The 57,671-nt window shown below is 64.4% G+C and carries 48 protein-coding genes, 1 tRNA gene and 1 pseudogene (2 of these 50 cut by a window edge); 25 read left to right on the top strand and 25 right to left on the bottom strand.

What is annotated here, in order from left to right; all coding sequences use genetic code 11:
* Nucleotides 1-593, top strand: partial view of a cation:proton antiporter gene (locus QF047_RS00480; protein WP_307272727.1) — the 3' portion only. The gene continues 589 nt to the left of window position 1, outside the view; the window shows 593 of its 1,182 coding nt (coding positions 590-1,182); the start codon falls outside the window, past its left edge; its stop codon occupies nt 591-593.
* Nucleotides 594-625: 32 nt separating this feature from the next.
* On the opposite strand, the gene dcd is transcribed toward QF047_RS00480, so the two are convergent.
* Nucleotides 626-1,201, bottom strand: a complete 576-nt coding sequence (gene dcd / locus QF047_RS00475; protein ID WP_091421821.1) for a dCTP deaminase — start codon at nt 1,199-1,201, stop codon at nt 626-628.
* Between the two features lie 145 nt (nt 1,202-1,346).
* Between dcd and QF047_RS00470 the strand changes: the two genes are divergently transcribed.
* Nucleotides 1,347-3,104, top strand: coding sequence for a CAP domain-containing protein (locus QF047_RS00470; RefSeq protein WP_307272723.1), 1,758 nt, complete (start codon nt 1,347-1,349; stop codon nt 3,102-3,104).
* A 23-nt stretch (nt 3,105-3,127) separates the two neighbouring features.
* Here the strand turns inward: QF047_RS00470 and QF047_RS00465 are convergent, their stop codons facing one another.
* Complete coding sequence (locus QF047_RS00465; protein ID WP_307272722.1) at nt 3,128-3,589, bottom strand: SRPBCC family protein; 462 nt, start codon at nt 3,587-3,589, stop codon at nt 3,128-3,130.
* Between the two features lie 233 nt (nt 3,590-3,822).
* Here QF047_RS00465 and QF047_RS00460 point away from each other — a divergent pair.
* The 3 genes from QF047_RS00460 (at nt 3,823) to QF047_RS00450 (ending at nt 5,331) form a co-directional block, all read left to right on the top strand.
* Nucleotides 3,823-3,896 (top strand) — tRNA-Gly (locus QF047_RS00460).
* Between the two features lie 143 nt (nt 3,897-4,039).
* Nucleotides 4,040-4,180 (top strand): hypothetical protein, encoded by a 141-nt coding sequence (locus tag QF047_RS00455; protein WP_189337621.1) that lies wholly within the window; start codon nt 4,040-4,042, stop codon nt 4,178-4,180.
* On the top strand, nt 4,177-5,331 hold the full coding sequence (locus QF047_RS00450) for a N(5)-(carboxyethyl)ornithine synthase (protein ID WP_307272716.1): 1,155 nt from the start codon (nt 4,177-4,179) through the stop codon (nt 5,329-5,331). The genes QF047_RS00455 and QF047_RS00450 overlap by 4 nt, the downstream gene beginning before the upstream one ends.
* A 5-nt stretch (nt 5,332-5,336) precedes the next feature.
* Here the strand turns inward: QF047_RS00450 and QF047_RS00445 are convergent.
* A pseudogene (locus tag QF047_RS00445) lies at nt 5,337-6,717 on the bottom strand (MFS transporter).
* Nucleotides 6,718-6,860: 143 nt separating this feature from the next.
* Here QF047_RS00445 and QF047_RS00440 point away from each other — a divergent pair.
* Together QF047_RS00440 and QF047_RS00435 are read left to right on the top strand one after the other, a co-directional pair.
* On the top strand, nt 6,861-7,715 hold the full coding sequence (locus tag QF047_RS00440; protein WP_306636417.1) for a LysR substrate-binding domain-containing protein: 855 nt from the start codon (nt 6,861-6,863) through the stop codon (nt 7,713-7,715).
* A gap of 482 nt (nt 7,716-8,197) precedes the next feature.
* Nucleotides 8,198-8,515 (top strand): hypothetical protein, encoded by a 318-nt coding sequence (locus tag QF047_RS00435; RefSeq protein ID WP_306636419.1) that lies wholly within the window; start codon nt 8,198-8,200, stop codon nt 8,513-8,515.
* A 93-nt stretch (nt 8,516-8,608) separates the two neighbouring features.
* Here the strand turns inward: QF047_RS00435 and QF047_RS00430 are convergent, their stop codons facing one another.
* Both QF047_RS00430 and QF047_RS00425 read right to left on the bottom strand, forming a co-directional pair.
* The gene (locus tag QF047_RS00430; RefSeq protein ID WP_307272713.1) at nt 8,609-12,127 is read right to left on the bottom strand and encodes a proline dehydrogenase family protein; all 3,519 of its coding nucleotides are present in this window, start codon (nt 12,125-12,127) and stop codon (nt 8,609-8,611) included.
* Between the two features lie 286 nt (nt 12,128-12,413).
* On the bottom strand, nt 12,414-13,877 hold the full coding sequence (locus tag QF047_RS00425) for an amino acid permease (RefSeq protein WP_307272711.1): 1,464 nt from the start codon (nt 13,875-13,877) through the stop codon (nt 12,414-12,416).
* A gap of 152 nt (nt 13,878-14,029) precedes the next feature.
* On the opposite strand from QF047_RS00425, the gene QF047_RS00420 reads away from it, so the two are divergent.
* The 4 genes from QF047_RS00420 (at nt 14,030) to QF047_RS00405 (ending at nt 17,592) form a co-directional block, all read left to right on the top strand.
* Nucleotides 14,030-14,944, top strand: a complete 915-nt coding sequence (locus tag QF047_RS00420; RefSeq protein WP_307272709.1) for a LysR family transcriptional regulator — start codon at nt 14,030-14,032, stop codon at nt 14,942-14,944.
* 94 nt (nt 14,945-15,038) lie between these two features.
* Nucleotides 15,039-15,464, top strand: coding sequence for an aspartate 1-decarboxylase (panD, locus tag QF047_RS00415; protein ID WP_306636427.1), 426 nt, complete (start codon nt 15,039-15,041; stop codon nt 15,462-15,464).
* A gap of 63 nt (nt 15,465-15,527) precedes the next feature.
* Nucleotides 15,528-16,454 carry an AEC family transporter gene (locus tag QF047_RS00410; protein WP_306636429.1) on the top strand — a complete coding sequence of 309 codons (927 nt, stop codon included), beginning with the start codon at nt 15,528-15,530 and terminating at the stop codon, nt 16,452-16,454.
* 10 nt (nt 16,455-16,464) lie between these two features.
* Nucleotides 16,465-17,592: an FAD-dependent oxidoreductase gene (locus QF047_RS00405; protein ID WP_307272702.1), complete on the top strand. Its 1,128-nt coding sequence runs from the start codon at nt 16,465-16,467 to the stop codon at nt 17,590-17,592.
* 3 nt (nt 17,593-17,595) lie between these two features.
* Here the strand turns inward: QF047_RS00405 and QF047_RS00400 are convergent, their stop codons facing one another.
* The 3 genes from QF047_RS00400 to QF047_RS00390 form a co-directional block, all read right to left on the bottom strand.
* Nucleotides 17,596-19,077, bottom strand: coding sequence for an MFS transporter (locus QF047_RS00400; protein WP_307272700.1), 1,482 nt, complete (start codon nt 19,075-19,077; stop codon nt 17,596-17,598).
* 61 nt (nt 19,078-19,138) lie between these two features.
* Nucleotides 19,139-21,769 (bottom strand): trehalase-like domain-containing protein, encoded by a 2,631-nt coding sequence (locus QF047_RS00395; protein ID WP_307272698.1) that lies wholly within the window; start codon nt 21,767-21,769, stop codon nt 19,139-19,141.
* Nucleotides 21,770-22,001: 232 nt separating this feature from the next.
* A complete protein-coding gene (locus QF047_RS00390; protein ID WP_307272696.1) occupies nt 22,002-22,991 on the bottom strand; it encodes an LLM class flavin-dependent oxidoreductase in 990 nt (329 codons plus the stop codon).
* Nucleotides 22,992-23,131: 140 nt separating this feature from the next.
* On the opposite strand from QF047_RS00390, the gene QF047_RS00385 reads away from it, so the two are divergent.
* Nucleotides 23,132-24,004, top strand: a complete 873-nt coding sequence (locus QF047_RS00385; protein WP_307272693.1) for an aldo/keto reductase — start codon at nt 23,132-23,134, stop codon at nt 24,002-24,004.
* A 119-nt stretch (nt 24,005-24,123) separates the two neighbouring features.
* Here QF047_RS00385 and QF047_RS00380 read toward each other — a convergent pair whose 3' ends face one another.
* A complete protein-coding gene (locus tag QF047_RS00380) occupies nt 24,124-26,448 on the bottom strand; it encodes a chromosome segregation ATPase (protein ID WP_307272691.1) in 2,325 nt (774 codons plus the stop codon).
* Nucleotides 26,449-26,773: 325 nt separating this feature from the next.
* On the opposite strand from QF047_RS00380, the gene QF047_RS00375 reads away from it, so the two are divergent.
* From QF047_RS00375 to QF047_RS00355, 5 genes are all read left to right on the top strand, one after another.
* The gene (locus QF047_RS00375) at nt 26,774-27,757 is read left to right on the top strand and encodes an ABC transporter substrate-binding protein (protein WP_307272688.1); all 984 of its coding nucleotides are present in this window, start codon (nt 26,774-26,776) and stop codon (nt 27,755-27,757) included.
* 158 nt (nt 27,758-27,915) lie between these two features.
* Nucleotides 27,916-28,554, top strand: coding sequence for a TetR/AcrR family transcriptional regulator (locus tag QF047_RS00370; protein ID WP_306636443.1), 639 nt, complete (start codon nt 27,916-27,918; stop codon nt 28,552-28,554).
* A gap of 100 nt (nt 28,555-28,654) precedes the next feature.
* A complete protein-coding gene (locus QF047_RS00365; RefSeq protein WP_307272683.1) occupies nt 28,655-30,172 on the top strand; it encodes an aldehyde dehydrogenase family protein in 1,518 nt (505 codons plus the stop codon).
* Nucleotides 30,173-31,816 carry a GMC family oxidoreductase gene (locus tag QF047_RS00360; protein ID WP_307272681.1) on the top strand — a complete coding sequence of 548 codons (1,644 nt, stop codon included), beginning with the start codon at nt 30,173-30,175 and terminating at the stop codon, nt 31,814-31,816.
* Nucleotides 31,817-31,906: 90 nt separating this feature from the next.
* Complete coding sequence (locus QF047_RS00355; protein WP_307272678.1) at nt 31,907-33,508, top strand: APC family permease; 1,602 nt, start codon at nt 31,907-31,909, stop codon at nt 33,506-33,508.
* A gap of 254 nt (nt 33,509-33,762) precedes the next feature.
* Here QF047_RS00355 and QF047_RS00350 read toward each other — a convergent pair whose 3' ends face one another.
* The gene (locus QF047_RS00350; protein ID WP_306636451.1) at nt 33,763-33,909 is read right to left on the bottom strand and encodes a lmo0937 family membrane protein; all 147 of its coding nucleotides are present in this window, start codon (nt 33,907-33,909) and stop codon (nt 33,763-33,765) included.
* A 116-nt stretch (nt 33,910-34,025) separates the two neighbouring features.
* Nucleotides 34,026-35,339 carry an amidohydrolase gene (locus QF047_RS00345; protein ID WP_307272673.1) on the bottom strand — a complete coding sequence of 438 codons (1,314 nt, stop codon included), beginning with the start codon at nt 35,337-35,339 and terminating at the stop codon, nt 34,026-34,028.
* A 167-nt stretch (nt 35,340-35,506) separates the two neighbouring features.
* Here QF047_RS00345 and QF047_RS00340 point away from each other — a divergent pair, with 167 nt between their 5' ends.
* Nucleotides 35,507-36,532 carry an NADPH:quinone reductase gene (locus QF047_RS00340; RefSeq protein ID WP_307272670.1) on the top strand — a complete coding sequence of 342 codons (1,026 nt, stop codon included), beginning with the start codon at nt 35,507-35,509 and terminating at the stop codon, nt 36,530-36,532.
* A 123-nt stretch (nt 36,533-36,655) separates the two neighbouring features.
* On the opposite strand, the gene QF047_RS00335 is transcribed toward QF047_RS00340, so the two are convergent.
* Entirely contained in the window at nt 36,656-36,805 is a 150-nt protein-coding gene (locus QF047_RS00335) for a hypothetical protein (RefSeq protein WP_307272668.1), read from the bottom strand.
* A gap of 1,283 nt (nt 36,806-38,088) precedes the next feature.
* On the opposite strand from QF047_RS00335, the gene QF047_RS00330 reads away from it, so the two are divergent.
* Together QF047_RS00330 and QF047_RS00325 are read left to right on the top strand one after the other, a co-directional pair.
* Nucleotides 38,089-38,484, top strand: a complete 396-nt coding sequence (locus tag QF047_RS00330) for a hypothetical protein (RefSeq protein ID WP_307272664.1) — start codon at nt 38,089-38,091, stop codon at nt 38,482-38,484.
* A gap of 328 nt (nt 38,485-38,812) precedes the next feature.
* Nucleotides 38,813-39,469, top strand: a complete 657-nt coding sequence (locus QF047_RS00325; RefSeq protein ID WP_307272662.1) for a hypothetical protein — start codon at nt 38,813-38,815, stop codon at nt 39,467-39,469.
* A 785-nt stretch (nt 39,470-40,254) separates the two neighbouring features.
* Here QF047_RS00325 and QF047_RS00320 read toward each other — a convergent pair.
* The 10 genes from QF047_RS00320 to QF047_RS00275 form a co-directional block, all read right to left on the bottom strand.
* Nucleotides 40,255-40,683 (bottom strand): universal stress protein, encoded by a 429-nt coding sequence (locus QF047_RS00320; protein ID WP_307272660.1) that lies wholly within the window; start codon nt 40,681-40,683, stop codon nt 40,255-40,257.
* A gap of 48 nt (nt 40,684-40,731) precedes the next feature.
* Nucleotides 40,732-40,962: a hypothetical protein gene (locus QF047_RS00315; protein WP_307272658.1), complete on the bottom strand. Its 231-nt coding sequence runs from the start codon at nt 40,960-40,962 to the stop codon at nt 40,732-40,734.
* A gap of 75 nt (nt 40,963-41,037) precedes the next feature.
* A complete protein-coding gene (locus QF047_RS00310) occupies nt 41,038-42,024 on the bottom strand; it encodes a cyclase family protein (RefSeq protein WP_307272655.1) in 987 nt (328 codons plus the stop codon).
* Nucleotides 42,021-42,278 carry a hypothetical protein gene (locus QF047_RS00305; protein WP_307272653.1) on the bottom strand — a complete coding sequence of 86 codons (258 nt, stop codon included), beginning with the start codon at nt 42,276-42,278 and terminating at the stop codon, nt 42,021-42,023. Before QF047_RS00305 ends, QF047_RS00310 begins: the two co-directional genes overlap by 4 nt.
* A gap of 8 nt (nt 42,279-42,286) precedes the next feature.
* The gene (locus tag QF047_RS00300; protein ID WP_307272650.1) at nt 42,287-43,624 is read right to left on the bottom strand and encodes a TRAP transporter large permease subunit; all 1,338 of its coding nucleotides are present in this window, start codon (nt 43,622-43,624) and stop codon (nt 42,287-42,289) included.
* Nucleotides 43,625-43,703: 79 nt separating this feature from the next.
* Nucleotides 43,704-44,480 (bottom strand): NAD(P)-dependent oxidoreductase, encoded by a 777-nt coding sequence (locus QF047_RS00295; RefSeq protein ID WP_307272647.1) that lies wholly within the window; start codon nt 44,478-44,480, stop codon nt 43,704-43,706.
* A gap of 18 nt (nt 44,481-44,498) precedes the next feature.
* Nucleotides 44,499-45,128 (bottom strand): methyltransferase, encoded by a 630-nt coding sequence (locus QF047_RS00290; RefSeq protein WP_307272646.1) that lies wholly within the window; start codon nt 45,126-45,128, stop codon nt 44,499-44,501.
* A 36-nt stretch (nt 45,129-45,164) separates the two neighbouring features.
* A complete protein-coding gene (locus QF047_RS00285) occupies nt 45,165-46,172 on the bottom strand; it encodes a tripartite tricarboxylate transporter substrate binding protein (protein WP_307272644.1) in 1,008 nt (335 codons plus the stop codon).
* A 58-nt stretch (nt 46,173-46,230) separates the two neighbouring features.
* A complete protein-coding gene (locus QF047_RS00280; protein ID WP_373427789.1) occupies nt 46,231-47,691 on the bottom strand; it encodes a tripartite tricarboxylate transporter permease in 1,461 nt (486 codons plus the stop codon).
* 44 nt (nt 47,692-47,735) lie between these two features.
* Nucleotides 47,736-48,239, bottom strand: coding sequence for a tripartite tricarboxylate transporter TctB family protein (locus QF047_RS00275; protein WP_307272639.1), 504 nt, complete (start codon nt 48,237-48,239; stop codon nt 47,736-47,738).
* 114 nt (nt 48,240-48,353) lie between these two features.
* Here QF047_RS00275 and QF047_RS00270 point away from each other — a divergent pair, with 114 nt between their 5' ends.
* The 3 genes from QF047_RS00270 to QF047_RS00260 all read left to right on the top strand — a co-directional run bounded on the left by QF047_RS00270 (nt 48,354) and on the right by QF047_RS00260 (nt 52,593).
* Complete coding sequence (locus QF047_RS00270; RefSeq protein WP_373427732.1) at nt 48,354-49,157, top strand: IclR family transcriptional regulator; 804 nt, start codon at nt 48,354-48,356, stop codon at nt 49,155-49,157.
* Between the two features lie 209 nt (nt 49,158-49,366).
* Nucleotides 49,367-51,046 carry a thiamine pyrophosphate-dependent enzyme gene (locus QF047_RS00265; RefSeq protein ID WP_307272636.1) on the top strand — a complete coding sequence of 560 codons (1,680 nt, stop codon included), beginning with the start codon at nt 49,367-49,369 and terminating at the stop codon, nt 51,044-51,046.
* A gap of 62 nt (nt 51,047-51,108) precedes the next feature.
* The gene (locus QF047_RS00260) at nt 51,109-52,593 is read left to right on the top strand and encodes an NAD-dependent succinate-semialdehyde dehydrogenase (protein ID WP_373427731.1); all 1,485 of its coding nucleotides are present in this window, start codon (nt 51,109-51,111) and stop codon (nt 52,591-52,593) included.
* Nucleotides 52,594-52,713: 120 nt separating this feature from the next.
* Here the strand turns inward: QF047_RS00260 and QF047_RS00255 are convergent, their stop codons facing one another.
* Entirely contained in the window at nt 52,714-53,325 is a 612-nt protein-coding gene (locus QF047_RS00255) for a DUF4286 family protein (RefSeq protein WP_307272633.1), read from the bottom strand.
* Nucleotides 53,326-53,504: 179 nt separating this feature from the next.
* On the opposite strand from QF047_RS00255, the gene QF047_RS00250 reads away from it, so the two are divergent.
* Complete coding sequence (locus QF047_RS00250; RefSeq protein WP_307272630.1) at nt 53,505-54,650, top strand: mandelate racemase/muconate lactonizing enzyme family protein; 1,146 nt, start codon at nt 53,505-53,507, stop codon at nt 54,648-54,650.
* Between the two features lie 122 nt (nt 54,651-54,772).
* On the opposite strand, the gene QF047_RS00245 is transcribed toward QF047_RS00250, so the two are convergent.
* Nucleotides 54,773-55,642 carry a LysR family transcriptional regulator gene (locus QF047_RS00245; RefSeq protein ID WP_307272627.1) on the bottom strand — a complete coding sequence of 290 codons (870 nt, stop codon included), beginning with the start codon at nt 55,640-55,642 and terminating at the stop codon, nt 54,773-54,775.
* 105 nt (nt 55,643-55,747) lie between these two features.
* Nucleotides 55,748-56,668: an alpha/beta hydrolase gene (locus QF047_RS00240; RefSeq protein WP_307272625.1), complete on the bottom strand. Its 921-nt coding sequence runs from the start codon at nt 56,666-56,668 to the stop codon at nt 55,748-55,750.
* A 63-nt stretch (nt 56,669-56,731) separates the two neighbouring features.
* On the opposite strand from QF047_RS00240, the gene QF047_RS00235 reads away from it, so the two are divergent.
* Nucleotides 56,732-57,671, top strand: partial view of a LacI family DNA-binding transcriptional regulator gene (locus tag QF047_RS00235; RefSeq protein WP_307272622.1) — the 5' portion only. The gene runs 65 nt beyond the window's last position; 940 of the gene's 1,005 nt are visible here — the first part of the coding sequence; it begins with the start codon at nt 56,732-56,734; the stop codon falls past the right edge of the window.

Raw genomic sequence — 57,671 nt, 5'->3', positions numbered from 1 at the left:
TGGTGGCGCTGAAGCATGGGCACCACGTCTCAAAAGCCGTGCACAGCGAAAACTCGGAAGTCTTCCTCCTGAACGTCCTGGGTGCGGCGCTGCTGGTGGCAGGCGTGGCATCGGCAATGCAGGTGTCCGCGGCAGTAGGGGCCTTTATGCTTGGCATCGCCATTTCGGGCGCCACAGCCCACAACGCAACCCGTATCCTGGAGCCGCTCAGGGACCTGTTTGCCGCCATCTTCTTTGTGGCATTCGGCCTGAACACCGATCCCACGTCCATCCCGCCGGTTCTGGGCTGGGCGCTGGTGCTGGCCGTCATGACCGCGGTCACCAAAATGGTCACCGGCATCTGGGCTGCGAAGCGTGCCGGTATCGCACGCCCGGGGCGCCTCCGTGCCGGAGCGACGCTCATAGCCCGCGGCGAATTTTCCATCGTGATTGCCGGACTCGCGGTGGCGTCCGGCGCGGTCACTGACGAGCTCGCGGCGCTGGCTACCGCCTATGTGCTCCTGATGGCGGTCATCGGTCCGCTCGCCGCCCGCTACGTGGAACCGCTCGTCAAGCCGTTGCTGCGGCCCGTGGGCGTCGCTGCCAAAGCCTAGGTAGCCGTGCGGTACTAGATGGCCGTCCGGTACTAGATGGCCGTGCGGTGGAAGTTCAGGTGGCTGCGGCTGGCTGTGGGTCCCCGCTGGCCCTGGTAGCGGTTGCCGTAGTCGCCCTGGCCGTACGGGTACGCGGCCGCGGAGGTCAGGCGGAAGAAGCAGAGCTGGCCGATTTTCATGCCCGGCCACAGCTTGATGGGCAGCGTGGCCATGTTGGAAAGTTCCAAGGTGACGTGCCCGGAGAAGCCGGGGTCGATGAACCCCGCAGTGGAGTGCGTCAGCAGGCCAAGCCGGCCCAGCGAGGACTTGCCTTCCAGCCGCGCGGCGATGTCATCCGGCAGGGTGACGGTCTCATAGGTTGAGCCGAGGACGAACTCGCCGGGGTGCAGGATGAACGGTTCGTTCTGTTCCACCTCCACCAAGCGCGTGAGTTCCGGCTGCTCTTCCGCAGGATCGATGTGCGCGTACTTGTGGTTGTCGAACAGGCGGAAAAATTTATCGATCCGCACATCCACGGACGACGGCTGGACCATCGCCGGATCGTACGGTTCAAGGACGATCCGCTGGGAGTCAATTTCGGCACGAATATCGCGGTCAGAGATCAGCACCGTCCCAAATTACCGTATCGGTTATCCACAGCCATATTCTTTCGTTGTTGCTGTCAACCGGTGGGGCTAATGTTGCCTCAGTGATTAAGGCGCCGGATGGTCTCCCGGATGGCCCAACAGAGCTGGGGATGTTGTGAATAAATTAGTGGCGCCCGCGTTTCTTGGCGTGCTCTGTTCGTTAGTGCTGGTCTCCTCGTCCGTGGGAGTCCTTCCCTCGCCGCTTGCGGCAAGCCAGTCTGCCGCGGCAGGCCCGCACAGTGTCACCCTGGGCCCGCCAACGGCCGACGGCGGCGGCGCCGCCCGGGGTGACAGCTCAGTCCTGTCCCGGCTCACCCCGGCCTTGGATCTCCCGGATATCAGGCCGGCCTCGCCGTCCAGTGCCCCAATTGCGCCCGCTACGCAGCCGGCCACGGGGCAGCAAGTTACCGGGCAACAAGTCACTGGACTGCAAGTGATCGGGCAGCCCACCACTGCTGGAGCCTCAACCGAGGCGCTGGTGCCACCTGCACCTGCCACAACGGCGTCTGCCCCCGCCGGCGAGGTTCCCTCGATCCCGCCGCTTTGGGCACCTGATGAAGAACTGGAGACGCCCTCACCCAACCGGCTTGCGGCTCCTGAGTCCCTTTCCGCCATGCCTGCGCCGGAGGCCCTGGTACCGGACAGCAATGCGGCAGCTATTCTCACGGTGTTCAACAGGATCAACGAATACCGGGTGTCCAAGGGGCTGAATCCGGTGAAGTACCACCCCACGGTGGCCGGCCTGGCGCAGGAGTGGTCAGACAGTATTGCCTCACGTGAGGTGATTGAGCACCGCGCGAGCTTCTGGACTGACCCACGTGCCATGAATCCCAACAACGGCGCCGGCGAAGTCATTGCCATCCGCACGGATCGGGATGCCGCCCAGCTGGTGGAATGGTGGAAAGGATCGCCCGGCCACAACGCCATGCTGCTCGATCCGCGTTTCAACGTGATGGGCGCTGGAATCTCCTACACCAACTCCACGTACCAGATCTGGGGCGTGGTGAACTTCTTCGGCTACACCACCCTTCCCGCCGGCACCATCAACTCTCCCGGCGGTGCGGGGTCCGGCGGTGCTTTCCCACTGCCCGCCGCCAGCATGTGTGATGCCCCCGCACGTCACATGCCGCCCACGCTGGATCTGTCCGCCGCCGCCATCAAGGGGCCGGGAGACTTGGCAACCGTTGATTCATCCGGGCAACTTCTGGCCCGGGCAGCCAGCGGAGTACGCACCTTCGCCGCGGCCAGGGTCATCGGATCAGGCTTCGCGGGCGCAAAGGAGGTCTTCACCACGGACTGGGACCGTGACGGCGCCTTCGATCTCCTGACGCAATGGACCAGCGGGGCCCTGACCCTGCACCGCGGCGTCGCCACCGGAGGCTTCCAGGCGCCGGTCACCCTCGGGAGCGGAGGATGGGACACGCTGACCCTCGCCGTGGGCGGCTGGTGCGCCAACAACAGGCTTCCCCAGATTCTTGCCCTCGATGGTGCTGGGAACCTTTACCTGTACCCGAACAGGGGCACCGGCGACCTCTACGAGCGCACGCTGGTCAGCGCCATAGGTGCCGCGCAGAAGTTGTCCATGGTGGATTACGACGCCGACGGGTTCCAGGATCTGCTGGCCCTTCGGGCGGACGGCTCGGTCCAGCTCCACCGCGGCTGGGGCACCACCGCGTTGCGGGCCGAGACCAGGCCCACCGTTGCCACCGGGTGGGGCGACGTCACCGGGATCCGGCCGCTCAAGGACGTCACGGCACTGAACTCCACGGGCCTTGCCCTGCGCCGGGCAAACGACGTGGTGCAGTATTGGGACCTGACTTCGGGAAGCCTCGCGGCGCCGTCGAACATTCCCGGCCCCTGGACCGGGCAGCGGCTGGCACAGTAAGGCCAGCGCCCGGTGCAGAACGGCTACGCCGCCGCCTGGAGCTCCATGATGTCATTGAGGCGCTCCAGCTGGGCCAACTCGGAGCAGAGGCTCCGTTGGGCCAGCCTGCTCAGGAACCCGAGCCGGTGAAGGAACCTGAGCCGGCCCTCCGGCTTGAATTCCAGGGCAAAGCGAACGCGTGTTCCTGAGGCTTCGGAGCTGAGGTAATAGCCCCCTGTGCGGTGGCCCAGACCTGACGTGACCTGGAACTGGATTTCTGCCCCTGGCCTTGCCTCAGTGATTTCCAGGTCGGCAGGAATGCTGAGTCCGGACCGTCCTGCAATCATCTTCCGGTAGACAGCACCTTTGGTCCCGGCGGAACCCTGGATCAGCTTGACGCTGCGCACCCCGTCGCGCCACAGCGGAAGGTTGGTGGCGTCGAGCAGATACAGGTACACAGCCATGGCGTCACGCCGGATGAGGACCTCATGCTCTGCGAATGCCATCAGGATCTTTCGTGGTTGACGTCGGCCTGCCGCATAGCTGCACCCCCCGGCACCGCAGCTACCGGTTCAGGTTAGCCAGCGCTCCTCATACCCTCCTAGCCCGTGCCGGGGACGTTATTGAAGAGTTACTGGATGACGCCCCGGTGACCGGACACGCGGCGCTGACGCGCTCCTTGGACGGCCCGCCACCACATCTGCGCTAAGCTATGTTCTGCCCCTGAAACGGGGGCATTGCGGCTGTAGCTCAATGGTAGAGCGCTAGCTTCCCAAGCTTGATACGCGGGTTCGATTCCCGTCAGCCGCTCCACTTTGTCACCCGGGTTGCAGCACCCAGAGCTCCCCGAGTGGTCTGCGCCGCCGGGCGCGATGGGACGGCACTCCCGGGTTGTTAGGTACCGGCGTGTATGGTCAGAGGTCAGGAACCTCTTCGGTTCCGCTACAGGAGCAATCATGGCTGACAAGTCCCCGCGTCAAGCAGCATCCAAAAAGTCCGGCAAGTCCATCAAGGAAAAGCGCGCAGACAAGAAGGCCGCTTCGGCGCCGGCCAGCTCCCTGGACACCACATCCAGCAAGGCCGCCAAGAAGAAGTGACAGGCCGCGGGAACAAATTGACCTTAGGCGTCCTGGCTTCCACTCGTAAGCCCGCCGAGCGCCGGCTCCCCATCCACCCTTTGCATCTTGAGCGGATAGCACCTGAGGTGCGTCAGCACATCATCCTTGAGCAGGGCTACGGTGAGCGTTTCGGCGTCTCAGACAACCACCTCTCCACCCTTGTGGGGAAAATGGCCAGTAAGGAAGCGCTGCTGGCGGCTGCCGACGTCGTACTCCTGCCCAAGCCGCAGCCGGCGGATCTGTCCGAACTGCGGGACGGGCAGGTCCTTTGGGGCTGGCCGCACTGCGTACAGGACCGCGCCATCACGCAATTGGCCATTGACAAGAAGCTGACCCTGATCGCCTTCGAAGCCATGAACCACTGGGCCAGTGATGGCGGTTTTGGCCTGCATGTCTTCCACAAGAACAACGAATTGGCCGGGTATTGCTCGGTGCTGCACGCCTTGGCCCTGACGGGATCCACCGGCGATTACGGGCGCCGCCTCAGCGCTGTGGTGATCGGCTTTGGAGCCACCGCCCGGGGTGCGGTGACCGCGCTGAATGCCCACGGGGTCCATGACGTCCAAGTCCTGACCAACCGTGGAGTGGCCGCCGTCGGCGCCCCCATCCACTCGGTGAATATCGTCCAGTTTGACCACGACGACGAAGCGCCCTTCCTGAGCCAGGTCATCACCGAGCGTGGCAGGGTGCCTCTCGCACCCTTCCTGGCCGAGAGCGACATCGTGGTCAACTGCACTTTGCAGGACCCCAATAATCCGCTGACCTATCTGCAGACAGAGGATCTTGCCGCCTTCAGACCGGGCAGCCTGATCGTCGACGTGTCCTGTGACGAAGGAATGGGGTTCAGCTGGGCCAGGTCCACCACGTTCGCAGATCCAATGTTCACGGTCGGTGACCACATCAACTACTACGCGGTGGACCACAGCCCGTCCTATCTCTGGAACTCGGCCACCTGGGAGATCAGCCAGGCTTTGCTCCCATTCCTGGACACGGTCATGGATGGCCCGGAAGCTTGGGCGCGGAACGACACCATCGCCCGCGCCATCGAGATCCGCGATGGCGTGGTTCTAAACAAGGATGTCCTCGAGTTCCAGAAGCGGGAAGACGTGTACCCGCACGCGGCCCGGTAGCCCAACTACACCGCCGTCGCCTTGCTGACGATGCACACGGGGTGGCGGCGGTCCTTGAGGCTGACCCTCAGCAGCAACGAGCCCTTCCGGGCCAGGATGACGGCGACTGTGAGGGCCGCGCGCCGGGACTCCGCCGGCTACCAGCAGGGCGGCATGCGGGTTCACGTGCTCGGAAAGCCAGCCGAGCATCGGTCCGCCGATTGCCTGGCCACCGATCAGCACCATGATGTACAGGCTCATGACCCGGCCCCTGATCCCCATGTTCGAGCTCACCTGGACCAGCTGGTTGGAACCTGTCAGGAACATCAGGCACCAGAATCCGGACAGCACCATCACGGCGCCGAATACTGGCATGGACGGCGCAACGGCCGCGAGGCAGAGCATCACTCCGTACATCCCGGCACAGAACACCACGGAACGGAGCCTCAGCTGCCTCCGGCGGGTGGATGCCACCGCTCCTGCCAAGGCGCCGAGGGCGACGAGGGCGTTCAGCAGGCCGTAGCCTCCAGCTCCAACGTCGAAGACGTGGTCGGCAAAGGCGGCCAGCACCACGGGCAGGCTCATCGCGAAGACCGCAATGAATCCCGCCATCAGCCACGGCCAGTAGATGGTCGGCTTACTGAGGGCGTAGCTCAGGCCTTCGCGAAGCATCCCCTTGCTCTTGGGTGCGGGGGCACTGACGAACAGCTGGTCCTTCCGCAGGATCAGGAGCATGGCCACCGTGGAGCAGCAGGCAAAGGCGTTGCCGGCGAAGGCCCACCCTGCGCCAACCGCGGTAAGCATCCAGCCGGCGAGGGCAGGACCGATCAGCCCTCCCAGCTGGAAGGTTGTGGAGTTGACGCTGATTGCGTTGCGCAGGTACTTCGGTCCCACCAGCTCGTTAACGAACACCTGCCGCGCCGGCTGGTCCAGCACGGTGACCAGGCCAAGGACCAGCGCGATGACGTAGACGTGCCAGACCTCGATTGCTCCCGTCAAAGCAAGGGTAGCGAGGGCCGCGGCCAGGAGGGCTGCCATGCTTTGGCACAGGATGAGGATCTTCCGCTTGGCGAACCGGTCCGCGATCATGCCGCCCCACGGTCCCAGCAGGAGGCTGGGAAGGAACTGCAACGCCACGGTGAAGCCCACGGCGGTCACGGATCCGGAAAGCTGCAGGACCATCCAGTCCTGGGAAATACGTTGCATCCAGATGGCGATGACGGCGATGAAGTGCCCGATCGCGAAGATCCGGAAATTGGGGACCTTCAGCGAGATGAACGTGTGCTTCCACGGAAGGCGTTCAGGGACGACGGCGAGGGGCTGGGTCTGGTGGTCCGGCGGTGCCGAGCTGGCTGAGTCGATAACGGGCTGGGTGACGGTTGCTGATGACGGCGGTGGGGGTGCCACAGGTGTGTCCTCAAATTGCGGTCGGTCCGGGATGTCGTTAACGCTAGGCTGGGACCCAGGATTATGGAGGCCTATTGTCCCTATAACTCGTATTGCGAACTGCAATGCCAATGACATCCGCACTCATGCCACTGGAGTCCAAAGTGTTCGAACCAGCCCAGCTGCGCTCCTTCCTGGCGGTGGCCGAAACGCTTAGCTTCACCAAGGCAGCTGAGCGGCTGGGCCTGGCCCAACCTACTGTCAGCCAGCACGTCCGCAAGCTGGAGACGGCGGCAAAGCGGGTGCTTATCACCAGGGACACGCGGGACGTGCGCCTCACGGACAATGGCGACGCGATGGCAGGGTTTGCCCGGAACATCCTGTCGGCCCACGACGCTGCTGCCCGGTACTTCTCAGGTTCCGCGATGCGGGGCAGGCTGCGTTTCGGGACGGCGGATGACCTCGCCATCACCGGCCTGCCGCGGATCCTTCGCGAATTCCGGCAGATCTATCCGCAGATCAACCTCGAACTGACGGTGGGCCAGAGTGACCAGCTCTACAAGAAACTTAATGCAGGCCAGCTGGACCTGGTGTTTGTGAAGTGGGTGGCCGGGGCCAAGGACGGCACCGTGGTGCAGCATGACTCATTCTCGTGGGTCGGGCAGGAACAGACTGTGCTTGAGCCCGGTGCGCCCGTCCCGTTGATTGCCTATCCCTCACCCAGCTTGAGCCGGAAACTCGCCATTGACGCTCTCGAGTCCCACGGCAGGACCTGGCGTATCACCTGCACCACGCGCCAGATCAGCGGCGTGCTGGCTGCGGTCCGCGCGGGAATCGGGGTGGCGGTCATGCCGTCGTCGCTGGTGCCCGAGGACCTGAAGATCATCACCCGCCGCTTTGACCTGCCGGCCGTGGGCGACGTGGACTTCACCCTGATCCGCAACCCGTTGGCCAATTCCGAGGTCATCGACGCCCTGACGCAGTCCATTGTGGGCAGGACCATCAACCGGCCGGCGTAGGACCAAGGTTCCTCCGGGCAAGTAGCCCGGGCAGAAGCACGGGGGGCCGGCGACCTCTCGCGTGAAGCCTTCGTGGCCGACGCCGTCCAGCGGCACCGAATATGCAGCCCGGGGAATTCTTTAGATTCCAGCTGTTGCCTTCCGGCCTCCGTGGTTTATGGCGAAGAAGGAATGTTTCCCGAGGATGAGAAAAGGACTTTCGTGCTGTTTAGCCCGGGCGCCCGCCGGGTAGACCTGCCAGAAGCATCACACGACACCCACCCCAACGGATTCGGACTTTGGGTAGCGGCGCTGGGCACCTTCCTGTGCAGCCCGTGCTTGCAGCTGTAAATAGCCACCGGGTACTGCCGCGTGCTCATATCCATTGATCAGTGAAGGCCGCATAATCTATGCTGGTTTTCCCATGGTCAAGCAGATGGCCGGTTCACTAACACGAGCACGCTCCTGCGTGCCAGGTTTCACGTGCTCGGGACAGGCAGCCAATGACGACAGCCCGGAACACCCATCTCAGCTCCACGCACGCGCGCCCGCATAACGCGGCGCGTCCACCGGCCACCCGCAGCTCCACACTCGGCGCCGGCATCGCCACCACGGATACCGGATACGTGGGCAAGCCTACCTGCGACAAATGCCGCACCGACGAATTTGTCTACCTCGAGTCCTACATTCCGCCGACGTACCGGCGGGACGGCAGCGTGGCCACGTTGGGGGAAGTGGCCTACACCTGCACGCACTGCGAACAGTTCTCCGCCCACAGCGTTCCCGTGACCTGGGCACCCCCGGGGTGGTACCTGGGCTGAAGCGCGCAAGACGAGGTCCGGTGGTTGAGCTCCTCGAAACCCAGGTTTCGACGCTCAACCACCGGACCTTCCTTTATGCCCTCAGGAAATGAATTAGATCAGGGCGTCCGAGAGGTGGTTCGGTGTGCCGAACCGGTGGGCTGTGATGCTGACAGCTTGCTCATGCAGGAACGGCAGCAGCTCGACGCGTCCGGCCTCCGTGACGGGGTGGGCGTACACGGCCAGGTCGGGACGCCCGCCCGTGGCCTTCGCCAGTGCAGCGGCGTCCCCGCCGATGAGGCGGATCCGTGCCCCGGACAGCTTCCCTGCCGAAGCGAGGCGTTCCGCAGAAGCCAGCCACCCGGCGTCGGTCTCTACCGTCACCTCGATGTCCAGCGCGGTAAGCACCGGGCGCAGCTGGGCAGGAAGTTCGACGGCGGAGGACACCGTCAGTGCCGAACCCGCCAGGACCCCGGCTGCCACAGTCCGGACCAGGTGCGCCAGCGGCGCACCTTCGGAAAGACGTACGGTGACCGGCAGGCTCCGGTAGCGGAAGATGTTGCGTTCCGCGCTGAGTCCGGAGATGTCTTTGGCGGTGCCGAACTCCTCAGCCCAGGCTTCGGCGTCGGACGCCAGGGCGCGCTGCACCGACTCAAGTTCCGCAGGTTCCAGGGCCACACCGGCGGCATTGATGATCCGGCGGACTCCGGGGTGTGTCACAGGGGCGTCGGCAGTGCTGACGGCGGGGACCCAGTTGCCCAGGCCGGCCAGGTAGTTGGGCCCGCCGGCCTTGGTGCCGGCACCAACCGCTGACTTCTTCCAGCCGCCAAACGGCTGGCGCTGCACGATGGCACCGGTAATGCCGCGGTTCACGTACAGGTTTCCGGCCTGGATCGCGTCCAGCCAGATGCCCAGTTCCTCAGTGTTGAGGGAGTGCAGGCCGGCGGTGAGGCCGTACTCGATCTGGTTCTGGATGGCGATGGCCTCTTCCAGGGTGTCAGCGGTCATCACGCCCAGGACTGGGCCGAAGAACTCGGTGAGGTGGAAGTAGGAGCCGCGCTTGACGCCGTAGCGGACACCGGGGCTCCAGAGCCGGCCGGTGTTGTCCAGCTTCCTCGGTTCAACGGCCCAGTTCTCGCCGTCGCCCAGCGTGGTGAGCGCGCTGAGGAGCTTGCCGTTGGCAGGTTCGATGATCGGCCCCATCTGGCTGGTGGGGTCCTCCGGGTAGCCCACCTTCAGGGAGGTGACGGCGTCGATCAGCTGGTTGTGGAACCGCTTGGACCTGGCTACGGAACCCACGAGGATCACCAGCGAGGCAGCCGAGCACTTTTGGCCTGCATGGCCGAACGCTGAGTACGCCACGTCCTTCGCGGCCAGGTCCAGGTCGGCGCTGGGGGTGACGATGATGGCGTTCTTCCCGCTGGTCTCCGCCAGCAGCGGGAGGTCCTGGCGGAAGGACCGGAACAGTTCGGCGGTCTCGTAGCCGCCGGTGAGGATAACGCGGTCAACGGATGGGTGCGAGATGAGCTGCTTGCCGAGTTCCCGTTCGCCGAGCTGCACCATGGTCAGCACGTCGCGGGGCACACCGGCCTCCCAGAGTGCTTCCACCATCACGGCGCCGCTGCGGGCGGCCTGCTTGGCGGGCTTGATCACAACGGCGGAGCCGGCGGCGAGTGCCGCGAGCGTGGAGCCGGCCGGAATGGCCACCGGGAAGTTCCATGGCGGGGTGACCACGGTGAGGTTCGCAGGGACGAACGTGGCGCCGTCCACCTCGTCCAGTTTCCGCGCGGACTCCGCGTAGTAGTGGGCAAAGTCCACTGCTTCGCTGACCTCGGGGTCGCCCTGGTCAATGGTCTTGCCGGTTTCGCTGGCCATGACCTCAAGCAGGTCGGCGCGGCGGGCTTCCAGGACATCGCCGGCGCGGTGCAGGATCTCGGCACGCTCGGCACCGGAAAGAGCACCCCAGGCCTTGCCCTTCGCCACAGCGGTCTGGATGACGCGGTTCAGCGTGGCCTCGTCCTTGATGGACGCCGCAGCAACGGAATCATTCCCGAGCGTCGATGATGAAACGCGTTCCAGTATGGCGCGGCCCCAGGTGCGGTTGGCCGGCAGGGACGGGTCGGTGTCCGGGGTGTTCTCAAAGCCCGTGTGCGGCATCGGGACGGGCGGGAGGCTGCGGTCCTGCTGCCGGTTGGCCGGCGGAACGCTGTTGTCCAATGCTGCCAGGGAGGCGAGGAAGCGCTGCTTCTCACGCTCGAACAGGGCTTCGTTTTCACTGAGTTCGAACACCGCCGACATGAAGTTGTCCTGGCTCGCGCCCTCTTCCAGGCGGCGGATCAGGTAGGCGATGGCGACGTCGAACTCGGCCGGGTGCACTACCGGGGTGTAGAGCAGCAGCGAGCCGACGTCCTTCTTGACGGCTTCGGCCTGGCCCTGGGCCATGCCCAGCAGCATCTCGAACTCAATACTCTGCTGTGCGGTATCCGCGATGCCGCGCTGTTTGGCCAGGAGCCAGGCGAAGGCGATGTCGAACAGGTTGTGGCCGGCCACGCCGATCCGGACGTTCTGGATCCGGTCGGGGTGCAGGGAATAGTTGATGACGCTCTTGTAGCTGGTGTCGGAGTCCTGCTTGCTGCCCCAGGTGGCCAGCGGCCAGTCGTGCAGGGATGCTTCCACGTGCTCCATGGGCAGGTTGGCGCCCTTGACCACGCGGACCTTGATGGCGGCGCCGCCGTTGGCCCGGCGCCCGGCGGCCCAGTCCTGCAGGCGGATCATGGCGGAGAGTGCGTCGGGGAGGTAGGCCTGGAGCACAATGCCGGCTTCGAGGTCCTTGAACTCGGGCTTGTCCAGGATCCGGGTGAAGACCGCGATGGTCATGTCCAGGTCCTTGTACTCCTCCATGTCCAGGTTGATGAACTTGGCCTTCCCGCCGTCCCGGGCAAAGGAAGCCGCGCGCTGGAACAGCGGCGTGAGCTTCTCGACGACGTGTTCCACGGCTTCGTCGAAGGCCCAGGCGGAGTGCGGGGCCACGGTGGAGGAGACCTTGATGGAGACGTAGTCGACGTCGGGACGGGCCAGGAGGGCATGCGTCCCTTCGAGCCGGCGGGCGGCCTCGTGCTCGCCGAGCACCGCTTCGCCGAGGAGGTTGACGTTGAGCTTGATGCCGTCCTTGCGGATCTTGGCGATGGCCGGACCCAGCTTGGCGTCGGTGGCGTCCACGATCAGGTGGCCCACCATCTCGCGCAGGACCTTGCGGGCCACGGGGATGACCACCTGCGGCAGGACCGGGGCCATGGTGCCGCCCAGCTGCACGGCGCGGCGCATGTACCAGGGCAGGAAGGCCGGAACCTTGGGCGCCAGGGCGGCGAGGTTGCGGGCGGCGACGTTCAGGTCCTCGGGACGGACCACGCCGTCCACGAAACCAACGGTGAACTCCAGGCCGTTGGGGTCCTTCAGGACGCCCGCAAGCTGCTGGGCGGAGGCGTCCACAGGGACCTTGGACGCCTCGGTCAGCCAGTGGCGGACCAGTGCGACGGCTTCGGCGGCCAGGGCCTTCGCCTGCGGCACATCAACGTCAACGGTCTGCGGCGCGATGCCGGCGGCGACTGCCGGCTCCATTGCAATGTGGGTCATGGTTTTCCCGATCTTTCTTGCTGTGGCAGGAGGTCTTTCCACCAGTATGAGCTTCTCCTCACATAAGATAAAGCGATCTTTTCTAAGCAATACAGGTTAGAAAAACCAATGCTTTGATCACCGCCTCCCGCACCCGCCAGCCCCCGACGCTCTCTCACTTGACGCAACAAATTTGGCCACCCTCTCTCACTTAACGCGGGAAAAACGGAAACGCTCTATCACCATCCACAGGAAGGTGATAGAGCGTCCGGTTTAAGCGACGTTAAGTGAGAGAGCGTCCCGGGGGTCAGCCGACGGGGCCGTGCATCTCCACGATCTCCTGGTGCCGGGGACTGTTGGGGTTCATCAGTGAGTGGCGCCGGCCATAGAAGAAGTAGATGGCGAGGCCAATGATCAGCCAGACGAGGAAGCGTACCCAGGTTTCCCAGGGCAACTGGGTCATGAGGAATCCGGAGGACAGGATGCCGAAGGCCGGCACCAGGGGCATCAGCGGGAGGCGGAAGGTGCGCGGTGCGTCCGGCTTCTTGTAGCGGAAGATGATCACGGACAGGCAGACCACGACGAACGCCGCCAGGATGCCGATGTTGGTCAGGTCCGCGACTTCCTTGATGGGGAACACACCGGCCAGGAACGCGGACGTGATGCCGGCGATCCAGGTGACCCGCTGCGGAGTACCATGGCGGTCGGTCTTGGCGAACCAGCCCGGCAGCAGCCCGTCCCGGCTCATGCTGAACCAGACGCGGGTGACACCCAGGAGGAAGGTCAGCATCACGGTAAGGATGGACAGCACCGCAAACACCGAGATGATGGTGGCGATGACCGGCAGGCCCACGGAGGTGAAGGCGGACGCAAAGCCGGCCTTGGGATCGATGTCTTTGTAGTTCTGCATGCCGGTCAGGACCAGGGTGGCTGCCACGTAAAGCAGCATGGCGACGATCAGCGAGAGCACGATCGCCTTGGGCATGTGCTTCTTGCCGTCGGTGGCTTCTTCGGCCGCCGTGCTCATGGCGTCATAGCCGAAGACGGCAAAGAAGACAGTGGCGGAGCCTGCCACCACGGGGCCGAAGCCGCTGGGCATGAACGGGTTGTAGTTGTTGGTGTCGATGTAAAAGACGCCAAGACCGATGATGAAAAGAATCAGGATGACCTTGATGGCGACGGCCACGAGTTCGAACCGGCCAAAGGCCTTGGTGCCGCGGGACAGGATCCAGGTGACCAGCAGGCAGACCAGGATCGCGGGAATGTTAACGACGCCGCCCTTGCCCTCATCAACCGTGGATGTCATCCAGGCAGGCATGTGGATGCCGATGCCCGAGAGGAAGGCGTCAAAGTAGCCGGAGATGCCGATGGCCACCACGGCCACGATGGCGATGTACTCGAGCAGCAGGTCCCAGCCGATGAACCAGCCAATTACCTCACCCAGGGCAACATATCCGTAGGTATAGGCGGAGCCGGCGCGGGGAATCATGCCGGCAAACTCTGCGTACGAAAGCGCGGCCGCCGCCGAGGCGAGGCCCGCGATCAGGAACGAGATCAGCACCGCGGGCCCCACACCCGGGTTGTCGCCGCTGCCTGCTGCCACCAGGCCGGCAAGGGAGAAGATGCCGACGCCGATGATTCCGCCTACACCAATAGCCGTCAGCTGCCACAGTCCGAGTGACTTGAAAAGGCCGCTGTGTTTGTTTTCTTCCTCGATGTCGTCGATAGGTTTGCGCCGCATGATCGACTGGGTCATATCTCTACTGCTCATCAGGAACTCCTGCTTGGGTGCGACCCCATCACGGCGCGCGAAGAATCGCTTGTGACGGGGGTAACTCGGTCCCAACAGTATGCAAGGGTGCTTGCGTTAGATAAAGTGACTACTTCTAACCTATATTCATTAGTTTCGGTAAGGATTTCCTCATGCTTGACGTCCGCAGGCTCCGCCTGCTTCGGGAATTAAGCATCCGCGGGACTCTGGCAGAGGTGGCCGAGGCACTCCAGTACAGCCCGTCGTCGGTATCGCAGCAGCTGGCCCTCCTGGAAAAGGAAGTGGGCGTGGAACTGCTCCGGAAAACCGGCCGGCGGGTCCAGCTCACGCCGCAGGCCGAAGTGCTGGTGGCGCACACGGCGAACCTGCTGGAAACCATGGAGCAGGCGGAGGCGGACCTCGCCGCTTCCCTGACCACCGTCACGGGCACTGTCCGGATCGCGGTGTTCCAGTCCGCGGCCCTGGCCCTGATGCCGGACACCTTGACGAGGATGACCAAGGCCTACCCCGAGGTCCGCATCGAAATGATCCAGCGCGAGCCCGAAACGGCGCTCCACGAGACCTGGGCACGGGATTTCGACCTCGTCATTGCCGAACAGTACCCGGGCCACGCGGCCCCGCGTTACCCCGAACTGGACCGGGTCCGGCTGACCACCGATGCCATCCGCCTGGCGGTTCCACCCGCGTCCGACGACGCGCCCGCCGTCCGTTCGCTCGAGGACACCGCGGGACTCGCCTGGGTCATGGAGCCGCGGGGGGCGGCATCCCGCCACTGGGCGGAGCAGGCGTGCCGCAGCGCCGGCTTCGAGCCCGACGTGCGCTTTGAAACCGCCGACCTTCAGGCCCAGATCCGGCTGATCGAATCAGGCAACGCAGTGGCCCTCATGCCGGACCTGGTGTGGACCGGGCGCGGCACCACGGCCCGGCTGCTGGAGCTTCCGGGCAAGCCGCACCGCACCGTTTTTACCTCCGTCCGGCGCTCCAGCGCACAGCGGCCGGCCATCCTGGCCGCCCGGGAGACCCTTGCTGCAGCAGCTGCGGCGGTGGCGGGGAACGACGCCGGGTGACCGGCCGCCGTCGTACGTTTCCTCCCAAAGGTCGGGCGTCAGTGTTCCCTGCGTCACTGCGCGGATCAGAGCCCGGCGCTAGAATGATGCCGTTATGAATCGAACAATGTTCAAGTCCAAAATCCACCGGGCCACCGTCACGCACGCCGACCTGCACTACGTAGGTTCCGTCACCGTAGACCTGGACCTGCTTGAGGCCGCCGACATCCTCCCCGGCGAGCTCGTGTCCATTGTGGATATCACCAACGGCGCACGGCTTGAGACCTACACGATTGCCGGCGAGCGCGGCTCCGGCGTGATCGGCATCAACGGTGCAGCGGCGCACCTCATGCACGAGAACGACCTTGTCATCCTGATTACTTACGCGCAAATGACCACCGAAGAGGCCAAGGCCTATGAACCGCGGGTGGTTCACGTGGACGGGAACAACCGGATGATCCAGCTGGGCAACGACCCCGCTGAGGGCCTCACTCCCGGGATGATGCGCCCCCCTTTCGCGCTTAACAACGCCACCGTCTAGCCGGAGCGTGCATCCCGGTACCCACCTCCGCCGCGCCCTGAGGGATAAGTCGCCGGTGACCCCGTGCTAGGTGTACTGGCAGGCTTCTTTGTGGTGTGGTGCATCATCCTGGTGGGCTGGTTCGTGGGCCGGCAGAAAATCCTGGGCGACAATGCACGGCAGGTCCTCAGCTCCCTCACCTTCTTTGTGGCCAGCCCCGCGTTGCTCTTCGAAACGCTGGGCAAGGCCCGCCTCGCCGAAGTCTTTGCCGCACCCCTGCTGGTGACGGCGGTGGCGGCCATCGCCACGGCCGGCATCTTCTTCACCATCGCCAAATGGTGGCTCAAGCGTTCCCTGCCCGAATCCCTGATGAGCGCCATGGCGGCGTCGCTCGCCAACTCCGCCAACCTGGGCATTCCCATCGCCGTCTATGTCCTGGGTGATGCCAGCTATGTGGCGCCGCTGCTGATTTTCCAACTGGCGTTCTTCACCCCGCTGTTCCTGATGATCCTGGACTCCAGCACCAGCGCGCACCGCACCACGCCCCTGAGTTTTGCGGTGATGATCCTGCGCAATCCCATGATTGTGGGCTCCGCACTGGGCCTGGTGGTGGCCGGGACCGGCTGGCAGGTTCCACCGCTGGTGATGGAGCCCATCCACCTGATCGGCGGCGCTGCCATCCCGGCCATGCTCATCGCCTTCGGCATGAGCCTGAACGGCACCCGTCCGCTGCAGGCGGTTGCAGGCCGGCGCCTGGACACCCTGCTGGCGAGCGGTTTCAAACTGGCCATCCAGCCGGCGCTGGCGTATCTCTTCGCCCGTTTCGCGCTCGGCATGGCGGACCACGCCCTGTTCGCCGTGGTGGTCACGTCCGCCTTGCCCACCGCGCAGAACGTCTTTGTGGCGGCCAGCCGTTACAAGACCGGCCTCACGGTGGCCAAGGACACCGTGCTGATTACTACCGTTGTGGCCGTTCCGGCGATGATTGGCGTAGCGCTGCTGCTGACGTGAGGGGACATTGATGGAAAAGATGCTGGACACCGTGGTGGTGGGCGGCGGAGCCATGGGATCGGCCGCAGCCTGGGCGCTGGCCCGCCGCGGACGGCAGGTGACGCTGGTGGAGCAGTTCGGGCCGGGGCATAAAATCGGCGCCTCGCACGGCAGTACGCGCAACCTGAATCCGGGTTACTACCGTCCCGAATACGTGGCCATGCTGGCTGAGGGGCTGGCTCTGTGGGACGAACTGGAGCAGGAAAGCGGCGAGACGCTGCTGGCCCGCACGGGCATCGTCAATCACGGCCCGGACCCGCGGCTTCCGGACGTCGCCGCGGCGCTGGACCACGCGGGCATCCGCGCCGAATTCCTGTCCCCCGCGGAGGCGGGCCAGCGCTGGCGCGGCATCCGTTTCGACCAGCAGGCACTGCACATGCCCGACGGCGGGCAGCTCAACCCCGAGGCGGCACTCCCCGCTTTCCAGCGGCTCGCAGCAGCCCGGGGCGCTGAAATCCGCCACCACACCAAAGTGGTCGACCTGAAGGTGATGGACGACGGCGTCCGGCTGGCTTTGGAATCTGAGGCAGGCACCGAGGTGGTCACCGCCGCCCAGGTTGTGGTCACGGCCGGCGGCTGGACAGAGAAACTCCTCGGCGCCAGCGGCGCAGGGCTCCGGATTCCGAAGCTTCGGGTCACCCAGGAGCAGCCGGCGCACTTCCGGATGGCCGATGGCGAGGCGGTCTGGCCCGGGTTCAATCACATGCCAGGCACCAGCGCGGAATACAGGAACTGGTACTCCCCCGTCTACGGGATGCAGACCCCGGGCGAGGGCATCAAGGCCGGCTGGCACGGCGTAGGCCCGCTGGTTGACCCGGACCGGCGCTCTTTCCAGCCAGAACCCGCGCAGCTCGCGGCCCTGCAGGGCTACGCGCGGACCTGGCTCCCGGGCGTGGACGCCGATTCGTTCGAGGCCATCAGCTGCACGTACACCACCACTCCCGATGAGGACTTCATCCTGGACCGGATCGGCCCCGTGGTGATCGGCGCCGGATTCTCCGGGCACGGGTTCAAGTTCACCCCCGTGGTGGGCCGGATCCTGGCCGACCTAGCTACGGGTACGCGGCCGGCGCCCGAGATTTTCAGAGCCTCGCGTTAGCTGTCAGCGCTGCTGCGGGCTGTCTTCGGCACTGTCGGGAAGCGGACGGGCGCCCGGCTGTGCAGCCGGTTGCGCGTCCGGGCTTGCATGAACTGCAGGCATGGCCAACACCGCGGCTACAGTGAGGATCCCGCCCACCAGCGCCGCCAGGAAGACCGCGCCGGAAGCGGCCACCACGGCGGGAGCATCACCTTCGCCGGCTGTGTTCCCGTAGACCGCATTGGCCACGGCGCCGAAGACGGCCACGCCAAGTGCGCTGCCGATAGACCTGGCGAACATGTTGCTGCTGGTGACCACGCCGCGCTCATTCCAGGAAACGCTGGACTGTGCAGAGATCAGGGTGGGAGTGGCCACCAGGCCCAAACCGAGTCCCACCACGAAGCAGCTGGTTGCCACCAGGGCCACGTTGGGAGTGGCAGCCGTAAGCGTCAGGACCAGCAGGCCCACCACGGTAATGGAGATCCCGATCAACGCGGTGGCCTTGAACCCGATCCGCAGGTAGAACCGGCCCGCCTGCGAGGCGCTGATGGGCCAGCCAAGGGTGAGTGCCGCGAGCGCCAGGCCTGCAATGAGGGGCGAGCTGTGCAGCGCCCCTTCCAGGAACGTGGGCACGTAGGAGGTCAGGCCAATCATCACTGCCCCGACTCCAAAGGACACCAGCGCGGTGGTGCCGAGAAGCCGCCGCGACACCACCCAGGACGGCAGGACCGGCTCCGCGGCCCGCCGCTCCACCACCAGGAACACGGCCAGCAGCGCCCCGCCTACCACGAAGATGCCAATACTTATCGTTGAATTCCACTCCCACCCCTGGCCACCTTGGAGGGCGCCAAGGATCAGCAGGCCAAGTGACCCCGCCAGCAGGGCCGCACCGGCGTAGTCCACCCGGTGCCTGGCGCGCTCCACGTTCTCATGCAGGGTCCGGAGCAGCATCCACGAGGCCAGGAGGCACAGCGGAACGTTGACCAGGAAAATGCCCCGCCAGATGCCCAGGGCGGAGAAGATACCGCCAAGGCTGGGGCCTACCACCGAGGAGACAGCCCACACGCTGGCCAGGTAGCCCTGCACTTTGGCGCGCTCCTCCAGCGAATAAATGTCGCCGGCGATGGTGATGGACACGGGCAGCACCGCTCCCGCGCCGAGCCCTTGCAGCGCCCGGAAGGCGATCAGGGCGGGCATGCTCCAGGCGATCCCGCAGAGTATGGATCCGAGCAGGAACAGCCCGATGCCCGCCAGGATGATCGGCTTGCGGCCTACCATGTCGGACAGCTTCCCGTAGATGGGCACCGAGACGGCCTGGGCCAGCAGGTATGCCGAAAAAAGCCAGGGGAACGATTCAAACCCGCCCACGTCCCGAACGATCGACGGCACGGCGGTGGCCACGATGGTGGAATCGATGGCCACCAGTCCGGTGGACAGCATCAGGGCAATGAGAATAGGGCCCCGTTCAGAGCGGAACCCCACTCCCTGGGTTCGGGCGGTCATCATCAGTCTCGTTTCGGTTTGGGTCCCTGTTACCTCCACTCTAGGTACCCAAAACGCACACCTGCTATCTCCTGCCCTGGTGTTCGTCCAGTAGCCGGGCGCAGCGGATGAAGCCCAGGTGCGAGTAGGCCTGCGGATGGTTCCCCAGATGGGTCTCCGTGCCGGGGTCGTACTCCTCCGGCAGCAGCCCGGTGGGCCCGAAAAGGTTCACCAGCTGGTCAAACAGGTCCCAGGCCTCATCGATCCGGCCTACCGCCACGTAGGCTTCGATCAGCCAGGTGGTGCAGATGTGGAACCCGCCCTCCAGGCCCGGCAGGCCGTCGTCGTACCTGTACCGGAAGACGGTGGGCCCCACCCGCAGCTCCCGCTCCACCGCAGTGACGGTGTTCAGGAAGCGCTGGTCCGCAACATCCAGCAGGCCGGAGAGGCCGATGTGCAGGACGGCAGCATCAAGGTCCGGACTGTCGTACGCCACGGTGTAGGACTGCGCCGACTCGTCCCAGCCTTCGCGCAGCACCTCTTCCCGGATGGTGCCGGCGGTCGGAGCCCAGGCCGGGTCCGGCTCCCGGCCGTGGCGGGCCGCAGTCCGCAACGCCCGGTCAAGGGTCACCCAGCACATCACCTTGGAGTAGACGTGGTGGCGGGCTGCACGCCGGGCTTCCCAGATGCCGTGGTCGGGTTCGTGCCAGCGGGCCAGGACCGCTGAGGCCATCTGGACCATCAGTTCCCAGTGGTCGTCGGCGAGCGCGCTTTCCCGCTCGCTCAGGGCATGGATCAGTTCAGCAACGGGCCCGAAGACGTCCAGCTGTACCTGGTGGTCCGCGGCGTTGCCGATCCTGACGGGGCGGGAGCCGGCGTACCCGGGAAGGCTGTCGACGACGGCTTCCGTGGAGAGCGGCGCGCCGGTCACCGAGTACAGGGGGTGCAGCCATTCTGGGCCGGGTGCGTGTTCGAGGATCCGCCCCAGCCAGCCCAGGAATCCGGCAGCCTCCGCCGTGGAGCCAAGGTCCACCAGCGCGTTGACCGTCATGGATCCGTCCCGCAGCCAGCAGTACCGGTAGTCCCAGTTCCTTGTCCCGCCGATTCCCTCAGGCAACGACGTGGTGGGGGCGGCGAGGACTGCACCCGTGGGTTCGTGCACCAGGGCGCGGAGCACCAGGGCCGACCGCCGCACCAGGGAGGGTTTGACGGACGGGAGCACAAGTTTCTGGACCCACTGCCGGGCATGCAGGGCCACCCCCGACCGCCGCTCCGTCTCACCTTCCGGGTCCGCGGGCTGTGGTTCCGTATCGCCGCAGCGAAGGTTGAGGACCACGGGACCGTCCTGCAGGTTCACGGATGCTGTGGCTGTAGCGTGGCGCCCGTCCGAGGTGATGCTGAAGGTGACCCCGGGGGCGAACAGGATGATCGGTTCTGAGGTGCCCACAACGTGGAGTTCACCGCCGCGCGCCTCCATGCTGAACGGGGCATTGGCGTAGTCCGGCCGGGGAGCAAAGGTGATCCTGGCGGCGCCGTTGCCGGAGAGCACCCGGACCAGGCTGGTGATGCCGTCCGGGGCAGGCTCCAGGTAGTCCGTGACCGTGACGTCCGCCCACCGGGTTTCGACAATCATGGTGCTGTCCACGTACCGCTGCCCCAGCACCTGGGAGGCCTTGACCGGCTCCACAGAGAAGTGCCCGGCAGCGTCTCCGCCCAGGATGTGGGCAAACAAGGACCCGGAATCCGGCAGCGGGTGGCTCATCCAGCAGATTTTCGCATCGGGTGTCAGCAGCGCGGTGGAGGACCCGTTCCCGATCATCGTGTGCCGCTCAAGGCCTACGGCGTCCTCGCCGAATAGCCAGGCCCGGCGCAGTTCGAAGAGGAGGGCAAGGACCCGGGCAAAGGATTCCGGGTCGCGGACGCGGTGCGCCGCGGCGGTCTCCCCGGGCCCTACCCGCAGCCCGAGGTCCGGCCCGCGCAGGGTGGCGATGGCCAGTTCGTCACTGTAGGCATCCCCGGCGAACATGGCAGCGCTGGCTCCGAGCCGGGATCGGAGGCTCTCCAGCGCCTCCGCTTTGGACGGCTCCACCACGGACAGGTCCAGCACCGAACCGTCCACAATGAAGAACAGGCCGTGCACGCGGGCAATCTCCCGGGCGGTTTCCGTCACCGACTCCACGACGTCCGGCGGGGCGGGGCGGGTGTGGACCGAAACGGCCACGGGTTTGCGTTCGATCCAGATGCCTTTTTGGAAACCCACGGCCTCATTGAGCCCGGCGTTGACTTTTTGCAGGACTGATTCGGTCGCCAGGGTCTGGGCGTGTGCGAAGCCCATATCCGATTCCGCGCCGTGCGAGCCGATGAGATGAACCTCCACCGGAAGGCGTGATACGGCGGCAAGATCACGGAGCGAGCGCCCCGAAATGATGGCCGCGTGGGTGTTGGGGAGGGCTGCAAGGGCGCGCAGGGCTATGGCGGCGCTGCCGAGCGGGAGGATCTCCGTGGAGATGCCCTCGGCGTCGCAGAGGGTTCCGCCGTAGTTGCAGGCCACCAGCAGCCCGGGAACGCGCGCCAGTACTTTGAGCTCCGCGAGGAGCGCAGGCGTCAGCCCGTTGTCCGCCGCATCCGACTGGACGAAGGCCCGGAGCATCTCCAGCGGGAGGGAACGCGTGAGCAGCGCGGAATCCGCCACGCTTTGGTTCAAAGGCGTCGCCATGCGCGTACCCCTAAGGCAGAACCAGGCCGGGACTTCAGCCGCTGGATTGCCTGCGGACTACCGGTTGGTGCCCCTCCCGGGAATCCCAGCGATTCCCGAGGAGGCAAGTCCTATCCTCAGCCCCGGCGGTTTCCCCCGAAAGTCCCCTTCATTGCGTATGTGTAAAAGTCCCGGAAATGGGCAGCGGGCTTGCCCCAGCGAACTGCCCCGGCCATGCGGGGCGCCCGGGAGGCTAGACCCGTACCAGCCCGGCAGCCTGGGCCAGGAGCTCCACCGAACGCAGCCGCTCCTCCGTGCCGTTGCTTTGGTGGGCAACGATCAGCTCATCGGCGTCGGCGTGCTTGCCGAACCCGTCCAGGTAATCGATGACGGCATCCGGCGTCCCCACCGCCGAGTAGGTCATCATCTGCGAGACGTGCTGGCCCTGCGGCGAGTCGAGGATCATGTCCGCTTCGTCGTCGGTGAACTCGCGGCCCCCGCCAAAGAACAGGGACACCCGCGCCCGCATCGTGGCCCGCAGCATGGCCTGCGCCTCCGCGGCGGAATCGGCGGCAACCACGTTCACACCGGCGATAACGTGCGGCGCGTCCAGCTGCGCCGAGGGCTTGAACTCCCGGCGGTAGATGGCCACGGCATCCTGCAGGGCGTTGGGGGCAAAGTGGGAGGCAAACGCGTACGGCAGCCCCAGTTGGGCGGCCAGGCGCGCACCGAACAGGGAGGATCCCAGGATGTACAGCGGAACGTTGGTGCCCTTGCCCGGGGTGGCTTCAACCCCCTGGATCCGGGTGGGGCCGGTGAGGTAGCCCTGCAACTCCAGGACATCCTGGGGGAAGCTGTCCGCGGACATGGGGTCGCGACGCAGGGCGCGCGTGGTGTTCTGGTCGCTGCCCGGTGCGCGGCCCAGGCCGAGGTCGATCCGGCCCGGGTGCAGCGTCTCCAGGGTGCCGAACTGCTCTGCGATGGTCAGCGGCGAGTGGTTGGGCAGCATCACGCCGCCGGCACCGAGCCGGATGCTTTCGGTGTGCGCGGCAACGTGGGCGATCAGCACGCTGGTGGCGGAGGAGGCGATGGAGGACATGTTGTGGTGCTCGGCGTACCAGACCCGCCGGTATCCCAGCCGCTCCGCGCTCTGCGCCATCGCCACGCTGCCCGCGAAGCTCTCCGCCGCCGTCTGGCCCTTGCCGATGGTTGCCAGGTCAAGGATGGAGAGGGGAAGAGTCACGGTGAGTGCCGGCCTTTCAGAACTTTTCGTAGGATGTGCGGGCCTAGTCGCGGCGGGCACAGAAGATATAACGACGGCGGCGGCCGGCTTATTTCTGTGACTTCCGGAATACTCAGCAGGCTGATGAGGTTGCCGCCCCTATGAGCCTGGAGACAACAAACAAGTTGGAACTGTCCGCAACCATCGACCTGAAAGACCTCGGAAGGGTGCACCGGCTCGGCTTCGGTGCCATGCGCATTGTGGGCGACGGCGTCTGGGGCGAGCCCGCGGACCGCCAGGCCGCCGTGGCCGTGGTGCGACGCGCCGTCGAACTCGGCGTCGACTTCATCGACACCGCCGACTCCTACGGCCCGAACATCAGCGAGGAGATCCTGGCTGAGGCGCTGCACCCGTACAAGGACGGCCTGAAGATCGCCACAAAAGTCGGGTTCGCCCGCACCGGGCCCAACAGATGGATTCCCGTGGGCCGCCCGGAATACCTCCGCCAGCAGACCGAACTGAGCCTGCGGAAGCTGAAGGTGGACGCCCTGGACCTGCTGCAGCTGCACCGGATCGACCCCAAGGTGGACGCTGAGGAGCAGTTCGGTGTGCTCCGCGAACTCCAGGACGAGGGCAAGGTGCGGGCGCTGGGACTTTCGCAGGTCAGCGTGGCCGAACTTGAGGCGGCCGGGAAGTATTTCACCGTGTCAACCGTGCAGAACCGCTACAACCTGACGGACCGGAGCTCGGAGGACGTGCTGCGGTACTCGGAGGAGAACGGGATTGGATTCATTCCCTGGGCTCCCATTTCAGCCGGCGAACTGGCGCGGCCGGGTGGACCGCTGGACGAGGCCGCCAAGCGCCTGGATGCCACTACGTCGCAGGTTGCGCTGGCCTGGCTGCTCCGCCGCTCCCCCGTGATGATGCCGATTCCCGGCACCGGCTCGGTGAAGCACCTTGAAGAGAACATGACCGCCGCGGGCATCACGCTCGACGACGATACCTACGCCCAGCTCGAAGCCGCCGGCGAGTAGACCCACAGGAAAAAGGGCCGGAGCAGCACTCCGGCACAAAGAAGTGGCCCGGCCTGTTGGCCGGGCCACTTCTTTGCGGCGTACGTCGTTGGGGGCTGGTCATTGAACCAACTGCGGAATCAGACGGCGCAACCTCCATACCCTATCTGGGCGTCGATTGCGTTGATCTTCGTTTGGACTGCCCCGAGCTGGGTCAGAAGACCGGCCACCAGCGTTTTCTGCGCGGCGACTGTATCCTTGTTGGTCTTCTTTTGGGACTCCAATGTCCTCAGGGTCCCCTGGGCCGATGTCAGCTGGCCGTCCAGGGCAGTCAGCTGGGACTGCAGTAGCTTCAGGGCCGCTTCCGTGGAGCTGATCTCACCGTTGATCTGATTAAGCTCCTCAAGGAGGGGGGCCACCCTGGCTTGGAGGGAGACGATCTCGGCTTCCTTAGCCTTGATGTCCGTGTTCAACCCAGCGAGCCTGCTGACCAACCCGTCCATGATCAGATTCAACGAGGCGATCTCGCTGGTTTTCCCGACAACTGCTTTGTTGGCGGCATCGGCGGCGGCCATGAGGCCGGGCATCTGACCCTGGAGGGTGGACAGTTCAGCTTTCTTGTCCGCCACAGCGGCTGCGGCCGAAGCCTCAGCCGCTTGAGTGCTTTCCAGCACGGATCTCTTTTCCTCCAGAAGGGCATTCTGGTCCGCGATAGTTTGCTTCGCAGTTTCCACATCCACTGCGAGAATCCGCAGCCGCGCTTCGAGACCTGCTACAACCTCTTCTTGTGCAGCGACGTCCGCCGCCGCCCGGGCAGCTGCAGCCTGAGATTCCGTCAGCTGCTGCTGCGAATCGTCCAAGTCCGCCTGCTGGCCAGCAAGTGCAGTGCTCGCCTTAGTAACCGCGCCCTGGAGAGCAGGCAGCTGGTCGTTCAGGCCAGCTATTTCAGCTTCCTTGGTTGTTACCGCGGTGCTGGCCGCGGTCAGGGTGGCCTGCAGGGGTGCGGCTTGCTGCTGCAAGGAGCTGCTCTCCTGCTGCTTCGCCAGCAACTGATTGTTCAAGATCGAGACCTGGCCATCCAGGGTTGCCAAGTCCCCCTGCAGCCCTGAGATCAGCACGGTCTTATCGCTGATTGACCCGGTGACAGTCGCCAACAGCGCCTGCTTCTCCGAGCGCTGGGAAACGAGGCCGTTCGCGTTGCCGTTGTTTTTATCGATTTTCGCCGTCAACACTGCGATCTCTGTTTCGAGGCTGGTTTTGCTGGTCTGAAGAGTGCCTAGTTCAGACTGTGCCGTGGTCAGCTTGGTCTGCGTCGCGCTAATGGCGTCGGTCTTGTCATCGATCTGGCTTGTAAGTGTGCTGATTTGCCCTGCGATGACGGCGAGGGCGTCGGTGTTGCTCTGCACGGCGACAGCAGCCATGGCAGCGCTGGACTCAAGCGTTGCCAAATTGGTCCGTGCCGTCTGGATCTGGGCGTTCTTCTCGGCTAGAGCTGCCGCAGCGCCATCCGCGGCGACTTTAAGGCTAGCCAGCTGGGCCTGGGCTACTGCAGCTTCCGCGGTCTTTGCGGCAGCAGCACTGTCCGCGGCTGCTGCGGTGGCCTGAAGGGTCTCTAGAGTCACCTTTGCGGCATCGACTGCAGACTGCTGCTCCTGCAACGCCTCCATCGCAGTGTTTCCCGCGGCTACACTCGCCGCTAGCTCAGCTTCCGCTCCAGTAAAGGCATTGCGGGCAGCAACTACAGCCCCCGCCGCTGCCTCCGCGTTGGCGGTTAGAGCAGCAAGTTGGTCTTCTGCCACCTCAATGGCAGCCTTCTTCTTTTCCACCGCGTCGGCAGCCTCAGCCGAGGACTGCTGCAGGGTGAGCAGTTGGGCGTCGGCAGCATCGATGTTGCTCTGGACGCCGGCAATCTCTTCAGCCAGGGCTGCGGCCTTCGCCTTCAGATCGGTAGCAGCAGCAGAGGCGGCCGCCTCTTGTTCCCGGAGAGGGGTGATGCTGGCTACGAGCTTGGCCTTCTCCTCCTGCAGTTCAGCGAGGGCCTCGTTCGCAGCATCTGACTCAGTTTGGGTATCCGTCCAATCGGAGGCGAGCTTTGCGATTTCCCCTTCGGTGACCTTGATGGCGTCTTCCAACTGCAACTCCTCGCTGGCAAGGCCAGCAAGTTGAGCTTCAATACCGGCAATCTCGGCGTTGAGCCTGTCTTTTTCCGACTGCAACGGCGCCCGTTCCGCCTCCAGCTTAGCGATGATGTCCGCGTTCTTCTTCGCCGCGTTCTTCAGGAGGTTTTCCTGGACAGCGCCCCGGTGCGCGAGCTGGTTCACCACGCCGCTGCAGATCCCCGTGGTGGACGTGGTCGCCGCAACCGCCGGCTGGACCAGCACCAGGCTCGTGGTCAGCAGACCCGGCAGGACCACCGCAGCGGCAAGGCGACGTGTGAGGACAGGCTTTGACGCGAAAGCGCGCATACGAACTCCTGGTGAGACCATTGGGCGGCCCACTCTGGCCGCTTCCTCAGGCAACAGTAGGTCGTGCCAAGGCAGGGCACACGCGTAATCCCCCACTTGTCTTTGCTCCTTAAGTACTCGTCTTCTGAGCGAGTACTCAACGGGCACTACTTGGTTTTGACCGAGTACTCGCTTTTCGAATGTGACCGCCGCGGTCCTCGCGTGACCTGCAGTTACTCCCTGTATCTCCGGGTTTCAGCGCCTTTGATTCACCAGCTCACGCTGCCGGATAGTTGCTGCAACGAACCCGTTCCGTTGCATCAAATACCTACCTCAAGGAGGAAAAATGGCCATTATCAAGGCGAAACCGGCTGCTGCCGTGGCCCTCACCATCACCGCGCTGCTGGGGCTGGCAGCCTGCTCAGATCCGGGCGCGACGGCGGCGACAGCACCGACGTCGGGATCCTCCAGCACCGCAGCAGGCAAGACCTTCAACCTGTCCCCGCAGCAGGACCGCTTCAAGGTCTCCGTGGACCCCGCAGCCGCAGCGCTGGTCCCTGAAACCATCAAGGCTGATGGCAAGCTCACTGTGGTGAGCACCGGCGGCACAGCGCCACTGAGCCTCTTCGCCACCGACAACAAGACCCTCATCGGCAGCGAGCTGGACATCGCCTACGCGGTGGGCGAGACGCTGGGGCTGGAGGTCGAGGCTCTTCCCGTGGCCTGGGCTGACTGGCCCCTGGGTATCGAATCCGCCAAATACGAAGCGGTGCTCTCCAACGTCACGGTCACCGAGGCGCGCAAGGAAAAGTTCGATTTCGCCACCTACCGGAACGACCTGCTGGGCTTCTACGCCAAGAGCGATTCGGACATCGGCGAGATCAAGGAAGCCAAGGACGTTGCCGGCAAGCGCATCATCGTCGGCTCCGGCACCAACCAGGAAGCCATCCTGGTTCGCTGGGACGAGGAAAACAAAAAGAACGGCCTGAAGCCTGTTGAGTTCCAGTATTACGACGACGACTCGGCCTCCACCCTGGCCCTTCAGTCGGGCCGCGCGGACCTGACGTTCGGGCCCAACGCGGGTGCCGCCTACAAGGCAGCCCAGGACGGCAAGAGCAAGCAGGTGGGCACCCTCAACGGCGGCTGGCCGCTGACTGCCGAAATCGCCTTTACCACCAAGAAGGACAACGGCCTGGCCGTTGCTGCCCAGGCTGCCCTAAACAAGCTGATCGAGAACGGCACCTACGCCAAGATCCTGGACCGCTGGGGCCTGTCTTCCGAGGCCATCCAGAAGTCCCAGCTGAACCCGGCGGGCCTGCCCAAGAAGTAGGCGGACCTGCCGACGAATGGATCCCCGCTTCGCTCCGGCAAGGCGGGGATTCTTCATGTTTGTCGCCGGTCAATCAACAACCAGGCTCTGAGGGCCGCAACCTGTGTCCGGGCGGCACCGAAAGTGCACTGCCCCGGGTTTGGCAATAGTCTGGCCAGATGGGGACAAATACCGTGAACAATGGAGAACAGATCGACAGGCAGTCGCGCATTCTCGAAGCGGCGATGGATCTGCTCTCGCGGCACGGTATTTCAGGGGTCAGCATGCGTGCCGTAGCCCGCGAAGCCGGCGTCGCGCTGGGCCTGGTGAACTACTACTACGACGACAAGACGAGCCTGATCCGCGCAGCCCTGCGCCGGGTGGACGAGCACGACCTCCTGCTGGTTGCGCCGGACGCGTCGTTGGCCCCGGACGAACAATTGCGCAAGGCTTTGCGGCGCGTTGCGGGCGCTGATCTGCTGACCACCCGCTACCTGTCCCTGCGCCTGCACCTCTGGGCCCTCGCCCAGGCAGACGAGGACTACGCGCAAATCAACGCCGCCGCCTTCGACCGCTACATCGACGGGCTCGCTGCACTGGTCTCCAATGCCCAGCCCGGACTGTCGTGGGAGGAGTGCAGGGAGCGGGCATCCGACATTGTGGTGGTACAGAACGGCATGTGGCTGACGTCGCTTCTCGGCGTGGACAAGGAGTCCATCAAGCGAAGCATCACCCGCACGGAGCAGATCGCATTTGCGCCGGCCCAGGATCAAAACAGCGGCCACGGCGACAGCCACAGCGCGCTTCAGGAGCACTAGAACAAGGCGGCCTTCGCCGGTACCGGCACTTCACGTCACATTGAACGTTTGTTCAAAATAAGTATTGAACACTCGTTCAATCTCCATTACTGTCCTGCGTATGACATACGCCACACCATCCACTGACACGGCAGCCTCCACACTGTTCATCAACGGCTCATGGGAGCCGGCCGCGTCCGGCGCCGTGCGCCAGATCCGCAACCCGGCCGACGGCGAACTGGCAGCCACTGTCTCCGAGGCCGGCCGGGAAGATGCGGAGCGGGCCATCGCCGCAGCCCGGGCCGCCTTCGATTCCGGTGTCTGGTCCGGGGTCCCGGCACCCGAGCGCGGCACCTTCCTGCTCAAGGTCGCTGCGGAACTGCGCGAACGCCGGGAAAAGTTTGCCCGGGCGGAGTCGCTGGACACCGGAAAGCGGATCGTCGAAAGCCGCATCGACATGGACGACATCGCGGCCTGCTTCGAATACTTCGGCAGGCTTGCAGGGCAACAGGCCGGACGCATGGTCGATGCCGGGGACCCCGCCGTCGTCAGCAAAATTGTCTACGAGCCCGTGGGTGTCTGCGGCCTGATCACGCCTTGGAACTACCCCCTGCTCCAGGCGGCGTGGAAGATTGCCCCCGCCCTCGCCGCCGGCTGCACCTTCGTCCTCAAGCCTTCCGAGCTGACACCTTCCACCGCCATCCTGGCCATGCAACTGCTGCAGGACCTTGGCCTTCCCGACGGCGTCGCCAACCTCGTGACGGGACCCGGCGCCGAGGCGGGTGCACCCCTTTCGGAACACCCCGCCGTCGACCTTGTCTCCTTCACCGGCGGCCTGGAAACCGGCAAGCGTATCGCGGCGGCGGCCGCAGGGACGGTCAAGAAGGTGGCGCTGGAGCTTGGCGGCAAGAACCCCAATGTGGTGTTCGCGGACGCGGACTTCGACGCCGCCGTCGACAATGCCTTGAACGGGGCCTTCGTCCACTCTGGCCAGGTCTGCTCCGCCGGGGCACGGCTGCTGGTGGAGGAATCGATCGCCGAACGCTTCGTCGAGGAACTGGTCCGCCGCGCGCAGGGCATCCGGCTTGGCGGTCCGTTTGACGACGCTGCCGAAACCGGGCCGCTGATCTCCGCGGCCCACCGGGACAAAGTGCACACTTACGTCCAGCGCGGCCTCCAGGAAGGCGCACGGCTCCGCAGCGGCGGCGCGGCACCTGCCGGGGAGAAGTACGACGCCGGCTACTACTACCAGCCGACCATCCTGGACCAGGTGCAGCGAGGCATGTCCGTGGTCACCGATGAGGCGTTCGGCCCCGTGGTGACCGTGGAAGCCTTCCGCACCGAGGATGAGGCCGTCGCCACCGCCAATGACACCATCTACGGGCTGGCCGGCGCGGTCTGGACCCAGGACGCCGGCAAGGCTCAGCGCGTGGCATCCCGGCTGCGGCACGGCACAGTGTGGATCAACGATTACCACCCCTACCTCCCGCAGGCCGAGTGGGGCGGCTTCGGCCAGTCCGGCGTCGGCCGCGAGCTTGGCCCCACCGGGCTGGCGGAATACCAGGAAGCCAAACACATCTACCAGAACACCAACCCGCAGGTAACCGGCTGGTTTGCTGATCACAGCAAGGAGAACTAGATGCACGTCGACAACATCGAGGACCTCAGCGAGCGCTCGTTCGATTACATCGTCATCGGCGGCGGATCCGCCGGCGCGGCTGTGGCCGCACGGCTCAGTGAAGATCCTGAGGTGACCGTGGCCCTTGTGGAAGCCGGCCCGGATGACCGCAACCTGCCCGAGATCCTGCAGCTGGACCGCTGGATGGAGCTGCTCGAATCCGGCTACGACTGGGACTACCCCGTGGAGCCGCAGGAAAACGGCAACTCCTTTATGCGCCACGCCCGCGCCAAAGTCATGGGCGGCTGCTCCAGCCACAACTCCTGCATCGCCTTCTGGGCGCCGCGCGAAGACCTGGACGAGTGGGAGACCAAGTACGGGGCCAGCGGCTGGAACGCTGACGCCGCCTGGCCGCTCTACCAGCGGCTGGAGACCAACGAGGACGCGGGCCCGGACGCGCCGCACCACGGGGACTCAGGCCCCGTGCACCTGATGAACGTGCCCCCGGTGGATCCTGCCGGCGTCGCGCTTTTGGACGCCTGCGAACAGGCCGGCATTCCCCGGGCGAAGTTCAATACCGGAACCACCGTGGTCAACGGCGCCAACTTCTTCCAGATCAACCGCCGCGCGGACGGCACGCGCTCCTCCAGCTCCGTTTCCTATATCCACCCGATCATCGGGCGCCCCAACTTCACCCTACTGACCGGCCTCCGCGCCCGCCAGCTGGTGATCGACGCGGACAAACGCTGCACCGGCGTGGACGTGGTGGACTCAGCGTTCGGCCGGACCCACCGGCTCTCCGCGCACCGCGAGGTCATCCTGTCCACCGGTGCCATTGATTCCCCCAAGCTGCTGATGCTGTCCGGCATCGGCCCGGCAGCGCACCTGGCCCAGCACGGCATCGAGGTCCTGGTGGACTCCCCCGGTGTGGGCGAGCACCTGCAGGACCACCCGGAAGGCGTGGTGCAGTACGAGGCCAGGCAGCCCATGGTGCAGACCTCAACGCAGTGGTGGGAGATCGGCATCTTCACCCCCACCGAGGACGGCCTGGACCGGCCGGACCTGATGATGCACTACGGCTCGGTCCCGTTCGACATGAACACTCTGCGGCACGGCTACCCCACCACGGAGAACGGCTTCAGCCTCACCCCGAACGTCACGCACGCCCGCTCCCGCGGAACCGTTCGCCTGCGCAGCCGCGACTTCCGGGACAAGCCCATGGTTGACCCGCGCTATTTCACGGACCCGGAGGGCCACGACATGCGCGTCATGGTTGCCGGCATCCGCAAGGCCCGCGAAATCGCCGCCCAGCCTGCAATGGCCGAATGGGCGGGCCGGGAACTTTCCCCGGGCATCGAGGCGCAGACCGACGAGGAGCTGCGGGACTACATCCGCAAGACGCACAACACTGTGTACCACCCGGTAGGCACCGTCCGGATGGGACCTCTCGACGACGGCATGTCACCGCTCGATCCCGAGCTGCGGGTCAAGGGCGTCACAGGACTTCGCGTCGCCGATGCCTCCGTCATGCCTGAGCACGTCACCGTCAACCCCAACATCACCGTCATGATGATCGGCGAGCGCTGCGCGGACCTCATCCGCGCCAGCCGGTCCGGCGAAGCCATGGCCATTGAAGAAATGGAGCTCACCGCGTCCCTCGCCTGAGAGGCGAGGTCCGGCGGCAGGGCATCGACCTTCCATTTGCCACGGCCGGCCGGTCATCACTATCGTGCTTTTCTGATTTAGGAGTCCCACATGGCGGAACCCAGCAAGAGTATTGATTCAAGCGGCATGGACGAGTTTGGTTATACGCAGACCCTGGACCGAAGCATCGGCAAGTTTGCCAGCTTCGCAGCAGGCGTCAGCTACATCTCCATCCTCACCGGTGTTTTTCAACTGTTCTACTTTGGCTTTTCCATGGCCGGCCCTGCGTACGCGTGGTCCTGGCCGCTGGTCTTCGCCGGCCAGCTGATGGTGGCATTGTGTTTTGCCGAACTGGCGGGCCGATACCCGGTTGCCGGATCGGTGTACAACTGGGCCAAGAGGCTCACCACCGGGACGTGGTCCTGGCTCGCAGGGTGGCTGCTGCTCATCTCGTCCATCGTGGCGCTCGGCGCCGTGGCGCTGGCCTTGCAGCTCACCCTGCCGCAGCTCTGGTCCGGCTTCCAGTTCATCGGAGATGGAACGGGCACCTACGACTTCGCCCTCAACGGTGTGCTGCTGGCGAGCATCATGATCGGCATTTCCACCATGATCAACGCGTTCGGCGTGAAACTCATGACCAGGATCAACAGCATCGGCGTGTTCGTGGAGCTGATCGCGGCCGTGCTGCTGATCCTCGCCCTGGGCTGGCACGTGGTGCGGGGGCCCGAGGTCTTCTTCGACACCGCCGGTTTCGGCGAAGGGCACGACCTCGGCTTCTTCGGCGTGTTCATGATCGGCGCCATGGCCTCCGGCTACGTGATGTACGGCTTTGACACCGCAAGCTCGCTGGGCGAGGAAACCAAGGACCCCAAGCGCACCGCACCCAAGGCCATCCTCCGTGCGGTGACGGCGTCGTTCCTGCTGGGCGGCCTGATCCTGCTCTTCGGCATCCTGGCAGCCCCGGATCTCAACGATCCCAAGCTGGGGGCGGCCGACGGCGGCCTGCAATACCTGGTGCTCTCAGTGCTGGGCGGCCCCTTCGGAAAAGCCTTCCTGGTGTGCATCGTGGTAGCCGTGGTGGTCTGCACCCTGGCCGTCCACGCCGCCGCCATCCGGATGATGTTCGCCATGGCCCGGGACAACAACCTGCCCTTCAGCCGGCAGCTCGGCAAGGTGGACCCGGTCCGCAGGACCCCCACTGTTGCTGCGATCGTCATCGGCATCCTGGCCGTGCTCCCGCTGGTGGTCAACGTAATGCAGCCGGCGATTTTCACCATCCTGTCCAGCATCAGCATCGTCCTGATTTACCTGTCCTACCTGCTGGTCACCGTTCCGCTGCTCCGCAAGCGCCTGCAGAAGAAGTGGCCGCTGGCCGACGACGGCTCCGAGCCCGGCTTCAGCCTGGGCAAGTGGGGCCTGCCGGTGAATATCCTCGCGGTCCTGTGGGGCGGCGCCATGACGCTGAACCTGATCTGGCCGCGGCCGGAGATCTACAACTCGGTGCCGCCGTTCGAGTGGTACCTGCAGTGGGGCGGCGTGATCTTCGTTGCCGCCGTCGCCGGGGGCGGGGCCCTGCTGTACCGGCTGAAGATCCGCCATCAGACGGGTGTGCTCGCGGAGCACGCCGCAGCGGTTGCGGCGCATCCGTCGTCGGGCCCGGCCTTACAGGCAACCAGAACCGAAGCCCACGCGATGGAGGCCCCGGTGGCCTAGAGCCACTGCTCCCACCCCTTCAGTTGGAGCCTGACGCCCCCAAGGAAGGGTCGACGGCGGCACTCACCTCAGTGCCGCCGTCGGCCCTTTCTTGATGCTCCAAGCACGTTGATGAAAAGTTCTTTCGCCGATACTTATGACTTCAGCATCAGGCACGAGTGGCCGGTCCACGGATGAATGGACACAACCATTGGGAGCAGGGGCAACAGGAAAGCCCGTGTCAGTGACACGGGCTTTCGTTCAGAGACTGCGTTTTAGACGCGGGACCTGCCGCGGACGAAGTGAACGATCAGGACGATCACGGCAACGACCAGAAGGATATGGATGAGGCCGCCGCCGATGTTGCCAAGCAGGCCGAGCAGCCAGAGAACGGCGATAATAATGGCTATCCAAAGCAACATAGTAGTATCTCCTTCGTTCGTCTGCGGATGGGATACTGCGGCCCGTCCGCTCTTCACATGATTCGCTCAGCCTACGCCAGCGGCTGCCCTGGGGGGAGGCTACAGCTCACCCTGTTTCAGGCGTTGGGCTTGAGCCAGACAAGCGCGGCGACGACAATGGCGGCTGTACCGGTCTGAAGCGTGGGGGTGATGACCGGCGCGAAGTGTGGTGAGTGGTTGGCCGGAATATCGCTCGAGACGGTTCCGGCCGCTTCGGCCTTCGCGTAAAGTGCCGGATCGATCCCGCCGAGTCCCCAGTACGTGTAGGGGATGCCCAGCGAGTCCGGGATTTCACTGAAGTCCTCGCTGGCTGATTGCCGGTCAAGAGTGGTTGCCTTCTTGCCGAAATGGCTGCGGAAGGCCTTGTCCACCCTTGCCGTTACGTCGGGATCATTCGTGGTCAGCTGGTAGTGGTCATAGAGTTCGAAGTCGGGATCCTTCGGGGAGCCGGCGGCGCTGCATTCCCCGCTGACGATCCGTCTGATTGCGTCCAGAACGAGTTTGCGCGTGTCGTTGTCGAAGGTACGGATGTTCAGCTCCAGCACGGCACGGTCGGCGATGATATTGCTTTTCGTTCCGGCGCTGAGCCGGCCGATCGTGAGGACGGCGAATACACCGGGGGTGACCTCGCGGGAGACGACGGTTTGCAGGCGCAGAGCGATCGAGGCGGCCAGGAGGACCGGGTCTACGCTCAGTTGGGGCATGGAGCCGTGACTGCCCCGCCCGAAGACGGTGATCCTCATGCTGTCCGCGCTGGAGAGGAAGGCGCCGGGGCGGGTACCGAGGTGCCCGGAAGGAAACGCGAGCACGTGCTGGGCGAGCGCGACGTCCGGTTTCGGGATCATCCCGGCCAGGCCGCCCTCGATCATCCGGCGGGCGCCGTCTGCCAGTTCCTCCGCCGGTTGGAACAGTGCGATGAACGTCCCGGTCCAGGCGGACTTACTTTCGGCGAGCAGCCGCGCTGCTCCCAGGAGGCAGGCAACGTGCACATCGTGCCCGCAAGCATGCGCCACGGGTACTTCTTCGCCCGCGTCATCGGCCGTCACTTTGCTGGCGTAGGGCAGCCCGGTGTCTTCGGCCACGGGCAGGGCATCCATGTCAGCGCGCATCAGCACGGTGGGGCCCTCGCCGTTTCTCAGGATACCTACCACGCCCGTGGAACCGACCTTCTGGTGCACCTCGTAACCGAATTCCTGCAGTAGCCCGGCGGCTTTGGCTGCCGTTCTGTCCTCCTGATTGCCGAGCTCCGGATGCCGGTGCAGGTCCTTGTACAACTCGTCCCGCGAGCCGGCGATGCCCTCCTGGCCGGCGAGAATCTGCGCTACTGCGTCCTGGCCCGGGCCGTCAACTTCGGTTCCCGTCTGCGTCCCATCCTTTCCTGCTGCGCCCATGGCCCGCTCCTTCCACCTTTGGAATCCCTGCCATCCCCCTGACAGTGTCCGCCCCAAGCTGGGGGGCTGCAAGGGACGACTCCCGGCCCCCGCTGCAACGGCAGTCGAGTCCTTCGGTAGGTTGGTTCGGTAAGGCCAGCCAGGCAAACCGACTCATTGGAGAAGACGTGAAAGCGATTGTGTTCGAGGAGACAGGTCCGTCCGCAGTGCTGGAGCTTCGGGACAAGCCGTTGACTGATCCAGGCGCTGGCGAGGTCCGCGTCCGGGTCGTCGTCTCCGGGGTGAATCCCACCGACTGGAAGTCCCGGGCAGGCGGAGGAAGCACCAAGCTGGACGCTCCAAAGGTTCCTAATCAGGACGGTGCCGGCGTGATCGACGAGATCGGATCCGGAGTGACGGGATTCAGCATCGGAGACCGCGTCTGGCTGTGGGACGTTGCTTGGGGCGGCAATGAAGGCACCGCGCAGGAGTATGTGGTTGTACCGGCGGTCAAAGCAGTGGCACTTCCGGATACCGAATCCTTCGACACGGGCGCATCCATCGGTATCCCCGCCCTGACAGCGCACCGGGCGCTGACCTCGGCCGAGGACGGCCCCGCCAGGCTCGCACCCGGAGCCCTGTCGGGACGAACCGTGCTCGTTACCGGCGGCGCAGGCGCAGTGGGACATGCGGCCATTCAATTGGCAGTATGGGCCGGAGCGACAGTCATTACGACCGTCAGCGGCGAACGGAAAGGTGAACTCGCGCGCCTCGCCGGAGCCCATTCAGTTATCAACTACCGGACGGACGACGTCGTGACTGCTGTCCGCCGAGCGGCCCCAGGCGGAGTCGACATCATCGTCGATGTTAACGCTCCAGCGAATATCGACTCCGACGTACAGGTGCTCAAGCCGAACGGAACCATCGCCATTTACGCGGCGAATCCCGGGGAATCAGTGACCGTTCCCATCCGTGAAAGCATGACGAAGAACGTCCGCTACCAGTTCATCCTGACTTACACCGTTGGGGACGAGCAGAAACAGCACGCAGTGGACGCCGTCTCCGAGGCGCTAAAGGCCGGCGCGCTGCGCGTTGGTGAAGAACATGGCCTGCCGCTGACCCGCTTTCCGCTCGAAGCGACCGCCGGGGCACATGACGCCGTGGAGCAGGGCACCATCGGTAAGGTGCTCATCGACGTCGCATCGTCATCCTGAGCTTCCCGATGGCCTTCCGACTCGCCCGGGCCGTTATCAACTGATCTGCCCCCACACCCTGGCACGCGACGGGAATGTCCAGGAAGGCAGGGTCAAAAGCCGCATCGGAGCCGGTCAGGTCGGTCACCATGCGGAGTATTCGGCGTGGTCAGGATGCGACGGCTCCACCAAGGCATCCATGACCTCCTCGTAGCCGGGAAAACCTCCGGAGTCTTCCAACGGCCCGCGCCGGGCGCCGTCCATCAGTAGGGCCGGCGGACTTGTTTCGTCCAAGGGCCGGCGGGCAACCAGCTCAAGCCGGTGAAGCCACCTGTCACCAAAAGTCGCACTCCCTGGATTCTCAGCAGCCGCATGCGGAAAACCCCCGGGCCGCGCCTAGCACCACCGCAAAATAGACAGTATGCTTACAAACGGGTTGGCGGCTGCATCATTTGCCGCCAAGACCAGTCAAGCAACGGCTTCCACTACTCCCATTGATGATGGGCTCCCACCGTGTTGAAGCATGCCGATGCCGCCAGAGTTGTTCCCCGTAGTGCCGGTCGCCTGTCTGTCGATTACGTGACAACCACCGACCACGCCCTCTCCTTTTGGTTTTCTTTTTCAGCCTCAGTGATCGCCCCCGCCTGGTTCCTCATGCCCAGGGTTCGGCTGACTGCGGTTGGACCCCATACACGCCAATGTCGCACGCCACGTACTACCCGGAGCGTGGGCGGAGACTTCCAGTGGGGATTTATGAGGGTCAGGCGCAGAGGCAGCGCTTGGTGGAATAAGGGTGGGAAGCAGCTGCTGCATGGTGGTCCCGGCGGAGCTTCCCGGGCAGGGATGTAAGCAGAGGTAGGTGACCATCGATTACTACGCACCTCACGCTTCCTCGTGCATCACCGCAGCAGATGGCAAGGCAAATGGATGGGCGTGAGTACTCCATTGAATGTGAAGGATGAGTACGAGCACCTCGCTCATCCGGACCACACGTTTGATAACTGGCGTTTACAGACACCGCGAAACGGCTGGGGAGTCGCCTTAGCGGAGGAGCAAGGTATGTATGTGTCGACCGGCTTTGGCTTTACCTATACTTTCGGGCTTATGGACTGGGCGGGTCGCGCCGACTCGAAAACCCCCTCCGTGGTTGCCCTTGCCCTATTTATAATGGCGGTCACGTTAGCGACGAGAGCAGTCGTCACTCATAGCGCGAGGGAGCCCATTGCCGCTTTCGCTTACGGCGTGGGCGGGGCGCTCTGCCTGGCAGGGTGCATCTGGATGATGGTTGAAGCCTGGAATCGATGGCTGACCGGCTTGGGTCAAAGCGGGATCCACCTGGGTGGAATTTCTGGAGCAGCCGGAGGCACAGTAGTAGCCCTGCTCCCGATCATCATCGTGACAGGAATCATGCGCTATGTGGGACGGCGCCTTTCAGGAGCTAAACCCGTTTCACACCACGCCATAACCCCGGCCGCAGCGAGCAGGCGTCCTGGTCCATACCAAACAAACCAATGACCACCGGGCAATCCCGCACTATGCAGATCACGCCAAGTTCAGTTTGGCGGAATGGAGAGACTATGGCCTTCCTGAACTTAGCTAGACTGCAGGGCGGCTTTAATGTCATCAACGGGCTTTGGCCGTTAGTGCACATGCGCAGCTTTGAGGCGGTCAGTGGAGCCAAAACCGATAAATGGCTGGTCCGGACCGTATCAGGGCTGCTCATCACCATTGGTGTGGAGCAACTGCGTGCCGCGGACCGGTCTGGCAGCGATAGGTCAGCACGACGGCTTGGTATCGGGACGGCGGCCACACTTGCGGCCATTGATCTGATCTACGTGGGCAAAGGGCGGATCAGCAAGATCTACCTTCTGGACGCCGTCGTCGAAATACTTATCCTTCAGGGTTGGCTGAAGACACCGAATACCATCAAACAAATATTCTCTGGACGTGTTCCTCCCCGGGGCATATCCTGATCTCGCATTGCTCGGGGGGGTGAATGGAATGGGCAGCTTGCTTCGCTATTGCCGCATTGTTTCTGTGCGCGCCCTTCTGGTCCCCGCCCTGATTGCACTGGCGTGGCTCGTGTGGGGGGCGGACAGTGCACAGGCGTCAACGGACCCTTCCAAGGCCGCCGTCTCTGAAAGCGTCTTGAACCCTAGCCTCGTCAATGCTCCTTCATCCCCGGCTGCTCAGCTTCTGCCTGCCGGGCAGGACCCCGCCAGTTCCACCGCGCAACACGTTGCAGGTGTCGGGGGTGCCGTCGTCGGCGCAACCGCGCCTACTGTTGCCATAGTTACCCAGGTGACCGAGCCGGTGGCCTTGCCGGTGACCGGGATCGCGGCACCGGCAGTCTCCGCCGTTTCTCAGACAGCCACACCGGTGACCGCCGTGAACAGGACTGTTGCCTCTTTAGCCTCCACTCTCGACCGTACGGTTACAGCTGTGGACGACGCCGTTGCTTCCATAACCCAGCCGCTACCGCGGCTGCCCCTTCCGGCGGTCATACCTCCACAACTGCCCAACCTGGACGTTCCTGTCGCTACCGTTCCCGAGGCGCAGCCGGCGGCGGTGTCCACTGTGCTGCCGTCACCTGCTGCGGACGCCCGGCAATTCGTCCCTGACCGTCCGTCCGGGGAGGTTAACCCGGTCCAAAACACTGATTCGCCGTTCAAGACATTCGCCCAGCCGAAGATCAGTGCCTCAACCGGCCCTCTGGCCAGCGCTATCCAGGCACCGGCGCCAGGGCTGCTGCACGAACACCCCGTCACAGACTGGCTGAATAATGCCGCGACCCAAGGCGCGCCGGGCTCCGCCGGCTCAGGCGGCTCCGTCTCACACATGGCCCATATCGCCGCCTTCTGGAACGGGCTGTCCCCCGCCGCCAGCGCCGTCGCCACCAATGCAGCGGTGACACCGCCTTCCGGTCCCGCCGCCGATCCGGGGTCTTCCCCCGACTGAACAGGTCAGCTCTGCCTTCACACAGGCAGATAAGACCAGCCGTACGCCGCATTCGGCCTACGGACTCAATGTTCAGTCAGGAGAAATGCCATGTCCAACCGCACCCCGCTTTCCGTTGCCTCAGACCAGTCCCGCCGCTCCCACATCGGCAACTGGCCGGATCCATGCCTGCACACATCGGCAGTTGGCCCAACCCGCAACACCTAGGGCAGCCACCCCCGGGTTCATGATTTAGATCGGAAAAGGACCCGAAGTAATGTTGTTCCCGCACTGCCACGAGGCTGTGCGGGAACAACATCACCACGTTTCAACCTGAATTGGCTCAATCGCTTGATGTCACTGCCTTTGCGAACCGGCAGCGCCCAACCGACTGCTAAGTACGTAATCGCTGGGTTGACAGAAGGTCCATTATCGGCGCTTGAAAACAGGCGGGGGAGTGACCGCAAAAGGGGCTGTTTCCTGACGTCATCCGTGGCATTTTCCCCGGAATCCGTTAAATGCAAGACTGCTCAGCCAGAGCCCGTTAACGCAATCCGCGCAACACGTCCGACTCCGCGTGCCGCCGCGGCGACAGGACTCACGGCCATAGCCGCGACTGCAAGCATTATCGAGAGATCACGTTTGCGAAGTGGACAGTCCAGACCGCTGTGAACTTTAGATATATTGACCCCGCACGTGGGTTCCCACACCTCATCGCGGCAAGGGCATCAGGCTTACATATGGCTGCTTATCCGCGCTTCTGGCTTTAACCGGGAGGAGCCTTTCGGCCTATCGGAGTTCCAGCTTTACGGCTGATCGGTCTTGGCTATATAAACATCGCACGGGGCGTTGTGGGCCACATTGTTCGCGACACTGCCAAGAACTCTTCCGAGTCCGCGCATGCGCCTGCTGCCCACGACAATCATGAGGGCGCTGTGCTTTTCCGCCTGCTGAATAAGCGCTTGGGCGGGCGTGCCGCGGACAGCGGAGTGGTCAACCTCCAGTTGCCCTGATCGAAGTGCGACCGCAACTTCCCGTGCGACTTTTTCAGCGTTTCTCTCCTCGGAGAAGGCCATCTGATCGTTGGCGATTCCGAGGACCTGTGCACGGTCGTTGCTGAACGCCGTCACGACATGGAGTTTTGCCCCAAGAGCTGTAGCCATAGCGGCTGCTGATTCTGCGGCCCGCCTGGCGGTTTCACTGCCATCGACGCCTACGACTATCGCTTCAGTCACTTTTGGTTCTTTCCTTGGATGAATTGATACTGATATTTGCTGGCCGGGCTAGTGGTTGAGATCCTCGGGCGTGACCCAGACCTGGTGGCCTTGGGCCATTTCAAACATCTGGCGGGGGCCACTGGTATCGGCAGCGATCCACGCTGTCGAGGAGTCGGGCATGGCGTCTTCAATGATGCCCGTTCTGATCACACGGCCGTGATGGCGAATTTCCACCCGGGTATTGATGAGCAGGTTCCACTCAACATGTTTGCGGGGGACGGCTCGGTTTAGTGCCATGTCATACCTCCGAAGGGGGATGGCCGTGTGATTGGTTAGCGGCTGCTCTTGCTGTTCGCTATCGTTTGTTCCAGGTCATGTGATTGCGGTGGCGTTGGCTGGCGAGCCTGTGCCTCCGGTGATGTTCAAGGGCTTGATGCTGATGAAGGCGTCCCATCTGTCTGTGGTCCTCATGTACGTGGCGAGGGGGCCGAGTTTCCATAGTTCGCCAAGGGGCATGCCGAGTTTGGCGAGGAGTTGTTGGTGCATCATGCCGTGGTCGTTTGGGGCTGAGAGCTGGAATGGGCTCTCGGCCACGACGGGTAGGCATTCGAAGGCGAAGTTATCGGCCGCTACGACAGCAAAGTTGCTGTCCCAGGCCCAGGCGACGAACTCCTGCGACTGCGCGATGCCTGATGCTTTGCGGCTTTCACGGATCCGCTGTTTCTCGTCGGCGGCCAGGGCCAGGAACCATTCGCACCATCCGGTATGGAGCATGAGGATATCGCCCGCCCGTGTGCTGAGGGACTGGGCCGCCATGGCTGCATGGACCAGGTCAAGGCCGATTGGTTCTCCGCTTGCGTGGTCTATGGGCTCGCCGAGGCTGTTTCGGTACCCGTCCAGGTCGACCAGTATTCCCCTGCCGGTGATCGGATTTTCTGCCCATTCCTGGATGCCGAGGTCCTTGGTGCTTTCGGTGATCCGGTTGTCGCTGGTGCCATTGTAGAAACCAATATCATCGGCCCGGCGGTGCCTGAGCCCGTCGATCTGCGTGGACCCCTGGAGGTAATACCCGTCCAGGTAGTCGTCCCGGTGGGCTGGGTGGGAGGAGTAGATGGTGTGCCGGGGTCCACTGCGTTTGAGGGACATGCCCGGATCAAAAGCGTCGGCAGGATAGTCCAGGCCGAAAACCATCCCGGTGCGGATGCAGTCTTTGGCCCCCAGGATTGCCTCTTGGGTGATGAAGGACGGTGCGCCCCGCTCGGGTTCGGGGAAAAGGCCCCAGGAGGTGCCGGCCACGTTTCCTTCCCTTAGGAGAAGTTCGGCAAAGGTCGGGTAGGGCCCGGTGAGAGCGCCGGTCATCGCGTCGTTGCCTCCTCTTGTGGCTGGGCCTGTTCCTGGTGACGCTGGTAGCTGAGCAGGAATCCGGCGATCGCGCACACTGAGGCTGCAATGCAGATAGGGGCCTTGACGGTGGTGTTGAAGAATTCCAGCAAGCCTCCTTGCCCGAGGATGAGGCCGACGGCCTGTCCGGCGACGAACAGCACTCCCCCCACGAGCAGGACTGCCAGGGTCAGTACGAAGATGACTTCAATGGCTTTTCTGATCTTGTTCATCGTGTTCCTTAGATCGGCAGGAGGCCGAGGATGATCAGGACGCCGATGCCCAGCAGGGGCAGGGCGTAGTGGGTGAGCAGGCGGGCGAATGTCTTGATGGGGTTGACGTCAGCAATGCCACAGGCGACGTAGAGCGGGGCACCGCCGGGTGGTACTGCGGCTTCGCAGGAGGAGAAGACCAGGACGGCCACGGCGGCAGTTGTGGCCGGAACTCCAGCTGCGACCAGGGCGGCGACGCCGACGGTTCCGACGGCGGCCATCGTCGCCGTGGCAGACAAGGGTGCGGCGACGGCGATGACGATCAGGCCGATCAGGATGGCCAGCAGCCACAGGGGCAGGTTCATACCGTTCAGCAGTGCTGTCATCTGCTTGGGCAGGCCGGTGGCGGCGAGGGCGTTGGCTCCGGCGAAAGCGAAGACGACCGTGACGCCGACGATCCCGAAGCGCGGGGCAGAGTTCTGCAGCATGGCCCACCAGGCCCGGCCGGTGTTGGGAAGCTTCTTCCTGCCCAGCAGGACGCCGGTGATGATCAGGACCACCGGGATCCAGACGATGACACTGACGGACTTGGTGATGTCTCCCCCGGTCCAGTCCGAAAGTGCGGTGGCGATTGTGCCGGAGGTAATGACGAGCGGGATGGCCACGACGACGAACAGCAGCATGGTGGCCCAGCCGCGGCTAAATGCCGTCCTGACGGATAACCGGTGGGCCGCGTCCAAGGGCGCCATCCCGCTCTTGCGGATCAGGAGCCAGGTCACGATCAGCCGGTGCAGGAAGCACCACAGCCCGCCGAAGAGCAGCGGCAGGACGAGCGCGTTGATGTCCAGCAGGGGTCCGACGGTGGCGGAGCCGACGAGGACGAACATCGAGGCGCTGAAGGGGAAGGTAATCCCCATTCCCGCGTTGCCCGCGACGAGGGTCGCGGCGGAGGGCTTGTCGAGCTTGGATTTTTCCATCCAGGGGATGGTGACGGACCCTACGGTGGCGGCGATGGCTGCCTGGTTGTGGACCACTCCGCCCAGCCCTGCCGAGGCCACTGTTGAGACCCATGCCGGTCCACCTTTGACCCCTCCTATCAGGGAGTTCAAGAGGTCGATGAGCTTGTCCAGCACGCCGCCTTTATCGAGCAGGTATCCCATGAAGACGAATGCCATGGTGGCGTAGACGATTTCGTCGGTGATGGCCGAGTAGAGCGCTGTCCACCCGATCTGTCCGGCGGCGGCTCCGCTGAAGGGAAGCACGACGAGGAAGCCAAGGATCATGGCTTCCCCGACGCTGCGCTTGATCACGGTGGTCCAGAGCAGGATGACGGTCAGGTAGGCTCCGAGTGCCCAGATGCCGATCATTTTCCTGCCCCTGACGTTGTAATGCTGTTTGTCACGTGGTTCGTACTTCCCTGTTTATTGATTCTGTCCGACTGCGGGGTCAGCGCAAGGCCGGTTCCACTTCAGCAAGTCGGGCGTGGGCCGCGGCTGACGCGGCCGTCATTTCTGCCGGGACGCCGAGCTCGGAGAGGTAGTTCGCCGTGTCCTGCATTTCCTTGGAGCGGCGCAGGGCATGTTTGGCGGTGCCCGTGAGGAACCTGTCGATGACTGCCTGCCCGTCGCCGGCGAGCTGGTTGGCGATCTGGCCGCGGATCCAGTCCTCGAGCCCTGCAGCCTGTCCGGCGGTGACGGCTTCGACGACCACCGCTGCCAGGCCCTTCATCAGGACGCTTCGCAGGAGCTTGTGGGCCATGGCTGCACCGGGCTCGCCTTCGGCAATCTCGACCTCCACTCCGAGTGGCCGCAGCAGGTCGGCGACAGCCTGGGCTCCGGGGCCCGACACCATGAGCGGTGTTTTTTCCCCCAGCGCGGCTACCGGTCCGAGGATGGCGACGTCGGCGAAGTCCGCCTTGCTGGGCAGCTGGCCCAGTTCGTGCATGACGGCCGGGGAGGATGAGGTGAAGTCCGCGTAGCAGCTGCCCGCGGGGAGGGCCGGCAGGCACTCCTGCGCTACGTTGCGGGCGGCTGCGGCGCCCGTCATGACGAGGACGATGTCGGCGCCCTCGCAGGCTTCGGCGGCCGTCGCTGCGCGGGCGACACCGGCGGGTGTGTTTGGGGCGACGGGGTCAAATCCGGTGACTTTGTGACCCGCGGCGGTGAGCGCTGCGGCGTAGGTGGCTCCGGCTTCGCCGAGGCCAATAACAGTGCAAGCTGTCATGGTTTTGCGTCCTTCTTGCTAGTGGCGGGCCGCGACGATGGCTTGCCGGCGGTTGGTTTCGTCGGCGAACACTGCTTCCGCGGCTTCTGCGACTGCGGCGGCCTGCTCGCGGGGAATGACAACGACACCGTCGGAGTCGCCGATGATGATGTCGCCCGGCAGCACGGGGACGCCGCCGAAGGCTATCGGTGTTCCCAGCCGGCAGGGGCCGTTTTTGTAGGGACCGGCGGGGGTGGTGGCGCGGGCGAAGACCGGCATGCCGATCCCGGCCAGGGCCTCGGCATCGCGGGCCGCGCCGTCAAGGGCGAACCCGGCGATGCCGAGGTTGATGGCTCGTTCACCGATGAGTTCCCCCAACAGAGCCCGTGACTCATCTCCCCCACCTGCGACGACGATGACGTCTCCCGGCTTAGCCAGCCCCAGGGCCTGGTGGATGCCCTGGTTGTCGCCGGGCCGGGTCCAGACGGTGAAGGCGGGCCCGGCAATTTGGGCTCCCGGCCAGATCGCCTGGATGGCGGAGTGTGCGACGCCGAGCCGGTCCATGGCATCACCGATGTTGGCTGCCGGCAGCTTGGCGAGGCGTTCCACGACGTCCCTGTCGGGACGGGGGAAGTCAGCGTCAATGGTGTCAAGGGCAGGGGTTGTCATGATGGGTTCTTTCGGTTGCTGTCGATCGGGGAAGGGTTAGTTGGTCTTTTGGACCAGCGGGAGGACCTTCTTGAAGTCCCCTTCCTGCCCGGCCCAGAACTGCTCGTAGTCATCGCCGTTGAGGTAGCTGGTCTGCAGGCCCAGGTCCTTCATCTTCTGGACGACGGCCGGGTCTTCGATGGCCTTCTGAAGGGCGGCTTCGAGCTTCTTGGCAACGGCGTCGGGCAGCCCGGCCGGGGCGGAGTAGCCGCGGGCCGTTCCTGCCACGAGGTCGAAGCCTGATTCCTTGAACGTGGGAACGTCAGGCAGTGAGGGTGCGCGCTCGTCGGACATGACTCCCAGGACACGGGCCTTGCCCTGCTTGGTCAGGTCGTTCACGTCGCTGACGTTGGCCACGAGGATATCCACGTGCTTGCCCAGGAAGGCGGTGGTTGCCTGGGATGCGCCTTCGGAGAAGTGGACCGGGGCGAATTCGGCACCGGTGCTTTCCTGTACCTGGGCCAGAGCGAAGTGTTCACCGGTCTGCAGACCCGTGGTGCTGGCGGTCATGGACTTCGGGTTCGCCTTGGCCGCATCCAGGAGGTCCTTAAGGGACTGGTAGGGGCTGTCCGGCTGGACGGCGATCACGGTCGGGTCGATGACCTGGCGGCCGAGGGGCTGAAAGCTTTCGCGGGTGTATTTGGCGCCGCGGGAGGGATCCAAGGGCGAGACAACCACGGACGGGGAGCCGGTGGCGCCGATGGTGTATCCGTCCGGCTTGGCGCTGGTGAGCTGGGTGTAGCCGATCTGTCCGCCGGCGCCGGGCTTGTTGATGACCTCGACGTTGGTGCCGAGTTCCTTCTCCAGGACCGGCTGGATCAGGCGCGCCGCGGTGTCCACGGCCCCGCCGGAGCCGAAGGCGACGACAAGATCAATTGACTTGCCCTTCTTCGGGAAGTCGTCTCCGGCGGCGGTGTTCGTGGCTCCGGCGTTGGCGCCACAGCCAGTGAGGGCGATGAGGGTTGCTGCTGCGAAGGCGGCGGCGATACGGGGACGGGTAATCATGGTTCTTCTCCTTTGAAGCTTTCTTCGGGTGCTGGGTTGATGTAGGGGTGGACGATGTTTAGGTTTCGGGGTCTTCGTTTAGTGCTTTGGGCTTGCGGAGTTTGAGCAGCGGGCTGAAGACGATGAGGAGTCCGAGGCCGATGAGGACTGCGGAGATGGGACGGCTGGTGAAGATGCTGAAGTCGCCCTGGGAGATTTCCAGGGACTCCCGCAGGGAGCGCTCCATGAGCGGTCCAAGGACCAGGGTGAGCACCATGGGGGCCAGGGGAATGTCCAGATGCCGCAGGGCCAGCCCGAGGAGTCCGAAGCCGATCATGACGAAGACGTCGAAGACGCTGAAGTTGATGGTGTAGGCGCCTATGACCATGAAGAGCAGGATCAGTGCGGTCAGGATGGTTGAGGGTACCCGCAGGATGGAGGTCCACAACCCGACCAGCGGCACGTTCAGCAGCAACAGCAGGAGGTTTCCGATGAAGAGGCTGGCGATGATCGCCCAGGCGATTTCGGAGTGCTCGGTGAACAGGGTCGGGCCGGGGGTCAGGCCCTGCTGCAGGAACGCTCCCATCAGGACAGCGATCGTCGGCGATGCAGGAATGCCGAGCGTGAACAGGGGGATCAGGGCGGCGTTCGCGTGGGCATTGTTGGCTGTTTCCGGGCCGGCAACGCCTTCGACGGCACCCTTGCCGAGCTCATTGCGGTGCCGGGAGAACTTCTTCTCGGCGCCATAGGCCAGCAGTGAGGATACCGATCCGGTCATGCCGGGGATCAGACCGAGGCCAAACCCGATGCCGGTGCCGCGGGCCATGGCGGGGGCACTGCGGCGCCACTCGAGTCGGGTGGGCAGCAGCGAACGCAGGCCGGGAGCGTGGACCCTAGGAGTCTCGGTACCTTTTCGGTAGGAGAGGAGCTCCGAGAGGCCGAACACACCGACGATCACGGCGACGAAGCTGACGCCATCCAGGAGCCGGTCCATTCCAAAGGTGAAGCGCGGGGCGCCGGCGACAGGGTCGATGCCGACCATGGAGATCAGCAGGCCCAGGGCGCCGGAGATGACAGCCTTGACCATGGATTTTCCGGCGAGGGCAACGAGCAGGGATATGCCTACCACCATCAAGGCGAAGAACTCCGGTGGCCCGACGAGCAGGCCCAATTCGCCCAGGGGTTTGGCGGCGGCGACCAGTCCGATGGTTGCTATCGTGCCGCCGATGAAGGAGCCGACGGCGGCGATGGTTAAGGCAGCGCCTGCTTTGCCGATCTTCGTCATTGCGTAGCCGTCAATGGTGGTGATCGCTGAAGCGGCTTCACCGGGGGTGTTAAGCAGGACGCTGGTGATCGTTCCCCCGTAGGCGGTGCCGTAGAAGATCGCACACAGCATGATGATCGCCCCGGCGGGGTCCATGTTCAGCGTCAGGGGAATCAGCAGGGCCACGCCGGCGACCGGGCCGATGCCGGGCAGGACGCCGATGATCGTGCCGAGGAGGCAGCCGAGGAAGGCGAACAGCAGGTTCTGCCAGGTCATGGCGGTGGCAAAGCCGCCGAGCAGGTCGTTGAAAATGTCCACGTCTAGAGTCCGATCGTGTTCAGCAAGGGGAAGGCAGAGACTGGCAGTGAGACGTTCAGGCCGTAGTTGAAGGCATAGAACGCGCCGAAGCTTCCGGCGACGGCGATGATGAGCGAGGAGATCCAGGTCCTGCGGCCGCGCATCTTCAGGTGGTACATCAGGAAGAAGAACATGCTCAGCTGGAACCCGAGCAGGTCCATCACGGCTGCAAGAATGATCAGGCTCACGACAACCTCAATTACCAGCCGCCGGTCCACGCTTTCTGCCGTCTCGCTGGGCTTGCGCAGTTCCTGGACCAGCCAAATGGCTGCCATTCCGACAAGCACCGCCCCCATGGCAAAGGGAAACAGTCCCGGGCCCGGCCCCAGCGACGTCCACAGGCCCAGCCCTACGGAGGTGATCAGGACATAAATCCCGACTGCCGCAAAAGCCCCGATTCCAACCAGAACGGAGAGAGCAACGCGGGCAGTGCTCTCGGATTTCGTCGTCAGTGACTCCGTTGTCATCGTTTCCTTCTCATCTCGTTCCCTTTCACAGAATGGAAGGGCGTTACGTGTATAGAAATAGTGACAGCAGACACAGGGGCTGTCAAGCGCAAGGAAATTACATAGAATGGAAGAATGACGACGGCAGCCCTGACGAGTTCAGCGACATCGGCGGAAGACGCGCCCAAGGCCACCAATATGCGGTCCCTTTCCAGGGCGCTGGAGGTCTTCGCGGAACTCCAGCGCGCCGAAAGGCCGCAGCGGCTCAGCGACCTGGCCCGGGCCTGCGGCATGAGCCTGCCAACCACCCTGAGGATCCTCCGGGTCCTCCAGGACTTCGGCATGGTCAGTCAAACAGACAAGTCATACCGGATTGGCCCCGCTGTACTGCCGGCGGCCCGAAGCTATCTGGAAAACGACCCGCTCGTCGTCTCCTCGCGTCCCATCCTGCAGCAGCTGGCCACCCAAACCGGGCTCACGGCCTCCCTGTACACCCGGCTGGGCTTCGAGCGAATCCTGGTTGCCCGCGTCGATGGCGAGGCACCCCTCCGCTACGACCTTCCGCTCGGTAAGCGGCTGCCCCTCACGCTGGGTGCGGCCGGCAAAATTCTTCTTGCCGCCGCCCCGGCGGAGGAGCTGCAGCAGGTGGCGGCCGCGGCCGTCGCCGCCGGGCACGAGGACAACTCCTTCACAGCCGACGTCCTGCGGGCACGGCTACCCGAGCCTGGAGTGGACTACGCGTACTCAGCTGATGAACGGGCGACGGCGGTAATGTCAGTGGCAGTGGCAGTACCCAACAGGACCGGCCCGCCCACCGAATCCATCTCGCTCACCAGCCCCGTTGAAGCAGCAACTGAAGACATGCTGAAGGCGGGCGTACCGGAACTGCGACGAGCCGCCCGCAGCCTGTCCAGCCTCCTGGAGGGCTCCGTCTACTAGCTCCACCGCCGACGTGATCACGGAAACGGTTGACACCGGCTCTCCCACCATGGCAACATTCCACTGCACGCAACTACCTTTCATTCTGTGGAATAGCCGCAGTTTGCAGTGACGATGGAGTCAAGAATGGCCAGACGAGTCAATCAAACAAGAGCCAGCGGCCCGGGCGCGGGACGTCCTACCGTTCAGACCACTAAGGCGGCCGGAAAATGACGCTTGCTCTGGGGGATGCGGAGACAATTAGGCCGGACGGGCGGACCCACAAGTCCGCAGGACACGTCATTGTTGACACCCTCGTCGCCCACGGCATCAAACGAGCCCACGTCGTCCCCGGCGAAAGCTTCCTGGATGTCCTGGACGGGCTTCACGGCTCAACGATCGAGACGATCGTCTGCCGCCACGAGGGCGGGGCGACGTATATGGCCGAAGCCGACGGGAAGATGAACCAGATGCCGGGCATCGCGATGGTCACTCGGGGCCCGGGTGCGGCCAATGCCCACGTCGGCCTTCACACGGCGTGGCAGGACTCAACCCCTATGGTGCTGTTCGTCGGGCTGATCCCCTTCGCCCACAGGGACCGCGAGGCCTTCCAGGAATTTGACATCAAAGCGTGGTTCGATACCGGCGCCAAGCGCGTCATGGTCCTGGACCATGCCGAGCGTGCCTCGGAAATCGTCGCCGAAGCCCTTTTCGCAGCTATGAACGGCCGGCCCGGCCCCGTTGTCATCGGTCTGCCCGAAGACGTCATCCGGCAACAGATCCCGGCTGAACTTCACCCGCCCATCCCCGTCGCCACCGGTGGGATGACTACCGTGGATTCCGACGCCCTGGCGGAGGCACTTGCGGCATCCACCAAGCCATTGTTCGTCACCGGCGGCAACGACTGGACGCAGGACGGCGCAGACCAGTTCACCGCGTGGTTGGAGAAGCACCACATCCCGGCTGCGGCCGAATGGCGGACCCAGGGCACCATCCCCTTCGATTCCCCGTCCTATGTCGGCCCTATCGGTTACGGGCGCCCCCGCCCGACCTATGACCTGCTCGAAGAAACCGACCTGCTGATCTTTGTCGGCACCGTCCCCGGAGATGTCATCACCGACGGGTTCCTGTGCCGCCAGGACTGGTCCAAGAAAAACTTCCTCGTCACCATCGACCCGTCCCTTCGCGGCCGATCGGGCCCGGTCTCCTACCAGATCGTCGCCAAACCCGACGTGTTCATCCGCGACCTCGCCAAGATCGAACTCCCAGTCAAGGACGAGTGGAAAGCCTGGACCGCGCGGATGCGCGGCGAACAGGAAATCTTCGCAGCCCTCCCCCCGGCGACACCTAAACCTGGTCCTGCCCGGATGGACACCCTGATGGCCAACCTCGTGCCCACCCTGCCCGAAGACGCCATGATCACCCTTGGCGCCGGCGAACACACGAACTGGGCCCACCGCTACTTCCCCACCCAGCGCTTCGCATCCATGATCAGCGCCCGCAACGGCTCCATGGGCTACTCCGTCCCCTCCGCCATCGCAGCATCCCTGGAATACCCCGGACGGCGCATCGTCACGATCGCAGGTGACGGGGAGTTCCTTATGAACGGCCAGGAGCTCGCGACCGCAGCCCAGTACGGTGCCACTCCCCTGGTGATCGTGATGGACAACCAGGAATACGGCACCATCCGCACCCACCAGGAACGCCACTACCCCGACCGGGTCTCCGGAACACAGCTGAAAAACCCGGAATTCGCGCTCATGGCCCAGGCCTTCGGCGGCTTCGGCATCAAAGTCGAACAGGACGCCGATGTCCCCGCCGCCGTCCAGGCAGCGCTCAAAGCCATCGATGAAGATCACGTCTTCGCCCTCATCCACCTCGTGGTTGAACAACGCGTCAAGGCCTACTAGACGCTCAGACTGCAGCCTCGAACTCTGGCGTTCAAGGCCCGAAACTTTTTAGAACGGAAATAATGACGACTGTCCCTGCACTAATGGAAATGGAATTACTGGACTCGGTTCCCACTGGCTTGTTGATTGGCGGGAAGTGGGTGGACGCGTCTGACGGCGGCACGTTCGAGGTACGCGATCCGGCCACCGGGGAAGTCCTCGCCACTCTCGCCTCCGCCACCAGCGAGGATGCCGTCGCCGCACTGGACGCCGCTGACGCCGCCCAAGCCTCCTGGGCACGAACCTCGCCCCGAGTGCGCGCGGAGATCCTGCGCCGGGCCTTTGACCTGGTCACCGAACGCGCGGAGGACTTCGCGCTGCTGATGACCCTGGAAATGGGCAAACCGCTGGCGGAAGCCCGTGGCGAGGTCACCTATGGTGCCGAGTTCCTTCGCTGGTTCTCCGAAGAAGCCGTGCGCGATTACGGCCGCTACCTCGCCACCCCCGAGGGCAAGAACAAGATCCTGGTCCAGCACAAACCCGTCGGGCCCTGCCTGCTCATCACCCCGTGGAACTTCCCACTGGCCATGGCTACACGCAAGGTTGCCCCCGCGGTCGCCGCAGGATGCACGATGGTCCTCAAGCCCGCCAAACTCACACCCCTCACCGCCCAGTACTTCGCGCAGACCATGCTCGACGCCGGCCTGCCCGCCGGTGTCCTCAACGTCGTCGCGTCCTCCTCTGCCTCGGGGATCTCCGGGCCGCTGCTCAAAGACTCCCGGCTGCGGAAGGTCTCGTTCACCGGCTCGACCCCCGTGGGCAAGCGACTGATTGCCGATGCTGCGCAGAACGTGCTGCGCACGTCCATGGAGCTCGGCGGAAACGCCCCGTTCATCGTGTTCGAGGACGCGGACCTGGACAAAGCCGTCGAAGGCGCCATGGCAGCGAAGATGCGGAACATGGGCGAAGCCTGCACCGCCGCCAACCGGTTCCTCGTCCAGGAAGCCGTCGCACAGGAATTCACCAGGAAATTCGCCACGGCCATGGGCGCGCTGACCACAGGCCGCGGCACCGACCCCGCCGCACAAGTCGGACCGCTCATCGACGCCGGCGCCCGCGACGACATACACGCCCTCGTGACCGCCGCCATCGACTCTGGAGCCACCGCCCTCACCGGCGGATCCCCCGTGGACGGGCCCGGCTACTTCTACCCGCCCACAGTCCTCGGCGGCGTCCCCAACGATGCGGCGATCCTGGGCCAGGAAATCTTCGGACCCGTCGCCCCCGTGACCACGTTCGCTACCGAGGAGGATGCGATCCGGCTGGCCAATGCCAGCGAATACGGCCTCGCGTCCTACCTCTACAGCCGCGACTTCAACCGGCTCCTCCGGGTCGCAGAACAGATCGAGTTCGGCATGGTCGGGTTCAACGCCGGCGTCATCTCCAACGCAGCAGCCCCCTTCGGTGGAGTGAAGCAATCAGGCCTTGGCCGCGAAGGCGGCTCCGAAGGCATCGCCGAATACACCACCACCCAATACATCGGCATCAACGACCCCTACAGCAACTAACCAAGCCGGCAAGGAACGACGGGGCCACCCCGCCATTCCAGGGCCGCTTGCTCGGGAGCTACTTCAATGGTTCCCAATCCCAGCCGTGGAGGACCTGAATTGACCCCAGCCGTGGACGGATCAGAGTCGCTTAAGCATTAGGCGGCGGGGTTTGAGGAATTCCTTGTGGATGCGGTCGCGCCACGGGGTTGCGATGGCGGTCCGCCAGGCGGGGCCGCCTTGGATTTCGCGTTGTTCGAGGTCGTAGCAGGCGATGTAGCGGGGAGATCCGTTGGTCCGGTAGCGGGCTGCGTGCATGGTTCCGTCTACGCCGGCTAGTTGCGGCAAATGCTCTTCATCGAACCATCGGTTGAACTCGTTTTCGACGTGCTCCGGGATATCGGTCTGGGAGGTGTAGTGCCAAGGCTGCCGCCTGCCGGCGGTGACGTCTCCGAGGGAGAGTAGTCGGTCCAGGCTGCGGTGCCGGTACCCGGGTAGAGCGTTTATGTCGGCGCCGAGCATCGTAGCCAGGAGCAGCTGGGATTCATCGGATTTTTCAGTCGCGCGTCTGTGTTGCGCTGGCGCGTAGATCCAGGTTTCCTCTTCCGAGACGGCTGTCAAGACATCGAGATCCAGATCAGACAGCTGCTGACGCGCCCTGAGCGCATCGGACTCGTCCCACCGGATGCCGGGAAGTTCGAAGAGCCATACTGGCTTGGCAGGGCTGGAATCAGCGGCGGAATCGATGTGCATTGTCGTCTCCTGGTGAGGACAAGGGGGACGGGAAGGTTGGCGGCGATCCCGCTCAGGCTCCAGTGGGTTTCGTCCGTTCCCTCCACACTATCGGGCGAGTCTTCCGCCCGTCTTGGTGCGTGATGATCGAGACTGGAAGATGCCGCAGGGGACCCAACACTCCGAGAGGGCGCCTGCCTATGACTACTCACATCGCCCGCATCGAGACCTTTTTGTTCCGAAGCGAGGTAGGCGAGCCGGTGAAGACGTCTTTTGGCAGCATCCCTTGGCGGTCTGTGTTGCTGCTGCGCGTGGAGGATTCCGACGGCGCGGAGGGGTGGGGCGAGGTCTGGTGCAATTTCCCGCCGTACTCGGCCGATAACAAGCAGCGGTTGATCGAGACGATCATCGCCCCTGCAGCCCTGGGAATGCCGTGCGGCCGTCCGGACGAGGTATGGCGTGAACTGACGCGCAAAACGCATCGGTGGGTGCTGCAGACTGGTGAAACCGGGCCGATCGCGGCGTGTCTGGCGGGCCTGGATCTTGCGCTGTGGGACTTGGACTCGCGGCGGCGGGACCTTCCGCTGCGATCGCTGCTGAATCCTGGCTGTGCGCAGGGATCGGTTCCGGCGTACGCGAGCGGACTGAACCCCGACACGGCCGCAGACACGGTGGATCGCGCACGTGAGGACGGGTTCACCGCGTTCAAAGTGAAAGTCGCGTTCGGGCTGGAGCAGGATCTGGCGACCGTGGACGGCATCACAGCCAGGCTGCGGGACGGGGAACGTCTGATGGTGGATGCGAATCAGGGATGGGACATGGCCCAGGCGCGCGAAGCCGTGGTGCAGCTGTCGAACCCCGGCATCGGGTGGATCGAGGAGCCGATCGCCGCCGACAGCAGCCCCGCTGACTGGGCGGAACTGGCAAAGCTCTCGGTGAGCCCGCTGGCTGGAGGAGAAAACGTCTCGGGAATCGAGGCGTTCCAGGACATGATCCGCAGCGCCAGCCATGAAGTAATCCAGCCCGATCTGCTGAAGTGGGGTGGGGTGAGCGGATGCCACCCTGTCGCGCGGGAAGCTGTATCGCAGGGACTAAGCTACTGCCCGCACTGGCTCGGCAGCGTGGTCGGGCTCGTCGCCTCAGCCCAGGTGCTCGCCGCAGTCGGAGGGCCCGGACTGCTTGAGCACGACGTGATGGACAACCCCTTGCGCGAGGCGCTCACTGATGACTTCCCCCGTGTCAGCGAAGGAACGTTCCCGCTGCCGACCGGACCGGGGATCGGTTTCACACCGCGCCTCGAGCAGGCAGAGCGATGGCTGCTCGACAAGAACAGCTTCCACCTCTGACACGTCCCCGCGCCAGATAAACGGCGCTTCGACAGCTTTCGCGACTAGTGCGTCGGCTGTACGACAATCGGGCCTATTTTTCATGGTTTTGCCCGCACAGCAGCGGGAGTGACCGGCAGGGCTCAAGTGATGGCAGCTGCTTCCAGGGCTGACTCAGTGAATTGACGTATAAGCGCTCCCGCGTTCCGGGAGGCGAAGGCGAGGTGTACTGGAATCTGCGGGGCGTTATCAATGGGAATGAATTTGATTGTCGGGTGGCTGATGCGGCGTGCCGCTACCTCCGGAACGATCCCTATCCCCCGGTTCGCCGCGACTGACTCAATCCATTCGTCGAAACTCGTTGTTTCCACGGTTCGTTCCGGCCCGTGTCCCTGAGGCCAGGACCATGGCCCCGTGGTGCCGCTCATGGTGTTCACCACCAGTGGCCACCTTGCGATGTCGTCCCACGAAACACGGCCCTTCTCGGCCAGGCTGCTGGCCGTGGAGCACACAGCGATACGGTCCTCGCTGAAAAGCTGGATGAGTCTGATGTCCCCCGCCGGAATCGATGGTTCTCCACGCAAAACGGCGATGTCTACCAACGCCGTCCGCAGCGCCTCGAGTGGATCGGGACAGCTGACGAATTCGACGGAAGCGGACGCTCGTTCCTCGAAGGATCGCACGACGTTTTGTGCCCAGGGGTCAGGCAGGAGCCAGCTGAAACCCAGCCGGATGCTGGCACGGCCGCGGACCTTGCTGACGGCCTGGTCGACTGATGTGAGTGCACTGCGAACATCAATCAGGAACTCCTGTCCGGTGCGCGTCAGGGCAACGTGGCGGGTCGAGCGTTCCAGGAGCTGGGTTCCTACCAGGGCCTCAAGCTGACGAATGATCCGGCTGAGTGCCGGCTGCGTCATGAACAGGCCCTCGGCCGCCCTGGTGAAGTTGCCGCATTCGGCGACCATCACGAAGGCACGGAGGTGTCTTAGCTCCACCTCCACTACTGGTTCCACTCATGCCCTGGACGCATAAGTGGAGTGTACCGGCCCAGGTTCGGACCCCTCCGATTCGGAGAAATGGAAGGGCCGGGCATCGCGCCCGTTGAATTTGGGTTGTGGTTACAGGAGTTGCGTGAGTGCGTCGACGAGCCCTGCCATTGCGGACCGTGCGGTGGGTGAGACGCCGAGCATGTCGAAGCCGCCGTGGACGAGGCCTGGCGTGTTCAGGTACTGCACCCGGACTCCGGCTTCTTGGAGTTTTTCGGCGTAGAGACGTCCTTCGTCGCGCAACGGGTCAAGGTCTGCGGTGGCGATTACGGCGGGCGGCAGGCCTGCGAACGTGGCGGAACGGATGGGTGAGACGCTGGGGTCGGACACGTCAGTGTTTTCGGGCAGGTATGTCGTGACGCATTGGATCAGGTCTGCCAGTTCCAGGTGGTATCCCTTGGCGAACAGCGTGCGTGAGGGGTACTGAGCGCTGGTGAGGTCGAGATCCACCACAGGGTAGATCAGGACCTGGGCTGCGAGTCCGGGCTGGGTGTCCCGGCTTTCATGGGCCAGGATGGCGGCCAGGTTCCCGCCTGCACTGTCGCCGCCGACCACTATCTGGCCGGGGTCCCCGCCGAGAGAATCAATGTTGTTGCGTACCCAGCTGAGCGCGTCGCGGGCGTCATTGAGACCGGATGGCCAGAGGTGCTCCGGGGCGAGGCGGTAGTGGGGTGTCACCACGACTGCGTTAGCAGCCGAGGCAAGGGCACGGGCGATGATGTCGGCGGTGTTGAGGCTGCCTGTCATCCACCCGCCACCGTGAAGCCAGAGCAGTGTCGGGCGGGGGGAGTCATCAGCCGTCGGGCGGTAGACGCGTGTTTCCATGCCCTCGATGTGAAATCCTTCGACCTTGGCGACCGGGGAACGCACGTCGGCCGGGGTCAGCCATTCGGAGGTCTGCTCATGGTTTTGGCGGGCACCGCTAATGGTCCAGTGCGCCGGCGCTTCCCCACCGAGAGCCCTTACAACGAACTGAATGTCTGTAGCCATCATGGAGCAGATCCTCACTTAAACGTATCAGCGATTTCTTCTAGAATATCGGCTACTGTTTGTTAAATGGCAAACACGGCAGGCGTAAAGCGGCGCAGGGTTACGGCGTCCATGGTGGCGGAGCGGGCCGGGGTTTCGGTTGCTACCGTCAGCTACGTCCTCAACGACGCGCCCAATCAGACCATCACACCGGCCACCCGTGAGCGCGTCCTGGAAGCGGTGCGCGAACTGGACTACGCGCCTTCCTCTGCCGCCCGCGCCCTGCGGCTGGGCCGAAACGACGTCGTGCTCCTGGTGCTGCCGGACTGGCCGCCGAGCCTCGCGGTAGCCCAGCTGAGCGATGCCCTCGCAACCGAGCTCGCAGGCCAGGGATTGCGCCTTGTGACAGAACGGGAAGGGGCAGGGCCCTCCCGGACCTGGCGAACGCTCTCCCCCGCCGCAGTATTGAAATTCGGCGACCTTGACGAAGAGGACAAGGCAGCCATGAAGGCGGCGGGAATCATGGCGATTGACCGCCTCGTCATTACCCGGAACCCCACTGCTGTCCCCCACTTCTCTCAGCAGGCCATCGGCGCAGCGCAGGTCAAGCACCTCTACGATCGCGGACACCGAAACATCGCCTACGCAGCTGCCACCGGCGCGGCCTTTCAGCCGTTCAGCGACCTCCGGAAAGCAGGAGCCACCGAAGCCTGCACCGAACTTGGCATCGATGATGTCGCCGAGTGGCACATGGAGGACGCCGGCGCTGAACCCGGTGCCTGGTTCACCAAGGCGCTCAAGGAGCGCGGCCCCATCACGGCGGTGGCCGCCTTCAATGACGAGGTTGCCGCTGCCCTGCTGGCCACTGCACGCACCAACGGGGTAGAGGTCCCGGCGTCGCTGGCCGTCATCGGCGTCGATGACCAGCCCATGTCCCGGTTTACCGATCCTCCACTGTCGTCCGTACGGCAGAACTCCGAGCGGATGGCCGGCCACCTCGCGGAGATGATCCGCGCATCACTGGCAC

The organism is Arthrobacter sp. W4I7, assembly GCF_030816215.1.
GTDB classification, from domain to species: Bacteria; Actinomycetota; Actinomycetes; order Actinomycetales; family Micrococcaceae; genus Arthrobacter; species Arthrobacter siccitolerans_A.
This window is presented reverse-complemented; position numbering and strand designations above follow the sequence as displayed.

Bases quoted from the DNA above. Each gene is read 5' to 3' on its own strand.
- QF047_RS00350 (WP_306636451.1), bottom strand. From the start codon at position 33,909: ATGTTGCTTTGGATAGCCATTATTATCGCCGTTCTCTGGCTGCTCGGC.
- QF047_RS00300 (WP_307272650.1), bottom strand. From the start codon at position 43,624: ATGATCGGCATCTGGGCACTCGGAGCCTACCTGACCGTCATCCTGCTC.
- QF047_RS00420 (WP_307272709.1), top strand. From the start codon at position 14,030: ATGCTTGACGTCCGCAGGCTCCGCCTGCTTCGGGAATTAAGCATCCGC.
- QF047_RS00275 (WP_307272639.1), bottom strand. From the start codon at position 48,239: ATGACAACGGAGTCACTGACGACGAAATCCGAGAGCACTGCCCGCGTT.
- QF047_RS00310 (WP_307272655.1), bottom strand. From the start codon at position 42,024: ATGACCGGCGCTCTCACCGGGCCCTACCCGACCTTTGCCGAACTTCTC.
- QF047_RS00395 (WP_307272698.1), bottom strand. From the start codon at position 21,769: ATGGCGACGCCTTTGAACCAAAGCGTGGCGGATTCCGCGCTGCTCACG.
- QF047_RS00315 (WP_307272658.1), bottom strand. From the start codon at position 40,962: ATGGCACTAAACCGAGCCGTCCCCCGCAAACATGTTGAGTGGAACCTG.
- QF047_RS00375 (WP_307272688.1), top strand. From the start codon at position 26,774: ATGGCCATTATCAAGGCGAAACCGGCTGCTGCCGTGGCCCTCACCATC.
- QF047_RS00255 (WP_307272633.1), bottom strand. From the start codon at position 53,325: ATGCACATCGATTCCGCCGCTGATTCCAGCCCTGCCAAGCCAGTATGG.
- QF047_RS00400 (WP_307272700.1), bottom strand. From the start codon at position 19,077: ATGATGACCGCCCGAACCCAGGGAGTGGGGTTCCGCTCTGAACGGGGC.
- QF047_RS00365 (WP_307272683.1), top strand. From the start codon at position 28,655: ATGACATACGCCACACCATCCACTGACACGGCAGCCTCCACACTGTTC.
- panD (WP_306636427.1), top strand. From the start codon at position 15,039: ATGAATCGAACAATGTTCAAGTCCAAAATCCACCGGGCCACCGTCACG.
- QF047_RS00295 (WP_307272647.1), bottom strand. From the start codon at position 44,480: ATGACAGCTTGCACTGTTATTGGCCTCGGCGAAGCCGGAGCCACCTAC.
- QF047_RS00435 (WP_306636419.1), top strand. From the start codon at position 8,198: ATGACGACAGCCCGGAACACCCATCTCAGCTCCACGCACGCGCGCCCG.
- QF047_RS00360 (WP_307272681.1), top strand. From the start codon at position 30,173: ATGCACGTCGACAACATCGAGGACCTCAGCGAGCGCTCGTTCGATTAC.
- QF047_RS00280 (WP_373427789.1), bottom strand. From the start codon at position 47,691: ATGACCTGGCAGAACCTGCTGTTCGCCTTCCTCGGCTGCCTCCTCGGC.
- QF047_RS00265 (WP_307272636.1), top strand. From the start codon at position 49,367: ATGACGCTTGCTCTGGGGGATGCGGAGACAATTAGGCCGGACGGGCGG.
- QF047_RS00430 (WP_307272713.1), bottom strand. From the start codon at position 12,127: ATGACCCACATTGCAATGGAGCCGGCAGTCGCCGCCGGCATCGCGCCG.
- QF047_RS00355 (WP_307272678.1), top strand. From the start codon at position 31,907: ATGGCGGAACCCAGCAAGAGTATTGATTCAAGCGGCATGGACGAGTTT.
- QF047_RS00290 (WP_307272646.1), bottom strand. From the start codon at position 45,128: ATGACAACCCCTGCCCTTGACACCATTGACGCTGACTTCCCCCGTCCC.
- QF047_RS00380 (WP_307272691.1), bottom strand. From the start codon at position 26,448: ATGCGCGCTTTCGCGTCAAAGCCTGTCCTCACACGTCGCCTTGCCGCT.
- QF047_RS00305 (WP_307272653.1), bottom strand. From the start codon at position 42,278: ATGAACAAGATCAGAAAAGCCATTGAAGTCATCTTCGTACTGACCCTG.
- QF047_RS00465 (WP_307272722.1), bottom strand. From the start codon at position 3,589: ATGGCATTCGCAGAGCATGAGGTCCTCATCCGGCGTGACGCCATGGCT.
- QF047_RS00260 (WP_373427731.1), top strand. From the start codon at position 51,109: ATGACGACTGTCCCTGCACTAATGGAAATGGAATTACTGGACTCGGTT.
- QF047_RS00330 (WP_307272664.1), top strand. From the start codon at position 38,089: ATGGCCTTCCTGAACTTAGCTAGACTGCAGGGCGGCTTTAATGTCATC.
- QF047_RS00240 (WP_307272625.1), bottom strand. From the start codon at position 56,668: ATGATGGCTACAGACATTCAGTTCGTTGTAAGGGCTCTCGGTGGGGAA.
- QF047_RS00370 (WP_306636443.1), top strand. From the start codon at position 27,916: ATGGGGACAAATACCGTGAACAATGGAGAACAGATCGACAGGCAGTCG.
- QF047_RS00425 (WP_307272711.1), bottom strand. From the start codon at position 13,877: ATGAGCAGTAGAGATATGACCCAGTCGATCATGCGGCGCAAACCTATC.
- QF047_RS00270 (WP_373427732.1), top strand. From the start codon at position 48,354: ATGACGACGGCAGCCCTGACGAGTTCAGCGACATCGGCGGAAGACGCG.
- QF047_RS00405 (WP_307272702.1), top strand. From the start codon at position 16,465: ATGGAAAAGATGCTGGACACCGTGGTGGTGGGCGGCGGAGCCATGGGA.
- QF047_RS00345 (WP_307272673.1), bottom strand. From the start codon at position 35,339: ATGGGCGCAGCAGGAAAGGATGGGACGCAGACGGGAACCGAAGTTGAC.
- QF047_RS00285 (WP_307272644.1), bottom strand. From the start codon at position 46,172: ATGATTACCCGTCCCCGTATCGCCGCCGCCTTCGCAGCAGCAACCCTC.
- QF047_RS00385 (WP_307272693.1), top strand. From the start codon at position 23,132: ATGAGCCTGGAGACAACAAACAAGTTGGAACTGTCCGCAACCATCGAC.
- QF047_RS00250 (WP_307272630.1), top strand. From the start codon at position 53,505: ATGACTACTCACATCGCCCGCATCGAGACCTTTTTGTTCCGAAGCGAG.
- QF047_RS00455 (WP_189337621.1), top strand. From the start codon at position 4,040: ATGGCTGACAAGTCCCCGCGTCAAGCAGCATCCAAAAAGTCCGGCAAG.